We start from the raw sequence: 57671 nt of genomic DNA on the forward strand, positions 1-57671 counted from the left end.
GACGTTCTCGGCCGTCGTGCCCATGTGATAGTTGTTATAGACGTCCCACAGGCCGTCGACGATCATCGTGTCGATCAGTTTCGCATCGCCCATGCGAAAGCCGTCGCGCGAGCCCGGCAGCACGTGCGGCGCGGCGCTCATGTTTTCCTGACCGCCCGCGACGACGATCTCCGCATCGCCCGCGATGATCGCGTTCGCGGCCAGCATCACCGCCTTCAGGCCCGAGCCGCAGACTTTGTTGATCGTCATGCCCGGCACCATGTCGGGCAGGCCGGCCTTGATCAGCGACTGGCGCGCCGGGTTCTGGCCCGAGCCTGCCGCGAGCACCTGGCCCACGATGACTTCGCTCACCTGATCCGGCTTCACGCCCGCGCGCTCCAGCACGGCCCTGATCACCGTCGCGCCCAGTTCCGGCGCCGCGATCTTCGCGAGCGAACCGCCGAACTTGCCTACCGCCGTACGCGCGGCCGATACGATCACTACGTCAGTCATTTCAGTTTCCTTTGGTATCGAATGTTAATGCGCTTCCAACCAGCTCCATGCGCCCTGGCGCACGGTCACGCGCCGCTCAGAAGTCGCGTTCCAATACGTAACGGCCAGGCGCGGCCTCGATCACCGGGTAAGTCTTCGAACCTTGCGCGGCGCGCGGCTTGATCTGCTCGCCCGCGTTCTCCGCAAGCCAGTTCGACCACGCCGGCCACCAGCTTCCCGGATGCTCGGCCGCTGCGTCGAACCACGCGTCGGGGTTCTCGGGCAGACGCGCGTCGTCGCTGTCGATCATCCAGAAGCTGCGCTTGTTCTTCGACGGCGGATTGATCACGCCCGCGATGTGGCCGGACGCGCCGAGCACGAACTTCTGCGGGCCGCTCAAAACGGGCGCCGACGCATATGCCGATTTCCACGGCACGATATGGTCTTCGCGCGAGCCGTAGATGAAGGTGGGCAGCGTGAGACGCGACAGGTCGATCGACTCGCCGCACACGGTCAGCGCATTTGGGTTCTTCAGCTTGTTCTCGAGATACGTGTTGCGCAGATACCAGACGCACATCGGGCCGGGCAGGTTCGTCGAATCGCTGTTCCAGAACAGCAGATCGAAGGCTTGCGGCGTGCGGCCCTTGAGATAGTTGTCGACGACGTAGTTCCACACCAGATCGTTCGGGCGCAGATACGAGAACGTGTTCGCGAACTCGATGCCGCGCATGAGCCCCGCGGGCGTGCCGCCCTTGCCGCCGATCGCCTGCTCGCGCATCTGCACGTGCGCCTCGTCCACGAAGACGTCGAGCACGCCGGTGTCGGAGAAATCGAGCATCGAGGTGAGCAGCGTCATCGAGGCCGCCGGCTCCGCGCCGCGCGCCGACGCCACCGCGAGCGCGGTCGCGAGGATCGTCCCGCCGATGCAGAAGCCGAGCGTGTTGATCTTGTCCTCGCCGCTGATCTCCTGCACGACGCCGATGGTCTCGAGCACGCCCTGTTCGACGTAGTCGTCCCACGTCTTGTGCGCGATCGACTGATCCGCGTTGCGCCACGACAGGATGAACACCTGCTGGCCCTGCTCCAGCGCATAGCGCACGAGCGAGCTTTCCGGCGACAGGTCGAGGATGTAGTACTTGTTGATGCACGGCGGCACGATCAGCAGCGGTCGCGCATAGACCTTCGGCGCGAGCGGCTTGTACTGGATCACTTGCACGAGCTCGTTCTCGTACACGACCGAGCCTTCCGTCGACGCGATATTCTTGCCGACGAAAAAGCGCGACTCGTCCGACTGCGAGATCTTGCCGCGCTGCATGTCGTTCAGCAGATTCAGCATGCCCTGGCGCAGGCTCTCGCCCTTGCTTTCGATGAGCGCCTTCTGCGCATCGGGATTGAGCGCGAAGTAATTGCTCGGCGATGCCGCCGCCGCCCATTGCTGCACCGTGAAGCGGATGCGCTCGCGCGTCTTCGGATCGCTCTGGACCGCGTCCGCGAGCTCCTGCAGATAGCGCGCGTTCAGCAGATACCACGCCGCCGTGAACGCGTAGGCGGGTGTCGACTGCCACGCGGTATCGGTGAAGCGCCGGTCCTTCAGCGCCGACGGATCGATGCTCTGCGCGCTCGCCTGCTTGAGCAACTCGGACGCATCGCGCGAATAGTTGCTTTGCAGTTCATGGAGGCGCTCGGGCGGAATCGCGGCCGTCGGAATCTTTGGCAGCGTGGGCAAGCCCTGCATCGCCGCGCCGAAGCCCGGCATGCTGCTCGCGAGCTTCGCGAACTCCGCCATGCCGTTCAGCTTCGTGAAGTCGGGCATCTGCGGCATTGCGCCGAGCGTCGGAAACGCAGTCGGGAATGCGGACGGAAAGCCGTTGGGAAACCCATTGGCCAATGCACTGAATGCGGCAAAAGGCGACGCGGCGGCGCCGGACGCATCATTCGCGGTATTCGTCTGTTGAGTGAGATTCGACCATTGCGCGGGATCCGCAACGGTGCGCCACGCGTTCAGCCATTGATCGAACGCTTGTTGTACGCCAGTCGTATCGGCAGATGAAGCCTGAGCCGAGGTGCTGTCGGCGGTACTGGAGCGGGAAGATGAAGAAGTAGATTTGGAAGCCATACCCGCTATTGACCTGTGAGTCTCGCAAGACTTGTTTGCTAACGCAGGCATCGCCGGGCTTTCCTTCACCAGCGCGCAAGTGTTGGTGCGCCTTATGCGCGTGGCAAGTATGAGCCTTGCTACGCCGTGCCCGATTGAATGAATTCTAGGAACATTCTTGCTCTAGGACGTCAGGCATGTCAATGCTTCGTCCCGATTTTGCCGCAGTGCGATATTTTTTTAATTATCGTTTTCCCCCATGAAATATTGCCTTCACAATTGGGGTTTCGTCATAGGCAACACACGATAGTTGGGTACGATCCAACACTGCTGACTGCGGTCAGTCCGCGAGCCAGATCATCGCGGCCATGCGCCCCGTCACGCGGTCGCGTCGATAGGAGTAAAAGCGTGCGCGTTCCATCACGGTGCAATGCGTGCCGCCATGGATGCGCGCGGCATCGACGCCGAGATCGGCGAGACGCAGGCGCGCGAGCGCGTAAATATCGGCGAAGTATTTCGCGGGCGCGCCGCCCATATACCTGAACGCCGCTTTCGTCGCATCACGGCGATCGGCCGGCGCGGCCGCGACGAAGGCGTCGAGCACGTCCTCGCCCACTTCGAACGCGTCCGGCCCGATCGCCGGCCCGAGAAACGCATTGAGCTTCGATGCCGGCACGCCCGCGAGCGTCGCCACGCGCTCGCCCGTCTTCTCGACGATGCCGCCCGCGAGACCACGCCAGCCCGCGTGCGCGGCACCGACCGCGCGGCCGTCGTCATCGCAGAAGAGCACGGGCAGGCAGTCGGCCGTCATCACGACGCAGACGACGCCCGCGCGATCCGTCACACTCGCGTCGGCGCGCGTGCGTTCGCCGTGCGCGAGGCGTTCGATCACGGCGTGCGCGTGCTCGATTTGCGCGCCGTGAATCTGTTCGAGCCATGCGGCATTGCGCGAACCCGTCAACGCGAGCGCGCGGCGCCGGTTCTCTTTCACCGCTTCCGGCGCATCGCCCGAGGAAAAGCCGAGATTGAGCCCGCCCGCGCCGGGCGCACCGCCGTCGTACGGCGCGTCGCTCACGCCGCCCGCGCGCGTCGTGACGAATGCCCGCACGCGCGGCGACACCTTCCATTGCGGCCAGACACAGTCCTTCGATTGCAGTTCGGGAGCGTCGCTCGTCATGCTTCGTCGTCCTCGTAGTCTTCGTCGTCCCACTCGCCGTCTTCGCCCTCGCCCATTTCGTAGACTTCCGCGAAATCCTCGTCTTCGTCGAAGTCGACTTCCTCGTCCTGCCCGAACCCGAGCGCGGCGGCGAGCGTCGCGATGTCTTCGGGAACGTCCGCGCGCCAGTGCACGTCCTTGCCCGTCGCGGGATGAATCAGGCCGAGCCGCCACGCGTGCAGCGCCTGACGTGCGAAGCCGTCGGGCAGCGGCTTCACCGAACGCTTGCCGCGCGCGTGGCCGTACACCGGATCGCCTAGCAGCGGGTGCTGGATATGCGCGCAATGCACGCGAATCTGATGCGTGCGGCCCGTTTCCAGATCGCAGTGGATGGCGCTCACCGGCTGACCGTGCCACGTCGTGCGGTCGACGGTCCGGAAATGCGTGCGCGCCGCCTTTCCCGACGCGGTCTTGACCACCGCCATGCGCGTGCGCTCGCGCGGATCGCGGCCGATCGGGGCGTCGATGGTGCCTTCGTCGGGCATGTTGCCCCACACGAACGCGACGTAGCGGCGTTTCACCGTGCGCGCCTGCAACTGGCGCACGAGGTCGGTCTGCGCCTCGAGCGTGCGCGCGACGACCATCAGCCCGGACGTTTCCTTGTCCAGCCGATGCACGATGCCCGCGCGCGGCAGTCCGGCGGCGGCATCGCCATAACGATGCAGGAGGCCGTTGAGCAGCGTGCCGCTCCAGTTGCCCGCGGCCGGATGCACGACCATGCCCGCCGGCTTGTTGATGACGACGAGCGCATCGTCCTCATACACGATATGCAGCGGCACCGGCTCCGGCGTGAACGCGAGCTGCTCGGGCAGGAGATCCGGCACGAGCGTGATGGTCGCGCCGAGCGGAACGGGCTGGCGGATTTTCGCGAGCGCGCCGTCGACGAGCACGCGCCCTTCCTCGATCCAGCCCTGCATGCGATTGCGGGAGAACTCGGGGAAGATTCTGGCGAGGACCTTGTCGAGCCGGTCGCCCGCGAACTCGTCGGGCACGCGCGCCTCACGAGGCGCTTCGCGGCCCGCGGCGCCGGTCGAATCGGTGAACCCCGAGTCGTCGCGGGTGGCGCATGGGCTATAATCTTCAGGTTGGTCTTTGGTACGACGAGTACTTGAGCGGGTCATTTCAACGAGATTCGGCGGGCAAACGCCCTGTGAGCACCACGTAGCCGGCCAGCTTTACGGGCAGCGTTTCACTTGTCACGTTGCGCGAAAGGCGTCGCACGAAACTCAGGCGGCAACCTCAGGCGGCAACAATCGTGAGCCGCGCCGGAAACACAGCTAGAACAGCGAGAATCAGCCAGGAACAGCAAGCACTGATGCGAGCCTTCAACACCATTCATCACTCGATGCGTCAATCGATCAAGTATCTGGCGCTGGCCGCGAGCGTCGCCATCGTCACGGCCTGTCACGGCCTGCCCGAGAAGACCGACGAAACGGCAACGTGGAATAACAACAAATTATATACGGAGGCTCAGGACGCGCTATCCGGCAGCGACTGGGGCAAGTGCGCGAAATATTTCGAGGCGCTCGAAGGCCGCGACCCGTTCGGCCACTTCGCGCAGCAGGCGCAGATCAACGTCGCATACTGCAACTGGAAGGACGGCGAAACCGCCAACGCCGACCAGGCCATCGACCGCTTCATCAAGCTGCACCCGGATCACCCCGAGATTTCGTACGCCTACTATCTCAAGGGCATGATCCACTTCAACGACGACCTCGGCCTCTTCGGCCGCTTCTCCGGTCAGGACATGAGCGAGCGCGATCCGAAATCGCTGCGCGAGTCCTATGACGCGTTCAAGATCGTCGTCGACAAATATCCGCAGAGCAAGTACGCGCCCGACGCCGCGCAACGCATGCGCTATATCGTGAACGCGCTCGCTTCGCACGAAGTCCACGCGGCGGATTATTACTATCGGCGCGGCGCGTATGTGGCGGCGATCAACCGCGCGCAACTCGCAATTCGCGAGTACAAGAACGCACCGGCGACGGAAGACGCGCTGCACATCATGATGCTCTCGTACGAGAAGCTCGGTCAGCCGCAACTCGCCGACGACACCAAGCGCGTGCTCGCCGCGACGTTCCCGGACAGCCCGTATGTCACCGGCAAGCAGCGCGCGAGCGCCGAGAAGCCGTGGTATCAGATCTGGTAAGAAAAATGGCCGGTTGATGACCGGCCATTTTTTTATATCCGCGAAAACTTAGGAATCCGAGCGTTATTCGGCCAATTCCGTTTTCCACTTCGCCGCATCGCTGAAAAATTCACGCACCACGTCGAGCTCGCGCGTGCGCTTGAACGGCGGCAGGCTTTGCCAGATGCGCCGGCCGTAAGGCTTGTCGACGAGGCGCGTGTCGCAGATCATCAGCACGCCGCGATCCGTCTCCGCGCGGATCAGACGCCCCGCGCCCTGCTTGAGCGTGATCACCGCCTGCGGCAACTGATGCACGGCGAACGGGCTCAGGCCTTTTTTCGTCAGCGCGTCGAGGCGCGCGGCGAGCACGGGATCATCGGGCGGTGCGAACGGCAGCTTGTCGATGACGACGAGCGACAATGCATCGCCGCGCACATCGACGCCTTCCCAGAAGCTTTGGCTCCCCACGAGAATCGCGTTGCCATAGGCGCGGAAGCGGTCGAGCAGTTCGGTGCGGCTCGCATCGCCCTGCACGAGCAGCGGATTGTCCCAGCCGCGCCGCTCGATCACATCGCGCAGGCGATTGGCGATGCGATCCACCGCGCGCAGCGTCGTACACAGCACGAACGCGCCGCCGCCCGCCGCTTCGATCACCGGCAGCGCCGCTTCGAAGACGGCATCGGTGAATTGCGGCGACGAAGGCTGCGGCAGATTGCGCGGCACGTAGAGCAAGCCTTGCGACGGGTAATCGAACGGGCTCGGCAAGGTCATCGAACGGCGCGCGTTCAGACCCATCTGCGCGGCGTAGTGCGTGAAGTCGCCGCGCACCGAAAGCGTCGCCGACGTGAAGATCCACGCGCGCGGCACGCCCGCGCGCTGCTTCGCGAAGATCGGCGCGACGGAGAGCGGCGTCTCGTGCAGTTGAACCGTGTGCGAGAACACCTCGATCCAGCGCACCATCTCGTTCGGCTCTTCCTTCGCGGCCTCTTTCGCGGTGTTCTCGTCCGCGACCACGGCGCGCTCCAGCGAAGTGGGCGGCGTGGTCCAGCCGGCGAGCAGATCCTGCAGCTCGCGCGCGCGGCGAACCAGCGCCTGCAGCGATTCCGCGCGCTCGCCATGCGCCGACAGCGCCGAAGCGAGCGCCGAAAGATGCGTCTCGAGCGTGTCGAGCGCCTCGAAGAGCGGATGACCGTCGGGCAACTGCCCGAGCGACAGCCGCACCGAGTCTTCCTTGAACGCGAGCCGCACGTCGCGCGCCGCGCGCTCCAGCGCGGCGCCGAGCTTGGTCCAGTCGGCGGCGTCGCGCGCGTGCGAAAGACCTTCTGCAACCGTGTCGCGCGCAAGTTCGAGCAACTGAGTGGTCGAGAGCGTCTCGCCGAAAAAGAGCGTCGCTGTTTCGGGAAGCTGATGCGCTTCGTCGAAGATGATGGTGTTCGCCGTCGGCAGCAACTCGGCCATGCCGGTGTCGCGCAACATCACGTCGGCGAAGAACAGATGGTGATTCACCACGACGATGTCCGCCTGCTGCGCCTCCTTGCGCGCCTGCATCACGAAGCATTCCTTGTAGTGCGGGCATTCCTGGCCGAGGCAGTTGTCGCGCGTGGACGTGACCATCGGCCAGACGGGCGAGTTCTCCGGCACGCTCGCGAGCTCGGCCTTGTCGCCGGTGCGCGTGATCTTCGCGAAACGGATGATCTCCTGCAGATGCGACGTGTCCTGGCGCGTCGGCAGGCGGCCGTTGTCCGCGGTGCGCTCGAGGTAGTAATGGCACAGGTAGTTCGCGCGGCCCTTCAGCATCGCGACCGATACCGGCACGGCGAGCGCGTCGCGCACCGTGGGGATGTCGCGCTGGAAGAGCTGATCCTGAAGATGCTTCGTGCCCGTCGACACGATGACCTTGCCGCCCCACAGCATCGCCGGAACGAGATACGCATAGGTCTTGCCGGTGCCCGTGCCGGCCTCGACGATGAGCGTATTCTCGCCGCCGTCGATGGCCGCCTTCGCCGTCGCGATGCCGATATCGTCGGCCGGCTGCTCGTCGGGCGTGTACGGTTTGTCGGAGGGGCCGAGCTTGCGCGCCGGGCGGCGCTGCGCTTCGAACATCGCGGGCTCGGGCATCGCGCGGCCGGATGCTTCCATCGCGGCGGCGACCGAGCGCGCCATTTCGATCTGCGACGCGCGCGGCCGATAGCCGTCGATCGCGCGCGCGAGCAGCCCTTGCGCGGAGAAGATGGCGTCGAGCTCGACGCCGCGCTTGTCGGTCAGCGCGAGCGGTGCGTTGGCGTCGTCACTAGGTTGTGCGGATGAGTTCAAGGCGTGCTAAATCCTGCGAGTTTCGGCGCGGCCGCGCACGCAAGGCGCCTCCGCCAGCACGAGCCCGCGGCCGGCGCGCGGCATTCAGTGCGCGTCCGAGTCCAGCTGCAATCGCAGCAGGAGAATGGTGTCCTTCACCTTGAGCTTGCGCTTTTTCAGGCGCCTCAGCTCCAGGTCGTCGGTGCCGGACATCTTGTCGATCAGTGTGTCCAGACTGTGATGCTCTTCCTGCAACTGCGCGATGCGATCGCGAAGCACAGCGGCATCCATGGCGGGTTGTCGGGGTGCGTTCAAGCGCTGCTGCATGCTCGCCTCCTTTCATCCTCTTTGCTCGGGCCTGCCCGGGCTTGCGCGGCAAGCCCTACTTTCCTTGCTGCTGCTGTTGTTGCTGCAGTTTCAGTTGCTCCTGGCGCTCCTGCTCCTGCTGCTGCGCCTTTTCCTGCGCCTTTTTCGCGGCTTCCTTCTGACGCGCTTCGACTTCCGCGCGATGCTGGGCGGCTTCCTGCTGCTTCTGCTCGTAGCGCTGCGCCTTCTCGTCGCGTTCCTGCGCTTCCTGCACGCCGCGCGCGCGCGCCTCGTCGAGCTTCTTCTGGTAATCCGCCTGCTTGCGATCGTACGCCGCCTGGTTGGCCGCGCGTTGCGGCGCCTCGGCGTTGCGCTGCGCGGCGGCGGCCGCGTTCTGGCGCTGCTTGTCCTCGAAGGACTGCTGGTTCGACTTCTCGGTCGCCGCGCGCTGCGGCGCTTCCGCGTCATACTGAGCCTGCTTGAGCGCCTTCTGCTGGTCCCGCTCGTTCGCCCGATCGGCGCGCTGCTCGTCGTCGAGTGCGAGCTGCTGCTGGCGGATCTGCTGACGCGTCTCGCGCATTTCATTGCGCGCGTTGTCGAGGCAATGATTGACGAAGAACTTGCTATAGCAGTCGTGCTGCTTCACGCCATAGCGGTAATTGTTTTCCTCGGTGCGCCGGTCCAGCACTTTCTGGCGTTCCGCGAAGCCGGCTTTCAGCGCGTCATCGGCGCTTTGCGCGGCCTGCGAACCCGATGGCGCCGCGCCGTCGAGCGCTCGCGTGGTCCCGGACGTGCCGGGATCGCCGGGCCTGGCGGATTGCGCGAGCGCATGCTGCGGCGCCAATGCGCACAGCAGCGAGAGCGCCGCTGCAGCCGGCACGTTTGAAAAGCGGAAGTTGGACAAATGGATGAACGGCAACGTGATAAAGAATCAGATGCGAAGCGGCTTGTGCGATGCCCAAATTCTATCACCGCGCGCCAGAGCGCTCCGCCATTTATGGCAAAATGCCCCGCTTCAGCAACCCGGTCCGAACCCGGCTCGCCACGTGTTCACCCGCTCGCCGCGCCGCGCTCACACGAGCCTCGCGCACGCGATGCGGATCTCGCCCGCGAGCCGCTGACAGCGCAGAATCATGACGGAAACCGTAGCACTCAAGATCGTACAGCGCATCGCCACTGAACTCACCGTGCAGCCGCGCCAGGTCGCGGCCGCCGTGCAGCTTCTCGACGAAGGCTCGACAGTCCCGTTCATCGCCCGGTATCGCAAGGAAGTCACCGGCAATCTCGACGATACGCAACTGCGCACGCTCGAAGAGCGCCTGCTCTATCTGCGCGAGCTCGAAGACCGCCGCGCCTCGATCCTGCAAAGCATCGACGAGCAAGGCAAGCTCACCGACGAACTGCGCGGCGCCATCGAAGGCGCGGACAGCAAGCAGGTGCTCGAAGACCTCTATCTGCCGTACAAGCCCAAGCGCCGCACGCGCGCGCAAATCGCTCGCGAAGCCGGGCTCGAGCCGCTCGCGCAGGCGCTGCTCGCCGACCCTACGCTCGATCCGCAAGCCGAAGCCGCGAAGTTCGTCGATGCCGAGAAAGGCGTCGCCGACACGAAAGCCGCGCTCGACGGTGCGCGCGACATCCTCTCCGAGCAGTTCGGCGAAACGGCCGAAGTCCTCGGCAAGCTGCGCGAGCATCTGTTCAGCCAGGGTCTCGTGATGTCGAGCGTGGTGGACGGCAAGGAAGGCGAGGAAGGCGAGAAATTCCGCGATTACTACGACTACAGCGAGACGATTCGCACGGTGCCGTCGCATCGCGCGCTTGCGCTGTTCCGTGGGCGCAATGCGGGCGTTCTGAGCGTCAAGCTCGGTCTCGGTGAAGAACTCGACGCGCAGATTCCGCACCCCGGCGAAGCGATGATCGCGCAGCACTTCGGCATCGCGAATCGTGGCCGCGCGGCCGACAAATGGCTCTCCGACGTGTGCCGCTGGTGCTGGCGCGTGAAGGTGCAGCCGCATATCGAAACGGAATTGCTCACGCAGTTGCGCGAGGAAGCCGAGCACGAAGCGATTCGCGTGTTCGCGCGCAATCTGAAGGACTTGCTGCTCGCCGCGCCTGCCGGTCCGAAGGCCGTGATCGGTCTCGATCCGGGCCTGCGCACCGGCGTGAAGGTCGCGGTCGTCGACCGCACCGGCAAGCTGCTCGCCACCGACACCATCTACCCGCACGAGCCGCGCCGCGACTGGGACGGCTCGATCGCGAAGCTCGCACGCATTGCGCAAGCAACGCAGGCCGAGCTCGTGTCGATCGGCAACGGGACCGCATCGCGCGAAACCGACAAGCTCGCGAGCGAGCTCATGGCGAAGCATCCGGAATTGAAGCTGCAGAAGATCGTCGTGTCGGAAGCGGGCGCGTCGGTGTATTCCGCGTCCGAACTCGCCGCGAAGGAGTTTCCTGAACTGGATGTGTCGCTACGCGGCGCGGTGTCGATCGCGCGGCGTCTGCAGGACCCGCTCGCAGAGCTCGTCAAAATCGAACCGAAGGCGATCGGCGTCGGCCAGTATCAGCACGACGTGAATCAGCGCGAACTCGCGCGCTCGCTCGATGCGGTCGTCGAGGACTGCGTGAACGCCGTCGGCGTCGATGCGAACACGGCGTCCGTCGCCCTGCTCGCGCGCGTATCGGGTTTGAACGCGACGCTCGCGCGCAATATCGTCGAGTTCCGCGATGCGAATGGGCCGTTCCCGTCACGCGAGCATCTGAAGAAGGTGCCGCGTCTCGGCGACAAGACCTTCGAGCAGGCCGCGGGCTTCTTGCGCATCAACAACGGCGAGAATCCGCTGGATCGCTCGTCGGTGCACCCGGAGGCGTATCCGGTCGTCGAGCGCATTCTCGCGAAGATCAAAAAGCATATCGGCGATGTGCTCGGCAAACGCGAAGCGTTGACGGGCCTTTCGCCCACCGAGTTCGTCGATGATCGCTTCGGCCTGCCGACCGTGCGCGACATTCTCACCGAGCTGGAGAAGCCCGGCCGCGATCCGCGTCCCGAGTTCAAGACCGCGACGTTCAAGGAAGGCATCGAGAAGATTTCGGATCTCGTGCCGGGCATGATCCTCGAAGGCGTCGTGACGAACGTCGCGGCGTTCGGCGCGTTCGTCGATATCGGCGTGCATCAGGACGGCCTCGTGCACGTCTCGGCGCTTTCGACGAAATTCATCAAGGACCCGCACGAAGTCGTGAAGGCCGGTCAGGTCGTCAAGGTGAAGGTGCTGGAGACCGATGTGAAGCGCCAGCGCATTTCGCTGACGATGCGCCTCGACGATGACCTCGCGCCGGCGTCGGCGGGCGGCAACGCGGGCGCGCCGCAATCGCGCGGTTCGCAAGATCGTCGGTCGGGCCAGCGTCCGCAACAGCGCCGCGAGCCGGAACCCGCGGGCGCGATGGCCGCGGCGTTCGCAAAACTGAAACGCTGACGGCTCAAGCTCCCAACAAAAAACCCCACGTTTTGCGACGTGGGGTTTTCTTTTTTGCGCTTCCGGATGGTGAGGCGTCAGATCTCGATCTTCGTGCCGAGCTCGACCACGCGATTCGCGGGAATACTGAAGAAATCGGTTGGCTTCGCGGCGTTCTGATGCATCCATGCGAACACGCGCTCGCGCCATACCGACATGCCCGGCAGCTCCGTCGGCACCACGGTCTCGCGCGCCATGAAGAACGACGTGTCCATCAACTCGAAGGTCATCGCGTGCGTGCGCGTGATCTGCTCGAGCACGGCCTTCACGTCCGGCGTCTCGTTGAAGCCGTAAGTCGCCTTCACGAGGAAAAGCCCGCCGCCGATATCCTTCACGTCGAGACGATGCGCGTCGTCGACATAAGGAATGTCGCGCGTCTTGAAGTTCAGGAAGATGGTGCGCTCGTGCAGCACCTTGTTGTGCTTCAGGTTGTGCAAAAGGCTCACGGGCACGAGCGAATCGCTGCCGGTGAGATAGATCGCCGTGCCCGACACGCGATGCGGCGGATGCGCGAGCAAACCCTGCAGGAACGGCATCAGCGGGATACCGTCGGCGGCCGTGCGATCCTTCACGATCATGCGGCCCTTGTACCATGTCATCAGCAGGAAGAAGAGTGCCCCGCCGATGCACAACGGCAGCCAGCCGCCCTGCTCGATCTTGAGCAGGCTCGCGCCGAAGAAGCCGATGTCGATCACCAGAAACACCGCGATCATCCCGCCGACGAGAAAGCGGTTCCAGCCCCACAGATTCACCATCACCACCGACACGAGAATGGTGGTCGTGAGCATCGTCGCAGTGACGGCGAGACCGTACGCGGCCGCGAGGTTCTCCGAACTCTTGAAGCCGATGACGATGCACAGGATGATGAAGAGCAGCATCCAGTTGACGAGCGGAATATAGATCTGCCCGATCGCAAGCTCCGACGTATGCAGGATCTTCATGCGCGGCACGTAGCCGAGCTGGATCGCCTGGCTCGTCAGCGAATACGCGCCGGAAATGACCGCCTGCGATGCGATCACGGTCGCGACCGTCGACAGAATCACGAGCGGCAGCAAGGCCCAGTCGGGCGCGAGCAGGAAGAACGGGCTTTCGATGGCCTTGGGGTCGTGCATCAGCAGCGCGCCTTGCCCGAAGTAATTCAGAAGCAGCGACGGCATCACGAGACCGTACCAGCCGTAGCGAATCGGCTTCGCGCCGAAGTGGCCCATGTCCGCATACAGCGCCTCGGCGCCGGTCAGCACCAGCACGACGGAGCCGAGCACGATATACGCCTGCAATACGTGCTGCGCCATGAAGGAGATCGCGTAGTACGGATTGAGCGCGGCGATGATGCGCGGCTCCATGACGATATGGGCGCCGCCGAGCACCGCGAGCGTCACGAACCACACGAGCATGATCGGGCCGAAGAGCTTGCCGACCACCGCCGTGCCGTGACGTTGAATCCAGAAGAGCGCGATCAGGATGACGATCGTGATCGGAATCACATAGGGCGAGAGCGTCGGCGCGGCGAGCTCGAGACCTTCGACCGCGGAAATGACGGACATCGCGGGCGTGATGACCGCATCGCCATAGAACATGCACGCGCCGAAGATGCCGAGCATCATCAGCACGCCCGACACCTTGCCCCCTTCCTTCACGCTGCGCAGCGCGAGCGTGGTCATCGCGAACACGCCGCCTTCGCCGTTGTTGTCGGCGCGCATGACGAAGAGCACGTACTTGACGGCGACCACCATGACGATCGCCCAGAAGAGCAAGGAGATGACGCCGAGAATCGACGCCTCGGACAGGCCGATGCCGTGAGACGGGCTGAAGGCTTCCTTCAATGAGTAGAGAGGACTCGTGCCGATGTCGCCGAATACGACGCCGATGGCCGCAAGCGCTAGCGAGGACATGGGCTGTTTATGCTCGTGCGCGTGAGTCGTGTTGGTCATAAAAGCGGAATATCCGTCCAGGGCGGAAGAAAAACGAACGCCATTCTATCTAACGTCGCACGCTGTGACGCCTGCTCGCGTATTGATCGAGCGCCACGAGCGACGCGAGTGAGAGTTTAGCATCGCGCCCCGCGGGCGTCGGCGGGCGCGTCCGGCGCAATCGGTGACGCACTGGCGTCTGATCCCACAAAAGGAAAAACGCCGTTCGCCCCGGCTTCCTGCCAGGCGAACGGCGTTTGTCACGCGAAACGATCAGGCGCAGCGGATCATCATCCGCGTCCGTTTTGCGTGCCTCGCTTGATCCACGCGCCGAGGTTGTGCGGGCGCACCGTGTCCCACTCCTCGAACGGCTGATGAATCCACGGGTTCGTTTCAAGATGCTGAACGTGATAGTCGGGCTTGACCTTGGAGCACGCCTTGTACCAGAGCACGGCCGAGCGCACCGCCGTGATCGCCGGATAACGCTCCTTCAGATGCTCCTGCACGCGCGCGAGCGTGACGCCCGAATCGACCAGATCGTCGACCAGCAGCACGTTGCCGGAGAGATCGCCGCGCGTCATCGTGATGTACTGCGCGATATCGAGATCGCCCTGCTCCGTGCCCGCCGCTTCGCGGTACGAGCTCGTCGCGAGGATCGCGAGCGGCAGATCGTAGATGCGCGAGAGCTGGTCGCCCACGCGCAGGCCGCCGCGCGCGAGACACAGGATCTGGTCGAACTTCCAGCCCGACTCGTGCACCTTCAGCGCGAGCAGTTCGATCAACCGGTGATATTCATCCCAGCCGACCCAGAGGTTCTTGTCGTCGTTACGCGGGTCCGTCATCGCGATCATGGTGAGGCTCTTTCAAATGCTTAGGTTATATACGAAATGTGGCCGCAGAAGGCGGCCACATTCTTTACAGCGTCCGGTTCAGGTTCAGTGCTCGTGCGAGCTCAGACCTTGAACGGATGGCGAAGCAGGATGGTTTCGTCGCGGTCGGGACCGGTCGACACCATGTCGATCGGCACGCCCGCCACTTCCTGCACGCGCGTCAGGTACTTGCGCGCGTTCTCGGGCAGACCATCCCATTGCGTGATGCCGATGGTGCTTTCCTTCCAGCCGCCGAAGGTCTCGTACACCGGCTCGCAACGCGCCACTTCCGATGCGCCGCGCGGCAGGATATCGACCGTCTTGCCGTCGAGCGTGTAGCCCGTGCAGAGCTTCACTTCGTCGAGGCCGTCGAGCACGTCGAGCTTGGTCATGCACAGGCCCGAAATGCCGTTGATCTGGATCGAACGGCGCAGCGCCGCGGCATCGAGCCAGCCGGTGCGGCGCGGACGGCCCGTGACCGAACCGAATTCCTTGCCGACGGTCGCGAGATCCAGGCCGACCTTCTCCTGACGTTGCGGATTGTCGGCGTCATACAGCTCGCTCGGGAACGGACCCGAACCGACGCGCGTGCAATACGCCTTCGTGATGCCGAGGATGTAGTTCAGGCGCTGCGGGCCGATGCCCGCGCCCGCCGTCGCCGCGCCCGCGACGCAGTTGCTCGACGTGACGAACGGATACGTGCCGTGATCGATATCGAGCAGCGTGCCTTGCGCGCCTTCGAACAGCAGATTGCGGCCGGCGTGGTTTTCATCGTAGAGACGGCGGGAGACGTCCGTGACCATCGGCGCGAGACGGTCGGCGTAGCCGAGCATCGTGTCGAGCGTTTCCTGAAAGTCGACGGCCTTCGCGCCGAGATACTGCGTCAACACGAAGTTGTGGAAATCGAGCGCTTCGCGCAGGCGTTCCTCGAACACCGCACGGTCGAAGAGATCCTGCACGCGCAGGCCGCGACGCGCCACCTTGTCTTCGTACGCCGGGCCGATGCCGCGTCCGGTCGTGCCGATCTTGCCCGCGCCGCGCTTGGCTTCGCGCGCCTGGTCGATGGCAACGTGGTACGGAAGAACGAGCGTAGCGGCTTCGGAGATGAAGAGCCGCTTTTGAACGTCGATGCCCGCGGCTTCGAGTTCGTCGATTTCCTTGAAGAGCGCTTCCGGCGACAACACGACGCCATTGCCGATATAGCAGGCCGTGCCCGCGCGCATGATGCCCGAAGGAATGAGGCGCAGAATGGTTTTCTTGCCGCCGATGATGAGCGTATGGCCGGCATTGTGACCGCCCTGGAAGCGCACGACGCCCTGGGCGTGGTCCGTCAGCCAGTCGACGATCTTGCCCTTGCCCTCATCACCCCACTGGGTGCCCACCACGACGACGTTGCGCCCGGGGTTCACATTCACTGCACTGGCAGACATGTTGATTCGTTAGCTGGTTAAAAACGTATTTTACCTAGGTTCGCGGAAGGTTCCGAGTTTTTCGGGACGCGTTTCGCGATTTCGTCACGCTCTCGTGATTGGAATCGGCTAAGCAAAATCCCTTGCCGATCAAGCCACTGTATTCATCGAACGCTTCAGGTGCGCGGCTCGACCGCCCACTTGCCGTCGCGCTCGACGAGCACGCGGTCGAATGCGAACTCGTCCAGGTCGTGTTCATGGCCGGGCAGCGCCTGGATCACCACTTCGCCCGCGTCACGCAATGCGAGAATCGCCGCGCGCAGCGGTTCGTCGTGCTTCCACGGCGCGAGGATCGCGCTGCCGCGCGCATCGACGGGCGAAATGCGCGCCACTTCGCGCAGATCGAGCGAAAAGCCCGTCGCGGGGCGCGCACGGCCGTACGCGAGACCGACGTCGTCGTACCGGCCGCCGCGCGCGACCGCGTTCGGCACGCCATCGACATAAGCCGAGAACATCACGCCGCTGTGATACGCATAGCCGCGCAGGTCCGCGAGATCGATCATCAGCTCCGCGCCTTCGACCTGGCCCGCGAGAAACGCGAGATCGTCGAGCGCGCGCGCGATGACCGGGAGATTCGGCAGGCGGCCACGCGCGATCTGCAGCACCGATGCATCGCCATAGAGCGACGGCAGCGCGCGCAGCGCCTCGCGCGGCACTTGCCCGAGATGCGCGGTCAGCTCGTGCAGGCGCGGCACGTCCTTGCTCGCGAGCGCGTCGTAGAGCGCCTCGCCGAGCGACGCCGCCGCGGGCTCCAGTTCCAGCAGCGCCGCGAGCACGCCCGCGTGGCACAAATCGAGACGCACTTTCGTCAGACCTGCGAGATGCAGGGAATCGAGCATCAATTGCTGGATCTCGAGATCCGCTTCGAGCCCTGCGTGACCGTAGATTTCAGCGCCGATCTGGATCTGCTCGCGCGTCGCATGCAGCCCGCGCGGACGCGTGTGCAGCACGACGCCCGCATAGCACAGCCGCGTGACGCCCTGGCGGTTCAGCAAGTGCGCGTCGATGCGCGAGACCTGCGGCGTGATGTCCGCGCGCAGGCCGAGCGTGCGCCCCGACAACTGATCGACGAGCTTGAAGGTGCGCAGGTTGAGGTCGCTCCCGCCGCTCGTCAGGAGCGATTCGAGATACTCGAGCATCGGCGGCATTACGAGCTCGTAGCCGTACGAACGGAAACGGTCGAGCAGGCGGCGGCGCAGCTCTTCGATCTTGCGGGCTTCCGACGGCAAGACGTCGGCGATATTCTCGGGAAGTAACCAGGTGGACATCGATACGTTTCCTACGGGACGCGAGGCGTGGCGCTTGATACGCGGCGCTCGCGGACTGAACGGTCAGGGACGAAAGGATAAGGACAAGATAGGCGAAATGGCGGCGGCTTGCCGGATGAGGCTCATGTCGCGATCAGCAGCAGGATGAGGCCGAGCACCATCGCGACGAGCCCGCCGATGCGGATGTGGTGAATCGGCCGCTCCGCGATGCGGCGAAAGGTGTCGCGCCACGCGGTCGGAAAAACGAAGGGAAACATGCCTTCGATGATCAGCATCAACGCAAGAGCGAGCAGTAACGTCTCGGCCATGTCCAAGGGATTTTGAGCGCCGCGCGACCGGCAATGTCCGGCGCGCGGCGTGGGCGGGAATCAGCGCTTCGCCGTCGCGGGCGCCGACGTATCCGTCGCGCCGCCCGTCGGGCTTTTCATGAAGCGGAAGAAATCGCTGCTCGGGTCGACGACGATCACATCGCCCGGCTTGAACGTCTTCTTATACGCTTCGAGGCTTTGATAAAACTGGTAGAACTGCCGATCGCGCCCGTAGGCATCGGCCGCTATGGCCGCCGCCTTGCTGTCTCCTTCGCCCTTGATCGACTGCGCCTGGCTGTAGGCATCCGCGATGATCGCCTGCTGCGTGCGTTCTGCATCGGCCTTGATCTTGTCCGCGTCCGCCGTGCCCTTCGCGCGCTCGGTCGCCGCCGCCTGCTGGCGCGCCGCGATCATGCGCTTGTAGACCGAGTCCGCCACCGTCGACGGAAAGTCGATGCGCGTCATCTGCAAATCGACGAGCTGCACGCCGAACGCCGCGGCCGCGCCTTCCACGCTCTTCTGCGCCTCGGCTTCGAGCGCCTGCTGGCTCGCGAGCGCGTCGGTGAGCGGACGCTTCGCGAAGCCGCTTGCGAGCGCCGTGCGCGCGAGCGCGATGATGCGCTCTTCGGCCGTCTGCGTGTTCTTCTCGTTGCTCTCGAAGAGCTTCAGCGGATCGGCGACGCGATACTTGACCACCGTGTTCACGAGCACTTCGTTCTTGTCCACGGTCGAGAAGCGGTCGGCGCCGGATTCGTCGATGGTGAGCGTGCGCGTGTCGATCAGCGTGAGCGTCTGGAACGGCGGCGGCAGCTTGAAGTGCAGACCGGCGCCTTCGAGACGCGGGTTGCCTTCGCCATGTGCAGCGACGATGGCGGCATGTCTTTCGTCGACGGTGAAGATCATCGATGAACCGACGAACAGCACGATGACGACTGCGACGATGAGCGCAATGATTCGATTCATGTTCGCGCTCCTTATTGCAGATCGTCTTGACGGCTGCGGGAGCGGAACGCATCGCGCGAGCGCAGCGGATCGCCGCCGGCATTCGCGCTCGCGCCGCTGGCGGCGCTTGCCGTACTGGCGGCCTGCTGGCGATTGGCTTCGACGAGCTTGTCGAGCGGCAGATACACCACGTTGCTGCCGGCCTTGCTGTCCACGAACACCTTCGTGGTGCGCGAATAGATCTGCTGCATCGTATCCAGGTACATGCGTTGACGGATGACCGCGGGCGCCTTCGAGTACTCCGCGTACACCTCCTTGAAGCGCTCGGCGTCACCTTGCGCCTTCGTGACTTCGCGATTGCTGTACGCCCTCGCTTCGTCGATCAGCTTGGCCGCGTCCGCCTTCGCGCGCGGCAGCAGTTGATCCGCATAGGCTTGCGCGGTATCGCGTGCGCGTTCGTTGTCCTGACGCACGCGCGCCGCTTCCTCGAATGCCGACTGCACCTGCTGCGGCACCTGCACGCTCTGCACCGCGACGCCCGTTACCTGCAGACCCGTGCGATAGGTATCGAGCGAGCGCTGGATCGACTCCATCAGGCGCGAGCGCAGCGCTTCGCGATCCTTGTAGAGCAGATCGTCCGTCGAGAGACCGCCCGCGATCTCGCGGATCGCCGCTTGCGCGGCCTGCGTGACGCTGTCGTCGGCGTTCACGCTGTGGAACAGGAAATCGGTGGGCGACTTGATCTGATATTGCACGGCGAAGCGCACGTCGAGAATGTCGGCTTCGTTCGTCAGGAGCGACGCGTCGCGCACGTTGCCCTGCGAGAGCGCGGTGCCGCGCCCCACTTCGACGGAACGGATCTGCGACGTATCGACGATCTCGCTCGACTGGAACGGATACGGCAGGCGCCAGTGAATGCCTTGCGACACCGTCTGACGATACTTGCCGAACTGCGAGACGACGCCGACGTGCCCGTCCTGCACGACGAACACGCCACTGCCGAGATAGATGGCGATCAGCACGCCGATGACGATGCCGACGCCGATCTTCGTGCCGCGGCCGTTTTCGCGCGGCGCGCCGCCGCCGTTGCCGGGCTTGCGTCCGAATACGCCGGCGATGCGGCGGTTGAAGTCGCGCCACATCTCGTCGAGATCGGGCGGACCTTCGTCCTTGCCGTTCGGGCGCTTGCCGTCCTGCGGACGCTTCGTGTCGTTCTTCACGCCATTGCCGTCGCCCCGCCCCCAGCGCGGATCGTTCATCGAAAAGACGGCATGCTCAGCTTGCCGGTTAGTCCGCTCGTTGTAGTCGTTCACTCGGTGATTCACCATTAGACAGCCGGATCGATGCCGGGTCGACGCAATCCCAAGCGACTCAATGTCCGTGCTCGGGAACCTTGTGATCGTCACGCTCAGCGGCCTGCCGGCGGTCTTCCGGCTGCGCGTTCGCGTCGTGTGTGGCGTTTGACCCGGACTGCGTGGATTGCGTTGCTTCGGACGCCTCGTGCGACTCCGGAAATTCGGCGAGCACGCTGGGTAGGCCCGCATCGGTTTCGTCGGATTCCGCCGTGGCGATTTCGGCGATGGCAGCGCGCAGCGCATCGAGCCCCTGCCCCGTGCGTGCGCTCAAGAAAACGCGCGAAATATTACCATACTCGTCCCTTTCAACCGCCTCGTCGCGGGCCGCGAGCTCGGGCACCGAATCGATCTTGTTGAAGACGAGAATCTGGCGGATGTTGTCCGCGCCGATGCCGCGCAACACCTCGTTCACCTGATCGATCTGATCGAGACGCACCGCGCTCGACGCATCGACGACGTGCAGCAGCACGTCCGCGTGAATGGTTTCCTCGAGCGTCGCGCGGAATGCGGCGACGAGCTGGTGCGGCAGTTCGCGGATGAACCCGACCGTATCCGACACCACCACATGCCCCGCTTCCTCGCCGAGGAACACGCGGCGCGAAGTGGTATCGAGCGTCGCGAAAAGCTGATCCGCCGCGTAGGCCTGCGCCTTGGTGAGCGCATTGAAGAGCGTGGACTTGCCCGCGTTCGTATAGCCGACGAGCGACACCGACATCGTGCGATTGCGCGCACGCTGACGCCGCTGGGTGCCGTGCTGACGGCGCAGCCTCTCGAGCCGCGACTTGAGCGCCTTGATGCGCTCGCCGATCAGCCGGCGGTCGGTTTCGAGCTGCGTTTCACCCGGGCCGCGCAAGCCGATACCACCCTTCTGGCGTTCGAGGTGAGTCCAAGCGCGAATCAGGCGCGTGGACAGATATTGCAGTTGCGCGAGCTCCACCTGCAGCTTGCCTTCGTGGCTGCGGGCGCGCTGCGCAAAGATATCGAGAATGAGACTCGTGCGATCGACCACGCGGCGATTCAGCGCGAGCTCGAGATTGCGTTGCTGCGCGGGCGCGAGCGCGTGATTGAAGATGACGAGTTCGACGTCGTTCGCTTCACACTGAAGGCGCAGTTCCTCGACCTTACCGCTGCCGATAAACATCTTGGCATCGGGGCTCGATCGGCGGCCGGTGAGCGTGACGGCGGGATGGGCGCCCGCACTTTGTGCGAGCAGGCTGAGTTCTTCCAGACTGGCTTCGAAATCGATCTTGCCGAAGTCGATGCCGACGAGCGCTGCGTTGATCAAATTAATATGTTTAAGTTTTTGAAGCGACCGGCGAGTTTCTTAATGTTCGGTTTATCACTGCCGGTCGCAACACGGTTTAGGACGTTTCAGCGTCCGGGTGGAAATTCACCGGGCGGGCCGGCACGACCGTCGAAATGGCGTGCTTATAGACCATCTGGGTGACCGTATTTCGGAGCAACACGACGTACTGGTCGAACGATTCGATGTTCCCTTGAAGCTTGATGCCGTTGACCAAATAGATCGACACCGGCACGTGCTCTTTACGCAGTGCGTTCAAAAACGGGTCTTGTAACAATTGCCCTTTGTTGCTCATAGCAAACTCCGTGTTTTATTGCAGGTTGGAAGTATTGTGGACGAAGAAAAAGAGATCCGCCGACAATCGCTACACTATAGCCGATTTTCGCTGTTTCACGTTTTCGGCACCGGGTCGGCCAAATGGCCAGCGGCACCGATACGCAAGGCTTCACGCGGTTCTCATTCCTTGTCCGCGTAAGGGTTTCGGCTCGACCGAAACTCTATGCGAAGTGGAGTGCCGGCGAGGCCAAAAGTTTCGCGAAAGCGTCCTTCCAGATATCGCTTGTAGGTCTCCGTGACCGCGTCGAGCGCGTTGCCGTGCACGACGATGATCGGCGGATTCTGTCCGCCCTGGTGCGCGTAACGCAGTTTCGGCCGCACCGGGCCGCGGCGGCGCGGCTGCTGGAATTCCACCGCTTCGATCAGCGCGCGCGTCAGCTTCGGCGTCGGCAGCTTGGCCATCGCGGCGGCATAGGCATCGTCGACCGATTTCATCAGCGCGCCGATGCCCGTCTTCTCCAGCGCCGAAACGTAGTGGAATTTAGCGAAGTCCAAAAACTTGAGCTTGCGCGTCAGGTCCGCCTTCGTGCGCTCGCGCACATGCGAATCCAGCCCGTCCCACTTGTTCACGCCGACGACCAGCGCGCGGCCCTGCTCCACCACGAAGCCCGCGATGTGCGCGTCCTGCTCCGAGATGTCCTGCTGCGCGTCGAGCAGGAGGATCACGACGTTGGCATCGGCGATCGACTGCAGCGTCTTCACCACCGAAAACTTCTCGATCGCTTCGAACACCTTGCCGCGGCGACGCAGGCCCGCGGTGTCGATCAACGTGTATTTGCGGCCTTGGCGCTCGAAATCAACATAGATGGAATCGCGCGTGGTGCCGGGCATGTCGAACGCGATCACGCGCTCCTCGCCGATCAGCGTGTTCACGAGCGTCGACTTGCCGACGTTCGGCCGCCCGACGATCGCGATCTTGACGCCGTGCTGCGCCTTTTCCTCGTCCGTTTCTTCCGGCTGGTCCTTGTACGCGATGTCGAGCGCGTCGTTGATCATCTCCAGGACGCCGTCGCCGTGCGCGGCCGAGATCGCGCGCGGATCGCCGAGACCGAGCTCGTAGAAGTCCGACGCGACCGCCGAGTACTTCATGCCCTCGGCCTTGTTCACGACGAGAAAGAGCGGCCGGCCGGTCTTGCGCAGGTAGTCGGCGATCGACTTGTCCTGCGGCGCGAGCCCGTTGCGGCCATCGACGATGAACACGACGATGTCGGCCTCTTCCACCGCCTGACGCGTCTGGCGCGCCATCTCGTGCAGGATGCCGTCCTTCGCGACCGGCTCGAAGCCGCCGGTGTCCACGACGAGATACGGGCGCTCGCCGCCCACGCGGCCCTCGCCGTAATGACGATCGCGCGTGAGGCCGGGCAAGTCGGCGACGAGCGCGTCGCGCGAGCGGGTGAGCCGGTTGAAGAGAGTCGATTTCCCCACATTGGGGCGCCCGACGAGGGCAATCACGGGTTTCATCTGATGTTGTTCAAGGTTGAACGCAAGGCGGAGGCGGTACGCGCGGTAGAAACGTCTCGTTGCGTTCCGCTACGCCGCGCAATGGCTGCGCTTGTCGAAAATTAGCATGGATTCGGCCTGCCGCACGCGAGGCGCGTCGGAGAACCTGGACTTCGGCGGTCGCTCGCCGGTCTTGCCTCTTCGGAGGCTCGTCGTGCGCGGCGCCTTCGCGCGGCGCGCTTCATTCTTGCGACCCCGCTTTTGCATGCGGGTTCTGTCGCGATGCGCGCGCGGCGCACCGCTTCTTTCTCGTGCGGCCCGTCGTGGCGAGCCTGCCGCGTCATCGGCAATCGACGGCGCGCTTGCTGCTGATGGCCGCGAGCGCGTATCGAACGCGTTCGCGGCCGGTTCTCAGTTGCCCGGGCGGAAGCCGTACAGATCGCCGTCATGCGTCTGGACGACGAGCGTATTGCCCGCCAGGACAGGCGCTGCCGTGATCGCGCTGCCGTCGGTCGGCGCGCGGCCGATCAGCGCGCCGTTTTCCGTGTTGAGGAAGTGGACGAAGCCCTTATAGTCGCCCACCACGACCGCATGGCCGAGGATGTACGGCACGCTGACGCTGCGATTCTTCAGCGTCTCCGTCTTCCAGAGCGGCGAGCCGTCCGACGCGCGGAATGCGTTGACGACCGACCAGTCGTCGCCGGCCGCGACGACCTGCTCGTCCTGCGCGAGGCCGCTGTCGCTCGAGAAGCTCTTTTCCCACACCGGGCGGCCCGTGTTCGCGTCGAAGCAGCCGATACGGCCCTGGAACGTCACCGCGCAGGTCTGCGCGCCGACGAGACCCGGCGCGCCGGTTACGTCGTTGATGCGCTCGACTTCGGTCACGCCCTTCGGATACGACACCGGCGCCTGCCAGTAGGCGTCGCCCGTCTTCAGGTTGATCGCCGCGAAAGCGCCGCCGGGGAAGCCCGCGAGCACCGCCTGATTGCCGGCGAAGGTCATGCCCGCCGATACGCGCAGGTTCAGCGGCACGGCGCGCAACTGGAAGATCCACTTCTGCTCGCCGGTCTGCGCGTTGTACGCGATGACCTTGCCGTCGATCGTGCGCACGATCACGAGATCGTTGCCGACGAGCGGCGGCGAGATGATTTCGCCCGGCGCGGTGGCCGTCCACAGCAGTTTGCCGTCGGACCCCAGCACGTCGACCTGGCCTTTCAACCCGCCCACCGCCGTGAGATTGCCGTCGCTGCCGACACCCGCGGAGAGATCATCCTTCAGCTTGGTGCGCCAGACATCCTGACCGGTCTTCGCGTCGATCTTGGCGACGGTGCCGTTCGTGCCCGCGGCAAAGACGAAGTCGTCCACGGCGACCGGCGAGAACAGATAGCGCCCCGCCTTGCCGACGCTCGCCTTCCACGCCTGATTGACGTTCAACACCGGCTTGAAGTCCGCGAGCGGTGTCGGCTCGCGGCGTTCATCCTTGGTCGACGAGCAAGCGGCCAACAAGGCGGTCATCGCGCAGGTGAGCGGCACGGCGTAGCGTTTCAAAAAAGTCATCGGTGGACGCAACATGAATGGGTGAATGGGGTTGATCGGCGCTGCCCGCAACGTCGCTTCATCGCGACGCCGCGGCACGGCGGCCAGACTGAACAAGGCTTGACCAATACGGAACGATGCGGATCAGCCGCCAAGCGCATCGAGCTTGAACTGAACCAGTTGACGCGCGGACGTGTCGTTCGCGGGCAGCGTATCGAGCGCCACCTTGTACGCCGCGCGCGCGTCGTCGCGCTTGCCTTGGGCGGCGAGCAGGTCGCCGCGGCGATCCGCGATCACGCCCTTGAACGCATCGAGCGGCTGATCCGCGAGCAGCTTCAGGCCTGCGTCGTAGTTCTTTTCATCGAGCAGGATGAGCGCGAGGCGCAGCTTCGCGATCTGCTTGTACTCGTCGTCCTTGGCGTGATCGATGGCCCATTGCAGCTGCGACTTCGCGCCCGCCGCATTGCCCGCCGCGTAAAGCGACTTCGCCGCCGCCAGCGCGGTCATCTGCGCGTAGCCCGTGCTGCCGAACTTGTCTTCCATGTCCGATGCGACACGCGCGACCAGCGTCTGATCGTTGCCGTTCACCGCCTGCTGCAGATGGTCGTACAGCACCGATGCTTCGGCCGCCTGACGGCGCTGCCAGAAATTCCATCCGTTGTAGCCGGCCGCGATGATGAGCGCCACGAGCACGATCCAAGTCGTGGTGTTACCCCATCTGGCCCACCAGGCCTTTACGCTTTCCAGTGATTCTTGTTCGTCGTGATAGCTCATCGTCCAGCTATTCCTTCCTGCGTTTCAAATCCCTCAACGAGTGCCGCGCGCGATGCCGGATCGTCTCGATCCTGCCCGATGCGCGCGGCCGGACACCTGAATCTCAGGCACCCTCGTCATCGGCGGTTGCAACCATCGCATTGATTAGGTATTCGGTCAAGTCTTCGGCCGGAACGTTCACCTGCTCGTTCTTTTGCCCTTCGGACGTTTCGTCGCCCGAACGGCGCAGCGGCTTGACGCCGATCATGCCTTGCGCGAGCTCGTCTTCACCGAGCACGACCGCGAAAGCCGCGCCGCTCGCGTCGGCCTTCTTCATCTGCGACTTGAAGCTCGCGGACGCACCGTCCGGGCTGCAATGCAGGATGACATCGAGGCCCGTGTCGCGCAGACGCTCCGCGACGATGAACGCCTGCTCCGCCACCTTCTCGCCCTGATGCACGACATAGACGTCCGTGCCGTCGGCTTCCGGCACGAGCTGCTCTTCCTTCAGCAACTCGAGGATGCGCTCGACGCCCATCGCCCAGCCGCACGCGGCCGTCGGCTTGCCGCCCAGTTGCTCGATCAGCGGATCGTAGCGCCCGCCGCCCGCGACCGTGCCCTGCGCGCCGAGCTTGTCGGTGACCCACTCGAACACGGTGAGGTTGTAGTAGTCGAGGCCGCGCACGAGACGCGGGTTGATCGTGAACGGAATGTTGTTCGCCTTGAGCAGCCGCTGCACGCCCTCGAAGTGCTTGCGCGAGGTCTCGCCGAGGAAATCGACGAGCTTCGGCGCGTTCTGCGCGATCTCCTGCATCGCCGGATTCTTCGTGTCGAGCACGCGCAGCGGATTCGTATAGAGACGGCGCTTCGCTTCCTCGTCGAGCGAATCGACGTGCTTCTCCAGATACGCGATCAGTTCCTTGCGATGCGCCGCACGCTCCTCGGCCTGGCCGAGCGAGTTCAGTTCGAGGCGGATGCCGGTGAGCCCGAGATCGTCCCAGAGACGCTGGCACATCATGATGATTTCGGCGTCGGTGTCCGGACCCGCGAAGCCGAGCGCTTCCACGCCGACCTGATGGAACTGGCGATAACGCCCGCGCTGCGGACGCTCGTGACGGAACATCGGGCCGACGTACCACAGGCGCTTCGGGCCGTCGTACAGCAGATTGTGTTCGATGGTCGCGCGCACCACCGCCGCGGTGTTCTCCGGGCGCATCGTCAGATGCTCGCCGTTCAACGCGTCGGTGAAGCTGTACATTTCCTTCTCGACGATATCCGTCACTTCACCGATGCCGCGCGTGAACAACTGCGTATGCTCGACGATCGGCGTGCGGATGTTCTGATAGCCGTATGCGCGCAGCATCGACTTGACGGTGGTCTCGAAGAAATCCCACAACGCGGCATCCTGCGGGAGGATGTCGTTCATGCCCTTCACGCCGCTCAGCTTCTCGAGCCGTTTCTTCTGTTCAGTCATGTGTCTTCAAAGGGTTGCGGTGGACGTCTCTTCGCGCTTGCCCGCGGTTTGCCCGTAGGTGCGCTCGACGTAGTCGCTGACGATCTGCTGGAATTCCTCGCCGATGCGCTCGCCGCGCAGGGTCTTCACTTTCACGCCGTCGATGAACACGGGCGCCGCCGGATTCTCGCCCGAGCCCGGCAGGCTGATGCCGATGTTCGCGTGCTTCGACTCGCCCGGACCGTTGACGATGCAGCCCATCACCGCGACGTGCATCTTCTCGACGCCGGGGTACTGGTCGCGCCAGACCGGCATCGAGTTGCGCAGATAGCTCTGGATTTGCGACGCGAGCTCCTGGAACAGCGTGCTCGTCGTGCGGCCGCAGCCGGGGCACGCGATGACCATCGGCGTGAAGGAGCGCAGGCCCATGGTCTGCAAGATTTCCTGGCCGACGACGACTTCGCCCGTGCGCGCGCCGCCCGGCTCGGGCGTGAGCGAGATGCGAATGGTGTCGCCGATGCCTTCCTGCAGCAGCACCGAGAGCGCCGCCGTGGAGGCCACGATGCCCTTCGAGCCCATGCCCGCCTCGGTCAGACCGAGGTGCAGCGCGAAGCTGCAGCGTTTCGCCAGTTCGCGATACACCGCGATCAGATCCTGCACGCCGCTGACCTTGCACGACAGGATGATCTTGTCGCGGCCGAGGCCCAGTTCGACCGCGCGTTCCGCCGAACCGATCGCCGATTGAATCAGCGCCTCGTACATCACGCTCTGCACTTCCCACGGCGTCGAGCGCGCGGCGTTTTCGTCCATCATGCGTGCGAGCAGGTCCTGATCGAGACTGCCCCAGTTCACGCCGATGCGCACCGGCTTGTCGTACTTGATCGCCGCTTCGATCATCTGCGCGAATTGCGTGTCGCGCTTCGCGCCCTGGCCGACATTGCCCGGGTTGATACGGTACTTCGACAGCGCCTCCGCGCACGCGGGATAGTCGCGCAGCAGCAGATGGCCGTTGTAATGGAAGTCGCCGACGAGCGGCACCGTCACGCCCATGCGGTCCAGTTGCTCGCGGATATGCGGCACGGCGGCGGCCGCTTCCGGCGTGTTCACCGTGATGCGCACGAGCTCGGAGCCCGCCTGCGCGAGTTCCTTGATCTGGATCGCGGTGCCGATGGCGTCCGCGGTATCGGTGTTGGTCATCGACTGCACGCGCACCGGGGCGTCGCCGCCGATCGTGACGAGCTGGCCGCCCCAGCGCACGTCGACCGCATGCGATGCGCGACGCTGCAACGGACCGCCGAAGACCGGCTCGGTCGAACAAATCTTGCTGCTGATCAGGGATTGAGCTTGGGATTGCATCGAAAAACCCTTTGGCAACCTGCGCGCCGCTCGGGCGCCGGGCTGCGTGTGTGGAACCTCAAACGGGCGTCACGGCTTGCACCGTGACGCCCCTGACTTGTCCGCCGCGCGTCAATGAACCGACCTGGCGCTCACGCTCACGGCAGCGAGAGACGCGCGACGTTTCCGCGTGCGGAAGAATAGCGCTTGGCATCGACCGGCTCGTCGTCGACCGACAAGGATTCGACGCCCTTCACGTTTCCGACGGTCACCTTGAACGGCGCCTCGCCTTCCACACGCTGGGTAGCGCCCGCGTGGACGAGACCCGAAAACAGCTCCTTGCCGTCCTTCCCGCGCACGCTGAACCAGCTATCTTCCTTTACTTTCAGTTCGACCGCGCCCGAGCCGCTGCCCGCGACCGCCGGAGCGGACGCCGCCGCCGTCGCGACGGCCGGGGCAGCCTTCGCCGCGGATGCCATCTTCGGAGCGGATGCAGGCGCCGCCACGGACGGCGCGCTCGCGCCCTGAACCGCGGACAGCGTCGACGACGAAGCCGGCAGCGCGTTCGTGCCGAGCGGACGCGGCATCGGCTGTTCGCCGGGCGCCGCCGCTACTTCGGGCAACGACGCTTCGCCCGTGTTCGCCGCGGCGGCTTCGTCGGGCGTCGGCGCGGAGACTGCGGCTTTCGATTCGGTCGAATTCGACGTCGACGTCGGCGACAGACCGACGCCCGTGCTTGCCTTCAGGCGCGCGAGCCAGTTGCCCGAATCGCCGCCGGTATGCCACATCACGAGCGCCGCCAGCGCGACGATGATCGCGAGGACGCCCCACATCCACGAGCGACGGCGGCCCGATGAATTGCCGAGCGGCACGGACACGCGTCCGCGCGGCAGTCCCGCGCCCGCCGAAGCCGGCACCTTCAGATTGTGCTCGATCCCGTCGCCATTGCGCCGGAACGCCTGCGTGAACGGCGCCGGATCGGTGCCGAGGATTTTCGCGTAGCTGCGCACGATGCCCGCAGCGAACGTGCGGTCGGGCAGCTGGCTGATATCACCCGCTTCGAGGGCGAGCAGCTTGGGCGGCGACACCTTGAGCCGCGCGGAAACATCGTCGATCGACCATGCTTTTGCCTGACGGAGCTGCGCGAGACGCGCGCCGACCGCCTGTATCGAGTCCAGGTGCCCCGCCTGACCCGCATTCGATGCCGCCCCTTGCGCACCGGCCTGACCTTCGTGCTGACTGTCGGATCGGTTGCCGGTATGACTGCCGAAAGGCGTCGGGTGCTGCGGCTCACTCATGCCAAATTCCTCGCATCGATTCTTCTCTATAGCGCTATTGCTTCGTTCGGTTGAAAAAACCCCGTGAACGATACAACTCCGGCGCCATTGCAGACCGCTTTATAACAAAATGTTCGGTTTTCGTGCCGCATCCGTGCGCCCGTTGCGCCTTTGCCGCGGCTTTTGCTCGATTCGACGGCTGCGTTAAACCGCCCGCACCTCGATCGTCTTGCTGCCCGCGCGGTTCATGCGCTCCGCGAGACGCGTGCGATCCTGCACCGCGCCCGCGAGCTGGCCGCATGCGGCGTCGATGTCGTCGCCGCGCGTCTTGCGCACCGTCGTCACGACACCCGCGTCGATCAGCACCTGCGCGAAACGCTTGATCTGCTCGTTCTTCGAACGCGTCAGGCCCGATTCCGGAAACGGATTGAACGGGATGAGGTTGAACTTGCACGGCACATCGCGCGTGACGGCCAGCAATTCGCGCGCATGCGCTTCGCTGTCGTTGACGCCGTCGAGCATGCAATATTCGAACGTGATGAAGTCGCGCGGCGCGACCTTCAAATACCGCTGACACGCGGCCATCAGCTCGCGCAGCGGGTACTTCTTGTTGAGCGGCACCAGCATGTCGCGCAGCGGATCGTTCGGCGCGTGCAGCGACACCGCGAGCGCCACCGGCAGATCCGCCGCGAGGCGGTCCATCATCGGCACGACGCCGGAGGTGGACAGCGTCACGCGACGGCGCGACAGCCCGTACGCGTTGTCGTCGAGCATCAGGCGCATGGCCGGCACGACGGCGTCGTAGTTGAGCATGGGCTCGCCCATACCCATCATCACGACGTTCGTGACGACGCGCTCGCCCTTGCCCGGCCCGCCGACTTCGCGCCCGAGCGAGCGGCGCAGCGCGAACTCCGCCATGCGCAACTGGCCGATGATCTCGCCTGTGGACAGGTTGCGGGAAAAGCCCTGCTTGCCGGTGGAGCAGAACCGGCAGTTCACCGCGCAGCCCGCCTGCGACGACACGCACAGCGTGCCGCGCGTCTCTTCGGGGATGAACACGGTTTCGACCGCGTTGCCGTTGCCGACGTCGATCAGCCACTTGCGGGTGCCGTCGGTGGAAACGTGGTCCGTGATGATGTCGGGCATCGCCATATTGGCGCGGCCCTTGAGTTTTTCGCGCAGCGATTTCGCGAGATCCGTCATGCCGTCGAAGTCTTCGGCACCGTACTGGTGGATCCAGCGCTGCAATTGCTTGGCGCGAAACGGCTTTTCGCCGAGGCTCGCGCAATACGCGGTGAGCCCGGCGGCGTCGAGATCGAGAAGGTTGACGGTGGTGCTGCTCGTCATGTCGAGTTCTGCCATTTCAGATTGCGAAGCCCGGAACGGGTTCTTTGAAGCCCTGCCCGGGACCGTTCGCGCCAATTCCTGCTTGTTTTTGTACCGCTATTGTTGCGTCGAGGCGCGATGCGCGCGACGGCCTGCCGACCATCGCGGCGACCGACGCTTCGATTAACGCGAGTAGACGTTCACTTCCGGGAAGAAGAATGCCACTTCCTGGCGCGCCGTTTCCGCAGCGTCCGAACCGTGCACGGCGTTGGCGTCGATGCTGTCGGCGAAGTCGGCGCGGATCGTGCCCTTGTCCGCCTTCTTCGGGTCGGTCGCGCCCATCAGGTCGCGGTGCTTGGCGATGGCGTTCTCGCCTTCCAGAACCTGGATCACCACCGGGCCGGAGATCATGAACTCGACGAGGTCCTTGAAGAACGGACGCGCGGCGTGCACGGCGTAGAACTTTTCCGCGTCGGCGCGCGACAGATGAACCATGCGCGACGCAATGATCTTCAGACCTGCGTTCTCGAAACGGCTGTAGATCTGGCCGATAACGTTCTTTGCCACTGCGTCCGGCTTGATAATCGACAGGGTGCGCTCGATCGCCATGAAAAACTCCAAAAAATGAACGGTTTACGGATTAAAACGAATCGACAATTGTAGCACGAAGCAAGGTATGATTGCGATTGAAACCTTACGGCACCGTAAGAATCAAACCCAGCGAGGACTTAACCGTCCGGACGGCCGAGTCAGCCTTTCGAACTATTGAATTCGGCGCGCGCCGGGGCCATATTGGAGCAGAACGCTGCATTGCAACCGAAAGGCGCATCGTTGCGGCGGATGCACCGAAACGGTCCTAATTCTGGTTTAAGTCCGCGCACCTTATCATTCGTATATGACGGATGTCGCGGGAAGACCGACAGACAATTGGAGCAAGGAGAAACCATGAACGAATCACCCTACAGCTTTGGCCGTAATGGCAGCGTCACCTCGGTCGAGGTGCGCAACCGCGTGCTGCGCAACACCTACTGGCTGCTCGCGCTCTCGATGGTGCCGACGGTGCTCGGCGCGTGGGTCGGCGTCGCGACGGGCTTCTCGCTGTTCGCCGCCACCAGCCCGGCGATGAGCTTCATCGCGTTCCTCGCGATCGCGTTCGGCTTCATGTTCGCCATCGAGAAGACCAAGGACAGCGGCATGGGTGTCGTCGTGCTGCTCGGCTTCACGTTCTTCATGGGCCTGATGCTCTCGCGTCTCTTGAGCTTCATTCTCGGCTTTTCGAACGGGCCGCAACTCATCATGATGGCCTTCGGCGGCACCGGCGTGATCTTCGCGGCCATGGCGACCATCGCCACCGTCAGCAAGCGCGATTTCTCGGGTCTCGGCAAGTTCCTGTTCATGGGCGTGATCGTCATTCTGCTGGCGGCGTTCGCGAACATCTTCCTGCAACTGCCCGCGCTGATGATGACGATCTCCGTGCTCGCCATCGTGATCTTCTCGGCGTACATGCTGTTCGACGTGCAGCGCGTGGTGAATGGCGGCGAGACGAACTACATCAGCGCGACGCTCGCGATCTACCTCGACCTGTACAACGTGTTCACGAACCTGCTGGCGCTGCTCGGCATCTTCGGCGGCAACCGCAACTAAGCGGACCGAACGCGGCAGAAACGAAAAAACCGGCCTTCGGGCCGGTTTTTTTGCGCCTGCTCGCGCATCACCGCTGCGTCAGTCGCGCTCGAACAACGCGATCGACTCCACGTGCGACGTGTGCGGGAACATGTTCACCACGCCCGCGCCCTTCATCCGGTAGCCCGCCTCGTGCACGAGCAGGCCGGCGTCGCGGGCGAGCGTCGCCGGATTGCACGACACGTAGACGATGCGTTCGGGCAACGGCCCGTCGCCGCTCTGCGCGATGTCCGCGAGGGCCTTCGACACGGCGAGCGCGCCTTCGCGCGGCGGATCGATCAGGAACTTGTCGAAGGCGCCGAGGGCGCGCAGGTCGTCGGCGGTGACTTCGAACAGGTTGCGGCACGCGAACGACGTATGTTCGTCGACGCCGTTCGCCTTCGCATTCTCCAGCGCGCGGGCAGTCAGCGCCTCGCTGCCTTCGATGCCCACCACTTCGCGCGATACGCGCGCGAGCGGCAGCGTGAAGTTGCCGATGCCGCAGAACAGGTCGAGCACACGATCCGACTTCTCCGGCGCGAGCAGGCTCAGCGCGCGGCTCACCAGCACGCGATTGATCTGGTGATTCACCTGCGTGAAATCGGTCGGCTTGAACGGCATGCGGATATCGAACTCCGGCAGCGTGTAAGCCAGCTCGCGATCGAGCGGATAGAACAGGTAGACCGTGTCCGGGCCTTTCGGCTGGAGCCACCACTGGACGCCATGTTCATCGGCGAAAGTGCGCAGCAGCGCTTCGTCGGCTTCGGTCAGCGGCTCCAGGATGCGCAGCACGAGCGCGGTGACATCGGAACCGACCGCGAGCTCGATCTGCGGCATGCGATCGCGGATCGACAGCCCCGCCACCAGATGACGCAGCGGCACGAGCATCGCCGAAACGTGCGGCGGCAGCACCTCGCAGCTCGTCATGTCGGCGACGTAGCTGCTCTTCCTCTCGTGAAAGCCCACCAGCACGCCGCCCTTCTTCTCGACGTACCGCACGGTCAGGCGCGCCCGATAGCGATAGCCCCACGACGGTCCGTGAATCGGACGGAACATGGTTTCCGCGCGCAGCTTCGCCAGATGTTGCAGATTGTCCTCGAGCACGCGCTGCTTCACCGCGATCTGCGCGCGCACGTCGAGATGCTGCATCGAGCAGCCGCCGCAGATGCCGAAAAACTGGCACTTCGGCTTCGCGCGGATCACGCTCTCGCGGATCACCTTCACCACCTGCGCCTGCTCGAAGCTCGGCTTCTTGCGAAAACTCGAATAGCTCACTCGTTCGCCCGGCAGCGCGCCTTCGACGAAGATCACCTTGCCCGGCTCGCCGTCCTCGTTGACCGTGCGGCCGACGCCGCGCGCTTCCATGTCGAGCGACTCGATTTCGATTTCTGGCGCGACGAAGTTCGGATCGGGCGTGGCGGATTTCGCCGGCGCGGCGCGGCGGCGATGGGGAGTTTTTCGAGCGGCTTCAGACACCTGCGTACTTCCTGGCTAACGAATGGCAAAGGCGAGATTGTAGACGAACGTCACGGCGTCAACTGCCGAACGCGGCCAGATACTCGGCCCAGTGCGGCGACGTTTCCTGTGCGAGCGCGTTCTTCACGAAGTTGATTTCGTCGGCGTACTCATCGGGCGTGAAACCGCCGCGCATCATCTGGAAGCGGCAGTACATGAGATACGTGTTCACGACATCAGTCTCGCAATAATTGCGGATTTCGTCGAGATGGCCGTCGCAATACGCTTCCCAGACCTTGCCGCCGTCCATGCCGAGCTTGCCGGGAAAGCCGCACAGCTTCGCGAGCGCATCGAGCGGCGCATTGGCGCGCGCCTGATACATCGCGAGCACGTCCATGAGATCGATGTGCCGCATGTGATAGCGGCTGATGTAGTTGTTGAACTTGAACTCGCGGTCGTCCTGACCGAGATCCCAGTAGCGCGGCGCGGCGATGCCGTGCACGAGCGCGCGGTAATGGAGCACGGGCAGGTCGAAGCCGCCGCCGTTCCACGACACGAGCTGCGGCGTGTACTTCTCGATCACGCGATAGAACGACTGGATGAGCGCGGCTTCGCCATCGGCGGCCGTGCCGAGCGAGCGCACGCGAAAGCCGCTGTTGTCGCGGAACACGCAGGAAATCGCCGCGACGCGCTGCAGATGATGCGGCAGAAAGTCGTTGCCGACGCGTTCGCGGCGCGCTTCGAACGCATGTTCGGCGACTTCGCGGTCGGAGAGATCGTCGGGTAAATCTTCGAGACGGCGAATGCCGTCGACATCGGGGATGGTCTCGATGTCGAAAACGAGAATCGGTGTCATTGAATCCTGGAACGCGGCGCCCTAAACCAAAGGGCGCCGCCGATGCGTTAAAGCGTTAGAGCACGGCGTCCTTGCGAACGCCGTTGGATGCGAAAAAGCGCTTGAGCCGCACGAGCGCCTCTTGCTGGATCTGGCGCACACGCTCGCGCGTGAGGCCCATTTCGTCGGCAAGCTCCTCGAGCGTCGCCGGCTCGATATGGTTGAGCCCGAAACGCCGTTCGATCACGTGCCGGTGTTTATCCGACAGGCGCGAGAGCCACAGGCGCGTGAGCGACTCCAGCTCGCGATGCTGCACTTCCGCGTCCGGCGACTGGCTCTGGTCGTCCGAAAGCAGATCGAGCAGGCTGCTGCCGGGATCGAGGTCGAGCGGCGCATCGAGCGAAGCCGTGTGCTCGTTGAGCGCGAGGATATCGGTGACTTCCTCGGGCGTCTTGCCGGTGAGATACGCGATGTCGTCGATGCTGGCGTCGCGGCGCTCGGGCGCGACACTGTCGGCCGCATTGGCGGAATTTTTTTCCAGATGGCGCTTCGCCCGGAGCACCTGATTGAGTTCGCGAATCACATGCACCGGCAGGCGCACCGTGCGCGCCTGATTCATGATCGCGCGTTCGATGCTCTGGCGGATCCACCAGGTGGCATAGGTCGAAAAACGGAAGCCGCGCGTCGGGTCGAATTTCTCGATCGCGTGCATGAGGCCGAGATTGCCTTCCTCGATGAGATCGAGCAGCGGCACGCCGCGATTGAGATAACCCTTCGCGATGCTGACGACGAGCCGCAGATTGCGCTCGATCATCACCTGCCGCGCCTCGAATTCGCCCGCCTTCGCGAGCCGTGAATAGCGCTGCTCTTCCTCGACGGTCAGGAGCGGCTTCACGCTGATGCGGTTCAGGTAATGCTGGATGGTGTCGGCCGTGAGCTCGGCCTGCAGCAGAGAGCGGAAGTCGTCGGCGTCGGGCGCGGAATCGTTTGACCCTTCACCCGCTTCGCCATTGCCCTTGCTCCGACTGCCGCCTTCTTCGTCGGATTCGGACTCGGATTCGGAATCGATATCGACATCGACATTGTCGATGTCGTCGTCACGAGTCGAAGCACCGTCCTCCGCCGACACTTGCAAAGGTCGGCTGATCGTCTCAGTCTCGGCTTGCGGCAGGCGGCGCTTCGTTTTTGGCATGATGGTTTCGCTTTATTGCGGCGGCAAATACTTCAGTGGGTCAACAGGTTTTCCCTGCCGGCGAACTTCGAAATGCAACATCACGCGGTCCGAATCGCTGTTCCCCATCTCAGCGATCTTCTGCCCTTTAGTTACCGCGTCTCCTTCTTTTACCATCAAAGCGCGATTATGTGCATACGCCGTGAGAAAAGTTGCGTCGTGCTTGATGATAATGAGATTGCCATAGCCGCGCAGCCCATTTCCGGAGTAAACCACTCGGCCATCCGCCGACGCGTTGACCGCATCTCCCGCCGCACCGCCAATATTCAAACCCTTGTTCTTCGCATCGTCGAACGTGCCGATAATCGGTCCGCGCGCCGGCCAGATGAACGCCGGCTGAGCCGCGGGCGCCGTCGCTCCCGTGTCCGCGCCCGGCGCCGCTGCCATGCCGGCCGCCGCGCCCGCGGTCGTGCCAGGCGTTGCGCCCATGCCCGAATTCGGACCGTAGTACGGCGGCTGCGCAGCCGCGCCCGGCTGCGGCGTGGCGTACGCGTTCGCGCCATTGAGCGGCTGCGCCTGCACGCCGCCGCCCACGATCGGCGCGGTCGCCACGCCGGGCGTCGCCGCCGCGACGTTCGCGCCCGGAGGCGCCACGCGCATCAGCTGGCCGACTTCGATCTGGTTCGGGTTGCTCAGGTTATTCCACGCTGCGATGTCGTGATAATTCTGACCGTTTTCCAGTGCAATCCGATATAGGGTGTCGCCCGGTTTTACACGGTAATAGCCCGGCGGCGGCGGACCGTTGTCCGGCGTCTGCGCCGCCGTCGTGCCGATGGGCGCGCCCGTTCTGTCGACGACCGGCGCCATGTCCATGCGCGTCGAACACGCCGCCAGCGCGGACAACGCCAGCACGCACACGCCGCGCTGCGCCGCGCTCAGGCGTTGGTCCGCACTTCCTTCTAGCCAAGCACGCAGGATACTCATCGGTGTCAAATCACTCCGGATTTTAAGGGTACAAAGAAAACGCGATCGAGCTGCTCTTCCCGCCACTGCGTGACCGAGACGCGCGTGACGAGCGTCAGCACTTGCGACTGCGCGGCCTGCGATCCGACCGGCGCGACGAGCTTGCCGCCCACCGCCAGTTGATCCAGCAAGGCCTGCGGCACGTCGAGGCCGGCGCAGGCGATCACGATCGCGTCGAACGGCGCGGCCGCGGGCAAGCCCAGGCGGCCGTCGCCGTAATGCAGCCGGATGTTCGGCACGCGCAATGGCCGAAGATTGAGCTTCGCGCGCTCCGACAAAGGGCGCACGCGTTCGATCGAATAAACCTCAGTGGCGACTTGCGACAGCACCGCCGCCTGATAGCCGCAGCCGGTGCCGATCTCCAGCACCTTGCTCAATGGGCGCCCCGCCGCGACCAGCTCGATCATGCGCGCGACGACGGACGGTTTCGAAATGGTCTGGTGATGCCCGATAGGCAGCGCGGCATCTTCATAAGCCTGCGCGGCGAGCCCCGGATCGACGAACATGTGGCGCGGCACCACCGACATCGCATTCAGCACGCGCGGATCGGTCACGCCGTTCGATCGGAGCCGTTCGACCATGCGCTCGCGCACCCGTTCCGACGTGAGCGTCTGCGTGCTCGCCAGCGCGACGTTCGGCGCGCCCTTTTTCGTCGCGGTCGCCGCCGCGTTCAACTCGCGCTCGACGGGTCGCGCGGCGGTGCGCGGCGCATGCGACGCATGATGTGCCGGCGCCGCGCTCTTGCCCGCACCCGGAACCGGTTTCGTTGCGCCAATTGCGCTCTTTGCACCGGAACGCGCGGGAAAAACAGAGGTGGCCTGCTTGGCCGAGGCGGCCGCCGTAGCGGGATTCTTCATCGGGGCGTTCGCCGCGCGCGATGGATTCGGCTTGGCCGGCGACGCCGGCGCGGGTTTGAGCGCTGCAACGGCGGCCTGCTTGCCGCGCGAGTCCTGCGCCCGGGCCGCGGGCTTGCGCGGCTCGCGAACCAGATCCGCGAGCGCCAGCGGAAAGCGCTTGGCGCGCTCGTCGGTCATGTGCGGCGGCTCCCGGCGCGCGCCCATTCGCGCGTCTCGGCCATGAGTTTCGTGTGCGTCAGATCGAGTTGCAGCGGCGTGATGGACACGAAGCCGTTCGCGACCGCGTGGAAATCAGTGCCTTCGCTCGCGTCGAGCGCGTCGCCGGACGGGCCGATCCAGTAGATCGGATTGCCGCGCGGATCGCTCTGGCGGATGACCGGCTGCGAAGGATGACGCTTGCCGAGGCGCGTCACTTTCCATTCGCGGAGCTGATCGTAGGGCAGGCTCGGGATGTTCACGTTCAGCAACGGATGGCCCGGCATCGGATGGTCGAGGAAATGCGCGACGATCTCGGCCGCGACGCGCGCCGCGTCGTCGAGATGGAGCCAGTCGCGACCGACGAGCGAAAACGCGATCGCCGGAATGCCGAACATGAAGCCTTCGGTGGCGGCCGCGACCGTGCCCGAATACAAGGTGTCTTCGCCGACGTTCTGCCCGTTGTTGATGCCGGACACGACGAGATCCGGCTGATGCTCGAGCATGCCGGTCAGCGCGATGTGCACGGAATCAGTTGGCGTGCCGTTCACGAAATTGAAACCGTTGGGCGCCTGATGAACGCTCAAGGGCCGCGAAAGCGTAAGCGAGTTGGACGAGCCGCTGCAGTTCTGCTCCGGCGCCATCACGGTTACTTCGCCGAGCGGCTGCAGGGCGCCATGCAGCACATTGATGCCGCGCGCCAGATAACCGTCGTCGTTGCTGAGTAGGATTCGCATCCGACGATTGTAACCGAGGAACCCTGGCGCGACGACGCCTCGAAGGCTCGCTTCCGACGTCTTCCCTGCCCTACACTGAGGCCACTTTCATCAGGAGACGACATGCGCGCCGTACGATGCAACGAACACGGATTACCCGACACCCTTTCGATCGAAACGCTGCCCGACCTGCATCCCGAAGCCGGCGAAGTCGTCATCGACGTGAAAGCGGCGAGCGTCAATTTCCCCGACGTCCTCATCATCCAGAACAAATATCAGTTCAAGCCGCCGCTGCCGTTTACGCCCGGCGCGGAGTTGGCCGGCATCGTGCGCGAGGTGGGCGCGGGCGTCACGCGCCTGTCGCCCGGCATGCGCGTGGCGGCCTATACCGCGCAAGGCGCGTTCGCCGAGCAGGCGCGCGCGAAGGAAACGGATTGCGTCGCGCTGCCCGATGACGTCGATCTCGCCGACGCCGCCGCGTTCACGCTCGCGTACGGCACGTCGTATCACGCGCTCGTCGATCGCGGCGCGCTCAAGGCCGGCGACACGCTGCTCGTGCTCGGCGCGGCGGGCGGCGTAGGGATCGCGGCGATCCAGATCGGCAAGATCGTCGGCGCGCGCGTGATCGCGGCGGCGTCGAGCGCCGAGAAGCTCGTCTTCTGCCGCGAGCATGGCGCCGACGAGGTCATCGACTATGCGAAGGAAGATTTGCGCGAGCGCATCAAGGAACTGACCGGCGGCAGCGGCCCGGATGTCATTTTTGATCCCGTTGGCGGCGCGTATGCCGAGCCTGCGTTTCGCAGCATCGGCTGGCGCGGGCGCTATCTCGTCGTCGGCTTCGCGAACGGCGAGATTCCGAAGCTGCCGTTCAATCTCGCGCTATTGAAAGGCGCGAGCATCGTCGGCGTGTTCTGGGGCGGTCACATGCAGCGCGAGCACGCGCTCGCCGATCAGGAGTTCGCGACGATGGTCGGCTGGATCAAGGCGGGCAAGCTGCGCCCCGTCGTCACGAAACGCTATGCGCTCGACGAAACGCCGCAAGCCCTCGACGACATGATGAATCGTCGCGTGACCGGCAAGATCGTGATCGAGCCGTGATGCGCCTGGTGCCGGCATGGACCCTTTCGCCAGGATTCGCGGCTTAGCCGCGCCCGCTCACAAACGCCGCGATCGCGCGCCGGGCAGCATGCCGATGCACGTCGTCTGCGCTGCCGGGGCGTCGCCGAAATCGGCGGTCGAGTAGCGGCGCACCGCGCACGCATGCTTGCCATGCAGCGCTTGAAACGCCGCCATCACCCGGCGCACCGACAGCAGACGCTGCCACAACCGCTCCCTGAGTCCGCCGAAGGGCAGCACCGAAAGCGGCAGCACGACCGCGCCCGGTCCCCAGCCCGGACGCCAGGAGCGCGCAAGCCCCTGGCGCATGAACAGCGAGAGCGTGGGCACGCCGATGCACGACGCGAGATGCCCGAGGCCCGAATCGTTGCCGATGAACCAGGACGACTCCGCAATCCACTTTGCGACTTCGCTCAGTCGCGGCAGCGCGTTGACCTCATGCCCTTCTTCGGCGATATCGCTCCAGCCGCCGATTTCGGCGGGCGCCACGAGAAAACTCGGCTGCCATCGACGACGGATCAGCACGCGCGAAAGCGCGAGAAATTTAGCGCGGCCCCACATTTTTTCGGGATGACTGCCCGTCGGATGGATCACGACGCGATTGGCGAAGCGTCCTGGCATGACGTCAGCCGGAACGACGAGACCGTTCGCGCGCGTCACATCGCGCAGGCCGAGCACGTTCGTCGCAATGTCGACGACACGGTCCACCATGTGCTTCGCGCCGCCATACTCCGGCAGCGTGGCGAAACACAGCGTGCGTCCCGAGCGGCTCAATGTCGATGCGTAGTCGGTTGGCCGCAATTCGATCACGGTGTCGAACGCGCCCTGCCACGCGTCGGGCCGGCCGACCGTCATGTGCGGAAACCAGTCGGCGAGCTGCTCCGCGACCCAGCCGAACACGACGGGCCTGTAACCATTGCGGATGAGATTGTTGACGAGGACGAGCCCGATGAGGCTGTCACCGATCGGCGATGGAAGTACCACCGCAATCGAACTGTCAGTTCGCAGTTTCATTCTTGTTCTCGCGGGATCGCGCCGATGAACGCCGCGCCGATGCCGCGCAGTAGCACCCGAATACGAAGTATCGCCCGGTTGCGTTACGACTTGATGTGCTCCCGATGCTCGTTCACCCCGAAACGCGCCAGACCTGCAGGGACCCGCCCTGCAGCGTCCGGGCTGCGCAGCATGATAGCGATATCAGCCGCACATGACCATAACCGATCAGCGGGAACCGATTTGACACGTTTTGTCGCGCGGCCCGGCGGAGCGAAATCGCTGCTTCGAATCAGAGTTTCTCAGTCTCTCCGGTCTTCGGCTGCCACTTCATGAGGCGTCGCTCGACCAGCGCGACGAGGCCGTCGAGCACGAGCGCGAACGCGGTCAGCACGAGAATCCCGGCGAACACCGTGTTGATGTCGAACGTGCCTTCGGCCTGCAGAATCAGATAGCCGACGCCGCGCGCCGAGCCGAGATACTCGCCCACCACCGAGCCCACGAATGCCAGACCAACGGACGTGTGCAGACTCGAAAACACCCAGCTCGTCGCGCTCGGCAGATAGACGTGCCGCAGCAGTTGCTTGCGATTCGCGCCGAGCATGCGCGCGTTCGCGAGCACGACCGGACTCACTTCCTTCACGCCCTGATAGACGTTGAAGAACACGATGAAAAACACGAGCGTCACGCCGAGCGCGACCTTCGACCAGATGCCGAGCCCGAACCACACCGCGAAGATCGGCGCGAGAATCACGCGCGGCATCGAGTTGGCGGCCTTGATATAGGGATCGAGGAGCGCGCTCGTCGTCGGGGCGAGCGCGAGCCAGAGGCCGACGCCCAGTCCGGCCACGGTGCCGATCACGAAAGCCAGCACGGTTTCGATCAGCGTCACCCACAGGTGGATATAGATCTCGCCGGTCGTGAACCACTCCCAGATGCGCACGAGCACCTTCTGCGGCTCGCCGAAGAAGAACGCGGCCTTGTTGGCGTCGTCGAAATAGAAAGGCGGCAGCAGCGTCGGGCTCGTCAGCACGTACCACAGCACGAAGCAAACGAGCAGCAACAGCCATTGCCACACGATGAGATTGGCGCGTCTCGGGCGCAGCTTGTTCCACATGTTCGTTTTAGTCTCAGTCGGCGGCGGCGGGCTTCAACTGCTGCTGATAGCCTTTCAACACTTCCTCGCGCAGCACGCCCCAAATCTGCGCGTGCAGTTCGACGAAGCGCGGGTGCGAACGGATCTCGGCGACATCGCGCGGACGTGGCAGGTCGATCACGAATTCGCCGATCGGATGCGTGCCCGGCCCCGCCGACAGCACGATCACGCGGTCGGACATCGAGATGGCCTCGTCCAGATCGTGCGTGATGAAGAGCACGGCCTTGCGCTTCGCGGCCCACAGATCGAGCAGCTCGTTTTCCATCAGTTGACGCGTCTGGATGTCCAGCGCGGAGAACGGCTCGTCCATCAGGATGATGTCCGGATCGAGGATGAGCGTCTGCGCCATCGCAACGCGCTTCCTCATGCCGCCCGACAACTGATGCGGATAGCGATCGCCGAAGCCGCCCAGGCCCACACGCTTCAGCCACTCCTCGCCGCGCGCATCGGCTTCATGCTTCGGCAGGCCCTGGAACGCGAGGCCGGCCGTCACGTTGTCGAGCGCGGAGCGCCACGGCATGAGGGCATCGGCCTGGAACATGTAGCCCGCGCGACGGTTGATGCCCGTGAGCTTCTCGCCGAAGACGCTCACCGTGCCCGACGATGGCTCGAGCAGCCCCGCCGACACGTTGAGCAGCGTGGACTTGCCGCAGCCGGTCGGCCCGACGACGGACACGAACTCGCCCGGCGCGATCGTGAGATTGGTATTGCGAACCGCGGTGTAGCGGTCGCGGCGATTCTCGCGCGAGGCGAACGTGCAGGTGACGTCGTCCAGCGCGAGCGCAGATGTCAGCGCGTTCATCGATCAGACCTTGACGGTGGCGAGCGCCTTCTTCACGAAGTCGTTGGTCCAGGTCTTCGACAGATCGATCGGCTTGCCCTTCACGGTCTCGTCGAAAGCCTGCAGCGTCTTGAGCGAGGTCGCGGGACCGTCGGCGGGCATCAGGCCATCCGGCGAGAGCGCCTCCTTCACGTGCTGCCACGAATCGAGATAGAGCGCGCGATCGCCGAGCAGATAGCCTTCCGGCACCGTCGCGATCAGATCCTTGCCCGATGCCGTCTGCAGCCACTTCAGCGCGCGCACCATCGCGTTGGTGAGCGCCTGGGTCGTGTTCGGGTTCTTCGTGATGAAGCTCTGCGACGCGTACAGGCAGCCCGCCGGCATATTGCCGCCGAACACCTTCTTCGTATCGGCGAGCGTGCGCGTGTCCGACACGATGCGGATATCGCCCGCGCGGTCGAGCTTGGTCATCACCGGATCGAGGTTGGCGATGGCATCGATCTGCCCGGACTGCAGCGCGGCGATCGCACCCGCGCCCGCGCCCACGCCGATGAACGACACATCGGTCGCCTTCAGTCCGGCCTGCGCGAGCACGAAGCCCGCCATGATCGACGTCGACGAACCCGGCGCCGTCACGCCGATCTTCTTGCCCTTCAGATCCGCGACCGACTTGTAGTTCGGCATCGTCTTCTTCGACACGGCCAGCACGATCTGCGGGGCGCGGCCTTGCAGCACGAACTCGCGGAAGTACTGGTTCTTCGCCTGCAACAGCAGCGTATGCTCGAACGCGCCGGACACCACGTCCGCGCTGCCGCCGACCGCCGCCTGCAACGCCTTCGCGCCGCCCGCGAAGTCGGCGATTTCGACCTCGAGCCCTTCGTCCTTGAAGTAGTTGCGGCGCTCCGCGATCGTGAGCGGCAGATAGTAGAAGAGGTTCTTGCCGCCGACCGCGATCGATACCTTGCTCTGTTCCGGCTTGTTCTGCTGTGCGAAGGCGAGCGGCATGCCCGACATTGCCCCGCCCGCGAGCACGGCGCCGCTCGCGATGAACGTTCTGCGTTTCATCGTTGTCTGTCTCCTGGTTTTATCGTTGTCAGCGTGGCTCAGCCCGAGGCTCAGATCACCTTGGCCGCCCGCAGCCGCGCAATATCGTCGGCATCATACCCGAGCGTTTGAAGTACTTCATCCGTGTGTTCACCGAGTTGCGGCCCGAGCCAGCGCGTTTCGCCCGGTGTTTCCGACATCTTCGGCGTCATGTTCGGCAGCGTGATCTCCTTTCCGTCCTGCCACGGGAAACGCTGAAGCATCTGGCGCGCGATGTATTGCGGGTCGGTGAACATGTCCGCGACGCTGTAGATGCGGCCCGCCGGCACGTCGGCGGCGTTGAGCACGGCGAGCGCTTCGTCGATGTTGCGCGTCGCGAGCCACGCCGCGATGGCGTCGTCGATTTCCTGCGTGCGCGGCACGCGGCCGTCATTCGACGCGAGCGCGGGATCGTTCGCGAGATCCGCGCGGTCGATCGCGTTCATCAGGCGCTTGAAGATCGGATCGCTGTTGCCGCCGATCACGATGCTGCCGTCGCGGCACGGATACGTATTCGACGGCACGATGCCCGGCAGCGACGCGCCGGTGCGCTCGCGCACCATGCCGTACACGCCGTATTCGGGCACGACGCTTTCCATCATGTTGAAGACGGCTTCGTACAGCGCGACATCGACGACCTGCCCCTTGCCGCCATTCACCTGCCGATGATGCAGCGCCATCAGCGCGCCGATCACGCCATGCAGCGCCGCGATCGAATCGCCGATCGAAATGCCGATGCGCGGTGGCGGCAGGTCCGGATAGCCGGTGATGTGGCGCAGCCCGCCCATCGATTCGGCGATCGCGCCGAAGCCCGGCCGGTCGCGATACGGCCCGGTCTGGCCGTAGCCGGAAAGCCGCACCATCACGAGGCCGGGATTCTCGGCAGACAGCACTTCATAGCCGAGCCCGAGCTTTTCGAGCAGACCGGGCCGGAAGTTCTCGACGACGATATCGGCTTCCTTCGCGAGCCGCCGGACGATCTCCTTGCCCTCCTCGGCCTTGAGATTCACCGTGACGGATTTCTTGTTGCGCGCCTGCACCGCCCACCACAGCGACGTGCCGCCGACTTCCGGATAGAGCTTGCGCCACTTGCGCAGCGGATCGCCGCCGTTCGGATCTTCGATCTTGATGACATCGGCGCCGAACTCGCCCATGAAGCGCGCCGCGAACGGCCCCGCGATGAGCGTGCCGAGCTCCAGCACCTTGACGCCGGCGAGCGGCCCCGTCGTTGTGCTCATGACGTGTCTCCTTTGGATGTTCTTATGCGTGTTTTTTATGGGTGTTTCAAAGCGGCATGTCGAGCGGCCTGAAGCGCGGCGTGCCGTCGGCGAGCGTCTCGTTGAACATCTCGGCCGGGCGCACCCACAAGCCGCGTTCGTGCGGCCACAGATGCTCGTAGACGATCATCGCTTCCTCGGTTTCCGAGTGCCGCGCGACGCCGATCACGCGATACAGCCCGCCCTTGTAGTGACGATGCGTCGCGAGCGCGAGAGCTTCGGTTTCTGTCATCGGTGGTTTCCTGCTGATGTGCGCGTTCACACTGAGCGGCGATCGAGCATCGCGCGCGCGATCGTGCCGGCATCGACATATTCGAGCTCGCCGCCGACCGGCACGCCGCGCGCGAGACGCGTCACCTTCAGTCCATTCGACTTGAGCGTCTGCGCGAGATAGTGCGCGGTCGCCTCGCCTTCGTTCGTGAAGTTGGTGGCGAGCACCACTTCCTGCACCACGCCGTCGAGCGCGCGATTGATGAGGCGCTCGAAGTGGATCTCCTTCGGACCGATGCCGTCGAGCGGACTGAGCCGTCCCATCAGCACGAAGTAGAGCCCGCGATACGTGAGCGTCTGTTCGAGCATGATCTGGTCGGCGGGTGTCTCGACGACGCACAGCAGCGCCGGATCGCGTTCCTCGTCGAGGCAGACTTCGCAGATGTCCGCTTCCGTGAAGGTATTGCACTTCGCGCAATGCTTCAGATGCTCGGTCGCGAACAGGAGCGATGCCCCGAGCTTCTCGGCGCCTGCGCGGTCGTGCTGCATCAGGTGATACGCCATGCGCTGCGCCGACTTGGGTCCGACGCCGGGCAGCGCGCGCAGCGCCTCGACGAGCGCCGACAGGGCGGAAGGTTGTTTCATGTTTCCTCATGGCACGCCGGAGCCGCTCCGGCGCGCGGGTCAGAACGGCAGCTTGAAGCCCGGCGGCATCGGCATGCCGGCGGTCATGCCGCTCATTTTCTCTTGCGTGGTGGCCTCGGCCTTGCGCACGGCGTCGTTGAACGCGGCCGCGACGAGGTCTTCCAGCATGTCCTTGTCGTCGGCAAGCAGGCTCGGGTCGATCTGCACGCGGCGCACATCGTTCTTGCAGGTCATCGTCACCTTCACGAGACCGGCGCCGGACTGGCCCTCGACCTCGATCTGCGCGAGCTGATCCTGCATCTTCTTCATGTTTTCCTGCATCTGCTGAGCCTGTTTCATCAGCCCGGCGAGTTGGTTCTTCATCATGGTTCGGCTCCTTACTGGAAAACGTGTGGCGAAAGCGCGCTCGATGCGCGCCCGATGTTCGGTGCGATGCGCGGCGTCAGTGAACGCGCCGCGCCCCTCAATTCACGACGGATTTGCGCCCGACGCGGAAATCGGCTTGATCGAGCCCTGGACGATGCTCGCGCCGAAATCGCGGATCAGCGATTGCACGAACGGGTCCTGTCTGATCTCCTGCTCGGCCTCCTGCTGGCGTCGCGCGCGGTCTGCCGCATCGAGCGCGGCCGCGGTGCGGCGCGCGGGCGCGACGTTGACGATGACTTCGATCGCGCGGCCGAGCTTCTCGGCGAGCGCGGCCTTGAGCTTCGTGACGTGCGAGGTGTCGGTGTACATCTGCACGGCGACCGCGAGCGTGACGGAATTCGCGTCGCACGCGGTGAGCTCGCTGTTGAACGCGAGCTGATAAGCGACGCCCTTCAGCGGCAGATCGACGGCGAGCGCAGCCCATTCGACGGACACGCCGAGCGCATCGAGCGGCACGGCGGGCGGCAGCGGCGTCCTGTCGATCGCGGGCGCGGGCTTAGCCGCGGGTTCGCCGCGAAAGTGCATGTCGTCGGGGCCGCTGTCGAACGCGGGCACGAAGCCGTCGTCCGGCGGCATGAAGTATTCGGCTTCCGATCCCGCCGGCGGATAGTCGTCGGGCGGCATGTCTTCCCAGGGCGGCACGATCTTCGCGCTGCCAGCGCTGCCGGCCGCGGGCTTCGGCTCGGGCGCGGCGGATGCCGCGGGCGCTGCCGGTGCGCGGCGAGGCACCGGCACCTGGACTTGCACGGCAGGTTTCGCGGCGGGCTTGGGCGCAGCAGGCACCACCGCCGGCGCTGCCGATGCGCCGCGCGCCCCCCGGTCGGACGACAGACGCATGCCCGCGCTGCGCAGCACTTCGAGCGCGGCGCTCGCGCCGCCTGCCGCGCGCGGGGCAGCGGCTTCAGCTTCGGGCTCGGGCGCACGCGCAACCACCGGCGCAGCTTCATCGACGGCCTGCCGCGCGGCGTTCGGCACCGGCGCGGGTTTCGCGGGAACGTGCTCACTCGCCTCGACGGATGCGGCAGGCTGCGCGCTTTCGGCGGCGGGTTCTTTCGGCGGCGGCTCTTTCGCCTTGACGATGACGGTTTCCACCGCTTTCGCGACAGGCGCCGGAGCGACGGCGCGTTCGGCCATCGCGCCCGCGAGCGCCGCACTGCGCACCGGCTTCGCGCCCGACGGCGCGCTCACCGCGACGCCGCCTCCCGAACCGCCCGCCGGTTCGAATGCGAGCATGCGCAGAAGCGTCATCGTGAAGCCGGCGTACTCGTCCGGCGCGAGACCGAGCTCGCTGCGCCCCACCGTGGCGATCTGATAGAAAAGCTGGACCTGCTCGGCGGAAAGCGTCTCCCCGAAGCGGCGGATATCGGCGGCTTCCGGCCACTCATCCAGCACCGACGACGGCGCGAATTGCGCCCAAGCGACGCGATGCAGGAGACTCGCGAGATCCTGCAGCGCCGTCGAGAACGACAGGCTGCGCAACGCCATCTCGTCGGCGATCGCGAGCACACCCGCGCCGTCGCTCGCGGCAAGCGCGTCGATGAGGCGGATCAGATAGCTTTGATCGAGCGCGCCGAGCATGCCGCGCACGGCTTCCTCGGTGACTTCGTTCGCCGAATACGCGATGGCCTGATCGGTCAGCGAAAGCGCATCGCGCATGCTGCCGTCCGCCGCGCGCGACAAAAGACGCAGCGCCTGCGATTCGAACGTGATGCTCTCCTGCTGGAGAATGTTCTCCAGATGCGACACGATATGCCCCGCCGGCATCTGCTTCAGATTGAACTGGAGGCAGCGCGAGAGCACGGTGACGGGAATCTTCTGCGGATCGGTCGTCGCGAGAATGAACTTCACATGCGGCGGCGGCTCTTCCAGCGTCTTCAGCATTGCGTTGAAGGCGTGGTTCGTGAGCATGTGCACTTCGTCGATCATGTAGACCTTGAAGCGCGCATCGACCGGTGCGTACACGGCGCGTTCGAGCAGCGCCGCCATTTCGTCGACACCGCGATTGCTCGCCGCATCCATCTCGACATAATCGACGAAGCGGCCTTCGTCGATTTCGCGGCACGCACGGCACACGCCGCACGGCTTCGAGGTCACGCCGGTTTCACAGTTGAGCGCCTTCGCGAAGATGCGCGAGAGCGTCGTCTTGCCGACGCCGCGCGTGCCCGTGAACAGATAGGCGTGATGCAGGCGGCCACCGTCGAGCGCGTGAGTGAGCGCACGAACGACGTGCTCCTGGCCGACGAGCGACTCGAACGATTTCGGCCGCCACTTGCGTGCGAGAACTTGATAGGTCATGCGCGAAATTGTATCAGCATCGACCTTGCGCAAACGCCGTTCCAAAAGGGCGCCGGCGGGCGCGAGCGCAGTGCTTCGACACGATGCGAGCGCGCGGAAAGACCGCACCCGAATGGCGCAAGAACAAGCGAAAGAAGCAATGGAAAACGAGAGAGGAACAGCAGAAGAAAAGCGGAAGGTGACGAGCCCGACCCTCGGCACTGGTGGAAAACGGCTGTGGCTGCTTCGTTCCCGACCTGACCAGGTTGACCGCGCCACCATGCGAGGAGGCCCGTCACGTCGAATTGTACCACGAGGCCACGCGCAGCCGGAAGGCATCGGTGAGTTGCGCGGACTTTGCGACGCCCTCTTGTGTCCTGTGCTTTCGCCCTCAGATCGTCCCTATCAGCACCCGGCAACGGATAGCAAAGTAAGCTAAGATGACATGTGAATTGTGCGGAAGTGGTGCATTTCGCCTTTCCGCGGATCATTCGCCGCTATTCGCGAGTCATTCTGGCGCATGGCGTGCGGGCCTGAACCCCGCTCGTCGGCGACGAAATTTTTTTCAGTTTTGGTGTATCGTGGCGAGCATTCAAACGCGGGCCTCGATTCAATAGAGGTATTCAGACAATGAGCGAATCAATCAAGCACATCAGCGACGCTTCTTTCGAACAGGATGTCGTCAAGTCAGATAAACCTGTCCTGCTCGACTTCTGGGCCGAGTGGTGCGGTCCGTGCAAGATGATTGCCCCGATCCTCGACGAAGTCGCGAAGGATTACGGCGATCGCCTGCAGATCGCGAAGATCAACGTGGACGAGCACCAGTCGACGCCGGTGAAGTTCGGCGTGCGCGGCATTCCCACGCTGATTCTCTTCAAGAATGGCGCAGTTGCCGCACAGAAGGTCGGCGCATTGTCCAAGTCGCAGCTCACCGCGTTCCTCGACAGCAACCTGTAACGGCATCATCAGCCACGCGGGCATCGGCATCATCGGGGCCCGCGCGGCGCATTCACATCGCGATATCAGCACGACTGACGAACGCGACCGGGATGCAGCCGATGTTGTCGCATGACAACATCGGCGAAAAGCCCCGTCCAAAAGCCCACCCGGGGCTCGTGTGGCGTGTGCTATGCTAGAATCATAAGAGTTCAAGAAGTATTAAGTCTCGAGCGGTTCCGCTCACCTCTTCTCCCAAATCTTTCTGTCGCACCTCTCTCCCCGGCGGGAAATCCGTATGCATTTATCCGAGCTCAAGTCTCAGCACGTCTCCGCACTGATCGAGATGGCCAATGGCCTCGAGATCGAAAATGCGAACCGCCTGCGCAAGCAGGAACTCATGTTCGCGATTCTTAAAAAGCGCGCCAAGGGTGGCGACACGATTTTCGGCGACGGCACGCTCGAAGTGCTGCCCGATGGCTTCGGCTTCCTGCGCTCGCCCGAGACTTCGTATCTCGCGAGTACGGACGATATCTATATCAGCCCGTCGCAAATCCGCCGCTTCAATCTGCACACCGGCGACACGATCGAAGGTGAAGTGCGCACGCCGAAGGACGGCGAGCGTTATTTCGCGCTCGTGAAGGTCGACAAAGTCAACGGGCAGCCGCCCGAGGCCTCGAAACACAAGATCATGTTCGAGAACCTCACGCCGCTGCACCCGAACAAGCCGCTGCCGCTCGAGCGCGAAATGCGCGGCGAGGAAAACGTCACGGGCCGGATCATCGACATGATCTCGCCCATCGGCAAGGGCCAGCGCGGCCTGCTCGTCGCATCGCCGAAGTCGGGCAAGACCGTGATGCTGCAGCACATCGCGCATGCGGTGAAGGCGAATCATCCGGACGTCATCCTGTTCGTGCTGCTCATCGACGAGCGCCCGGAAGAAGTGACGGAAATGCAGCGCTCGGTGCGCGGCGAAGTCATCGCGTCGACGTTCGACGAACCCGCCGCGCGTCACGTGCAAGTGGCCGAAATGGTCATCGAGAAGGCGAAGCGTCTCGTCGAAATGAAGCACGACGTCGTGATTCTGCTCGACTCCATCACGCGTCTCGCGCGTGCGTACAACACGGTCGTGCCGGCATCGGGCAAGGTGCTGACGGGCGGTGTCGACGCCAACGCGCTGCAGCGTCCGAAGCGCTTCTTCGGCGCGGCTCGTAACATCGAAGAAGGCGGTTCGCTCACGATCATCGGCACGGCGCTCATCGAAACCGGCAGCCGCATGGACGACGTGATCTACGAAGAGTTCAAGGGCACCGGCAACATGGAAGTGCACCTCGAGCGCCGTCTCGCGGAAAAGCGCGTGTATCCGTCGATCAACCTGAACAAGTCGGGCACGCGCCGCGAAGAGCTGCTCATCAAGCCGGACCTGCTGCAGAAGGTCTGGGTGTTGCGCAAGTTCATCCACGACATGGACGAAGTCGAAGCCATGGAATTCCTGCTCGACAAGATCCGTCAGACGAAGAACAACGCCGAGTTCTTCGACATGATGCGTCGCGGCGGAAGCTGATCGCGCATCCACGCACATAAAAACCGCCTGCTTTGTCAGGCGGTTTTTTTTCGTGCAGATTCTTGACCAAGCCGGCCATCCTCGATCCTAAAAATCCTACCTATAATGATTTTTCGGGTGACGCCCTCACGCCACATGACAAGACGAGCGCGTCTTTTGATGCACCACATCATTGATGCGCATCTTGAATTCGAATAGCAACGACAGCGGCGACGCGTATCAGAAGGCCCTGGACGCGAATCAGCATGGCGATTGGGCGGCGGTGATCGAGCATGTGGACCGGTACTTCGTCGTGCTTGGGGCAAACCCGCCATTGAGCGATGCCCTGCTCCTGAAAGGCTTCGCCGCGTTGCACCTGAACCGGAATGCCGACGCAAGGTCGTGTTTCGAACAAGCCACGCGGGTTGCGCCGGGCCCGGCGTCTTTTCGCGGTCTGGCCGTCGCGCTGACGAGACAGGGCGAATTCGCCCTCGCCGCCGCCCAGGCACGGTCCGGACTCGCGCTGTCGGTCAAGGCGGGAGCGGCGCTGGAAACGTCGAGCCTGCTCAGTTGTCTGGGCGACGCGCTGCGAAACAGCCAGAAGTTCGACGAAGCGGCGCAAGCCTATCGGCACTTGCTCGACATCGCGCCCGACCATTGCGCTGCGCATCTCAACCTTGGCTTCATCCTTCAGTGTCAGGATCGGCTGGACGATGCAATCGGGCATTACCGGCAGGCGGTCACCATCGATCCGGGCTATCTCGAAGCCCATTCCAACCTGGCTAGCGCGCTGCTCGCGACAGGCCGTCTCGAGGAAGCGTGGCCTCACTTCGAGCATCGCTGGGTGAGTCTCGTCGGGCCGGACGGCCAGCGCGTGCCCGCGCGACCCGAACTGCCGATTCGCCGCTGGGAAGGCGACGGACATCGGCGCGATCATCACCTGCTCGTCGTGGCTGAACAAGGGCTGGGCGACACGCTGCAATTCTGCCGCTATCTGCCGATGGTGCTGGATCAGTTCGCCGAATTGACCTTCGTTTGCCCCAAGCCGTTGCAACGGCTGCTCGCTCATTCGTTTCTCGCGTGCCGGCCCAATCTGCGCCTGGCCGATACCGTGCCTACCGATCCCTGGCTGTTCGACTGGCACACGCCCCTGCTTTCCCTGCCGAAGATCTTCGGAACCAGTCTGGCGACGATACCGGCTTGCGTGCCCTATCTCCATGCCGATCAACGCGCCGCCCGCGCATTCGCCGACCGCCTGGACCGGCTCGGCTCCCCGTCTTCCCCGCGCATCGGGATCGTATGGGCGGGCGGGCATGCCGGTCTGGGCGTCGATCAATGGCGAAGCCTCACGCCTGAACAGATCGACCCGCTGCTCGCGTGGCCTCACGCCCGCTGGGTGAGTCTGCAGAAACCCGAGAGCGACGCAAAGCGTCTCAAAGCCGGGCAGCAGGCGCGCGTCATCGACTGGATGGATGAGATGAAGGACTTCGCGGATACGGCCGCGCTCGTTGCATCGCTCGATCTGGTCATTTCGGTGGATACCTCTGTCGCGCATCTCGCGGGAGCCATGGGCAAGCCGGTATGGCTGCTGAACCGCTTCGCCGGTTGCTGGCGCTGGATGCGCGGGCGCGACGACAGTCCGTGGTATCCGGGCATGCGCATCTTCACGCAGAAAGACCGCGGCCAATGGAACGAGGTGCTGGAACGCGTTCTGGCGGAGCTGGAGCGCGAGTGGCGCGGCGCCGACACGACCGCGCGAAGCCGTTGACGAGTTCGCGAAATTCGATTTGACGTCGGCGATGCGCGAAAATACACGCGCCCGCCCACCCTACTCCGACCGTCCGAATGGCCAACCTCTTCTCCCGCTTCTTCGGCGCGCAACGCCGCGAGCGCGCGCTGCGCAAATACGCGATCGACGACGCGCTCTGGCAGCGCACGCTCGACGCGTATCCATGCTTCGGCCATTTGAGCGCGGACGATCTCGCGCGGCTGCGCGAAACCGCGAGCCTCTTCATCGCGCAGAAAGAGTTCTCCACGGCGCACGATCTCGAACTGACCGACGCGATGATCGTTTCCATCGCCGCGCAAGCCTGCCTGCCGGTGCTCAATCTCGACCTCGACCTGTATCGCGGCTGGGTCGGCGTGATCGTGTATCCGGGCGAGTTCGTGATCCGCAAGACGGTCGAGGATGAAAACGGCGTCGTGCACGAGATCGAGCACGATGCGAGCGGCGAGGCGTGGGAAGGCGGTCCGGTCGTGCTCTCGTGGGAAGACACGCAGATGGCCGATGGCGCGGAAGCCTACAACGTCGTGATCCACGAGTTCGCGCACAAGATCGACATGGTGAACGGCGAAGCCGACGGGCATCCTCCGCTCTTTCGCCGCTGGCACGCGCCGCTCGATTCCACCGCCTGGGCCGATATCTTCGATAACGCCTACGACCAGTTCTGCGCGCGCGTGGACGCCGTGCCCGAGCGCCGCTGGAGCCGCTTCGAGCGCGAATCGCTGATCGATCCTTACGCGGCGGACCATCCATCGGAATTTTTCGCGGTGTGCAGCGAGGCGCTCTTCGTCACGCCGCAGGCATTCGAATCCGAATATCCCGAGCTCTACCGGCTGCTCGCGCGCTACTACCGGCAGGATCCGGCGGGTGCGGGCGCGCTCTCCTGATCCTCGCCGGAAACCTCCAAAAAAGATGTCAACCGACTGATTTTCTGGCATAATCGCCGTTTTTCGACCCTAGGCAAGTGACTCGCGCGGCACTTCAAACAAGTGCAACGGGTTGGCTACCGCCAGATCCCAGGAAAGACCATGAAAGAAGGCATTCACCCGAATTACCGCGAAGTCCTGTTCGTCGACATGTCGAACGACTTCAAGTTTGTGACCCGCTCGACCATCCAGACGCGCGAAACCGCCGAATTCAACGGCAAGACCTACCCGCTCGCGAAGATCGAAGTGTCGTCGGAATCGCACCCGTTCTACACCGGTCAGCAAAAGATCATGGACACGGCGGGCCGCGTCGAGAAGTTCAACAACAAGTTCGCGCGCTTCTCCACGAAGAAGTAAGCCGGACTTTCGGGCTTCAAGGAAAAAGGGCAGCTTTGGCTGCCCTTTTTTGTCGCTGATTGCTTTTTTTTGCGCTACACGGCGGCCATCGGCACCGCCTTTGCTCCATTCGGTAAGCGTTGTTGCCGCCCGTTACGGCAACGCCAATGATCCGCCCTTAACGCCGCCGCGCGACTACAATGCCGGTTGCTCCGGCCCCGCTCCCGCCTCTGGCGCGAGACCAGCGGACCGTTTTCCATCAAGCCTGCTCGCATGCGATCTGTCGTTCGTCTGACTGCCTCCGCCACCAGCGCCCTGCCGCGCTGGCTGTTGCTCGCCATCTGCATCACCTATGCGTCGTTCGGCCTGTTCGGCCGCGATCCGTGGAAGAACGAGGATGCGGCGGGCTTCGGCGTCATGTGGACGATGGCCAACGGCGATGCGCGCGACTGGCTCCTGCCGAACCTCGTCGGCAAGGCGCCCACCGCCGATGGCCCGCTGATGTACTGGCTCGGCGCATCGGCGATCCGGCTGCTGAGTCCGTGGGTCGATGCGAGCAACGCGTCGCGTGTGGTCACCGGCCTGCTCTTCTGTCTCGCCTGCGCATTCGTCTGGTATTCGACCTATCTGCTCGGCCGGCGCGACGAAGCCCAGCCGTTCAAATACGCCTTCGGCGGCGAGCCCGAGCCGCGCGACTACGGCCGCACGCTCGCCGACGGCGCGCTGCTCATCCTGCTCGCATGCTTCGGCCTCGCCGAGCGCGGTCACGAAACCACGCCGCAGCTCGCCCAGTTCGCCGGCACCGCGATGCTCATCTACGGACTCGTGCGCAGCCTCGACAAGCCGATTCACGGCGGCCTCGTGTGGGGCGCGGCGATCGGCGTGGTCGGGCTGTCGAGTTCGCCGGTGCTCGTCTTCGCGCTGCTGCTCTGCACGCTCGCGATGACGATCATCGTGAAGCAGGTGCGCGCCGCGCCGCTCCTGATCTTCGGCCTGCCGGTGGCGGTCTTGCTGATCGCCGCGTGGGTGTTGCCGACACTGCATTTCTATCCCGACGACGGCGAATGGTGGCTGCGCCAATGGTGGCGCAACAGCTTCTCGTTCTTCTCCGGCACGCCCGGCTCGATCTTCGGCTACGCGATCAAGAACCTGCCGCTCTTCACGTGGCCCGCGTGGCCGCTCGCGCTCTGGGCGTTCGTGAGCTGGGGCGGGCTGCGCCGCTCGCCGCACGTGGGCGTGCCGCTGTCGATCATCGGGCCGCTGCTCGTGCTGGTCGTCCTTCAGGCGCACGAGACCAACCGGCTCTTCATGCTGCTGCTGCCGCCGCTTTCCGTGCTCGCGACCTTCGCGCTGCCCACGTTGAAGCGCGGCGCGATCAACGCGATCGACTGGTTCGCGATGCTGAGCTTCACCATCATCGGCTCGCTGGTGTGGCTCGTGTGGAGCGCGGGCATGTTCGGCTTTCCCGCGCCGATGGCCCGCAATCTCGCGCGTCTCGCGCCGGGCTTCCATCCCGAGTTCAAGCTGATTTCGTTCGTGTGCGCGGTGGCCGTGACGGTCTGCTGGTTCCTGCTCGCACGCTGGCGTCTCGCGCGGCATCCGAAGGTGCTGTGGCGCAGCGTCGTGCTGTCGAGCGCGGGCACCACGCTCATGTGGGTGCTGCTGATGACGCTGTGGCTGCCGGTCGTGAATTACAGCCGCACATATCGCGACGTCGCCGAGCAGATCGCCCTGCATCTGCCGCCGGATTACACCTGCATCTCGCCCGTGCGTCTCGGCGACGCGCAGATCGCCACCTTCGCCTATTTCGGCGGCATGCACTTCGCGTTCGATGAAGACTGCGACGTGATCCTGCGTCAGGATCCGGCGGACTACGGCGAGCCCTCGTCGATGTCGGCGTACCAGTGGAAGCTCGTGTGGGAAGGCCGGCGCGTCGCCGACCGCGACGAGCGCTTCCGCCTCTACGTGCGCATCGAGCGCCCCGCGCCGCCGGCGAAGAAACCGCTGCGTCCGAAGAGCCTGCGCCGGGCGCAATGACGCGATGCGCGCGACGCCGACACCGACCAGCACGACCGGCATGCTGAGCGACGTGCGCAAGATCGCCGCGCTCGCGTGGCCGGTGCTGATCGGCCAGCTCGCGGTGATCGCGTTCGGCGTCATCGACACCGCGATGGTCGGCCGCTTCTCCGCCACCGATCTCGCGGCGCTCGGCCTGGGCGGCTCCGTCTATATCTCGGTGTATATCGGTCTGACGGGCATTCTCGTCGCGTTGCAGCCGATCGCCGGGCAGCTTTTCGGCGCGGGCCGCGAGAGCGAGATCGGCGAGGAGACGCGTCAGGCGCTGTGGCTCGCCGCCGCGCTCGCCATCATCGGCTTCGTGCTGCTCTACTTCCCCGAGCCGCTGCTGTCGCTCGCGAAGACGCCGCCCGCGCTGCACGACCGCACCGTCGATTACCTGCGGATTCTGTCGTTCGGCCTGCCCGCGAGCCTCGCGTTTCGCGTCTACAGCTCGCTCACCAATGCGATCGGCAAGCCGCGGCTCGTGATGTTCCTGCAGATCGGCGGCCTGCTGCTCAAGTTTCCGCTCAACACCTGGTTCATTTTCGGGGGCTTCGGCGTGCCCGCGCTGGGCGGTCCGGGGTGCGCGCTCGCGAGCACGCTCATCAACTGGGTGCTCGCGAGCGTCGGCATGACGGTGCTTTTCAGGGTCGAGTTCTTCCGCCCGTTCGGCATCTTTTCGCACTTCTGCTGGCCGGTCTGGCGGCGTCAGCTCGCGCTCCTGCGTCTCGGCATTCCGATGGGCCTCTCGTATCTCATCGAGGTCACGTCGTACACGTTCATGGCGCTCTTCATCTCGCGCTTCGGGACGACCACGCTCGCCGGCCATCAGATCGCGGGCAACCTCGGCGCGGTGCTGTACATGACGCCGCTTTCGATCGGCATCGCGTCGTCGACGCTCGTGTCGCAGGCGCTCGGCGCCGGGCGCCTCGACGACGCGCGCTCGATCTCGCGCCACGGCATCGCCATGGCATGCGTGCTCGCGCTCGTGTACGGCGTGATCCTCGTGGCCGCCCGGCCGCACGTGATCGCCGCCTATACGCCCGATGCGAACGTCATCGCGGCCGCGATGCCGCTCGTGCTCATCATCTCCTTCTATCACTTCTGCGACGCGCTGCAGATCACCACCGCGTTCATCCTGCGCGCGTACAAGGTCACGCTCGTGCCGACCGTGATCTACGCCATCGCGCTGTGGGGCATCGGACTCGGCGGCGGCTATCTGCTCGGCTTCGACGTCGGCGGCGGCGTGCCCGAACGGCTGCAAGGCGCGCGCGGATTCTGGATCGCCAATTCCGCGAGTCTGGGCGTCGCGGGCGTCGG

Annotated in this window: 50 protein-coding genes and 1 other RNA gene (1 of these 51 running past the window's edge); 11 read left to right on the top strand and 40 right to left on the bottom strand. The window is 64.5% G+C overall.

Annotated features, from left to right (window positions below):
* The 4 genes from AWB78_RS14955 to AWB78_RS14970 all read right to left on the bottom strand — a co-directional run.
* A partial coding sequence (locus AWB78_RS14955) for a thiolase family protein (protein ID WP_269768933.1) occupies positions 1–492 on the bottom strand: 492 nt, incomplete at its 3' end.
* A gap of 76 nt (positions 493–568) precedes the next feature.
* Positions 569–2587: a class I poly(R)-hydroxyalkanoic acid synthase gene (gene phaC / locus AWB78_RS14960; protein ID WP_062605484.1), complete on the bottom strand. Its 2019-nt coding sequence runs from the start codon at positions 2585–2587 to the stop codon at positions 569–571.
* Between the two features lie 319 nt (positions 2588–2906).
* Positions 2907–3743, bottom strand: a complete 837-nt coding sequence (gene pgeF, locus AWB78_RS14965) for a peptidoglycan editing factor PgeF (protein ID WP_062605485.1) — start codon at positions 3741–3743, stop codon at positions 2907–2909.
* The gene (locus tag AWB78_RS14970; protein WP_082883315.1) at positions 3740–4903 is read right to left on the bottom strand and encodes an RluA family pseudouridine synthase; all 1164 of its coding nucleotides are present in this window, start codon (positions 4901–4903) and stop codon (positions 3740–3742) included. Before AWB78_RS14970 ends, pgeF begins: the two co-directional genes overlap by 4 nt.
* A gap of 194 nt (positions 4904–5097) precedes the next feature.
* Between AWB78_RS14970 and AWB78_RS14975 the strand changes: the two genes are divergently transcribed.
* Positions 5098–5931, top strand: a complete 834-nt coding sequence (locus tag AWB78_RS14975; protein WP_062605487.1) for an outer membrane protein assembly factor BamD — start codon at positions 5098–5100, stop codon at positions 5929–5931.
* A gap of 63 nt (positions 5932–5994) precedes the next feature.
* On the opposite strand, the gene yoaA is transcribed toward AWB78_RS14975, so the two are convergent.
* From yoaA to AWB78_RS14990, 3 genes are all read right to left on the bottom strand, one after another.
* Positions 5995–8223, bottom strand: coding sequence for a DNA repair helicase YoaA (yoaA, locus tag AWB78_RS14980; RefSeq protein WP_062605488.1), 2229 nt, complete (start codon positions 8221–8223; stop codon positions 5995–5997).
* A gap of 84 nt (positions 8224–8307) precedes the next feature.
* Entirely contained in the window at positions 8308–8493 is a 186-nt protein-coding gene (locus AWB78_RS14985) for a DUF465 domain-containing protein (RefSeq protein ID WP_062605490.1), read from the bottom strand.
* A gap of 91 nt (positions 8494–8584) precedes the next feature.
* Positions 8585–9388 carry a hypothetical protein gene (locus AWB78_RS14990; protein ID WP_063958975.1) on the bottom strand — a complete coding sequence of 268 codons (804 nt, stop codon included), beginning with the start codon at positions 9386–9388 and terminating at the stop codon, positions 8585–8587.
* A 253-nt stretch (positions 9389–9641) separates the two neighbouring features.
* On the opposite strand from AWB78_RS14990, the gene AWB78_RS14995 reads away from it, so the two are divergent.
* Positions 9642–11975: a Tex family protein gene (locus tag AWB78_RS14995; protein ID WP_062605493.1), complete on the top strand. Its 2334-nt coding sequence runs from the start codon at positions 9642–9644 to the stop codon at positions 11973–11975.
* Positions 11976–12052: 77 nt separating this feature from the next.
* Here AWB78_RS14995 and AWB78_RS15000 read toward each other — a convergent pair whose 3' ends face one another.
* The 17 genes from AWB78_RS15000 to ndk all read right to left on the bottom strand — a co-directional run bounded on the left by AWB78_RS15000 (position 12053) and on the right by ndk (position 31503).
* Positions 12053–13945, bottom strand: a complete 1893-nt coding sequence (locus tag AWB78_RS15000; protein WP_062605495.1) for a potassium transporter Kup — start codon at positions 13943–13945, stop codon at positions 12053–12055.
* 269 nt (positions 13946–14214) lie between these two features.
* A complete protein-coding gene (locus AWB78_RS15005) occupies positions 14215–14775 on the bottom strand; it encodes a phosphoribosyltransferase (RefSeq protein ID WP_062605497.1) in 561 nt (186 codons plus the stop codon).
* A gap of 101 nt (positions 14776–14876) precedes the next feature.
* Positions 14877–16223, bottom strand: coding sequence for an adenylosuccinate synthase (locus AWB78_RS15010; protein ID WP_062605499.1), 1347 nt, complete (start codon positions 16221–16223; stop codon positions 14877–14879).
* Between the two features lie 155 nt (positions 16224–16378).
* Complete coding sequence (locus AWB78_RS15015) at positions 16379–17530, bottom strand: ATP phosphoribosyltransferase regulatory subunit (RefSeq protein ID WP_062605501.1); 1152 nt, start codon at positions 17528–17530, stop codon at positions 16379–16381.
* Between the two features lie 122 nt (positions 17531–17652).
* Positions 17653–17844, bottom strand: a complete 192-nt coding sequence (locus tag AWB78_RS15020; RefSeq protein WP_061163725.1) for a DUF2065 domain-containing protein — start codon at positions 17842–17844, stop codon at positions 17653–17655.
* 54 nt (positions 17845–17898) lie between these two features.
* Positions 17899–18801, bottom strand: coding sequence for a protease modulator HflC (gene hflC, locus AWB78_RS15025; RefSeq protein ID WP_062605503.1), 903 nt, complete (start codon positions 18799–18801; stop codon positions 17899–17901).
* A gap of 11 nt (positions 18802–18812) precedes the next feature.
* Positions 18813–20093, bottom strand: coding sequence for an FtsH protease activity modulator HflK (hflK, locus tag AWB78_RS15030; protein WP_062605726.1), 1281 nt, complete (start codon positions 20091–20093; stop codon positions 18813–18815).
* Between the two features lie 58 nt (positions 20094–20151).
* A complete protein-coding gene (gene hflX, locus AWB78_RS15035) occupies positions 20152–21420 on the bottom strand; it encodes a GTPase HflX (protein ID WP_062605505.1) in 1269 nt (422 codons plus the stop codon).
* A 76-nt stretch (positions 21421–21496) separates the two neighbouring features.
* Positions 21497–21733 carry an RNA chaperone Hfq gene (gene hfq / locus AWB78_RS15040; RefSeq protein WP_035930711.1) on the bottom strand — a complete coding sequence of 79 codons (237 nt, stop codon included), beginning with the start codon at positions 21731–21733 and terminating at the stop codon, positions 21497–21499.
* 161 nt (positions 21734–21894) lie between these two features.
* Positions 21895–23235, bottom strand: coding sequence for a ribosome biogenesis GTPase Der (der, locus tag AWB78_RS15045; protein WP_062605507.1), 1341 nt, complete (start codon positions 23233–23235; stop codon positions 21895–21897).
* A 390-nt stretch (positions 23236–23625) separates the two neighbouring features.
* Positions 23626–24771, bottom strand: coding sequence for an outer membrane protein assembly factor BamB (gene bamB, locus AWB78_RS15050; RefSeq protein ID WP_062605728.1), 1146 nt, complete (start codon positions 24769–24771; stop codon positions 23626–23628).
* A 123-nt stretch (positions 24772–24894) separates the two neighbouring features.
* On the bottom strand, positions 24895–25524 hold the full coding sequence (locus AWB78_RS15055) for a tetratricopeptide repeat protein (RefSeq protein ID WP_062605510.1): 630 nt from the start codon (positions 25522–25524) through the stop codon (positions 24895–24897).
* Between the two features lie 103 nt (positions 25525–25627).
* Positions 25628–26977: a histidine--tRNA ligase gene (hisS, locus tag AWB78_RS15060; RefSeq protein WP_062605511.1), complete on the bottom strand. Its 1350-nt coding sequence runs from the start codon at positions 26975–26977 to the stop codon at positions 25628–25630.
* Between the two features lie 6 nt (positions 26978–26983).
* Positions 26984–28312, bottom strand: a complete 1329-nt coding sequence (gene ispG, locus AWB78_RS15065) for a flavodoxin-dependent (E)-4-hydroxy-3-methylbut-2-enyl-diphosphate synthase (RefSeq protein WP_062605512.1) — start codon at positions 28310–28312, stop codon at positions 26984–26986.
* Positions 28313–28449: 137 nt separating this feature from the next.
* Entirely contained in the window at positions 28450–29589 is a 1140-nt protein-coding gene (locus AWB78_RS15070) for a RodZ domain-containing protein (protein WP_062605513.1), read from the bottom strand.
* A 183-nt stretch (positions 29590–29772) separates the two neighbouring features.
* Positions 29773–30915 (bottom strand): dual-specificity RNA methyltransferase RlmN, encoded by a 1143-nt coding sequence (gene rlmN / locus AWB78_RS15075; RefSeq protein WP_062605730.1) that lies wholly within the window; start codon positions 30913–30915, stop codon positions 29773–29775.
* 162 nt (positions 30916–31077) lie between these two features.
* Positions 31078–31503 (bottom strand): nucleoside-diphosphate kinase, encoded by a 426-nt coding sequence (gene ndk, locus AWB78_RS15080; protein WP_062605519.1) that lies wholly within the window; start codon positions 31501–31503, stop codon positions 31078–31080.
* A gap of 336 nt (positions 31504–31839) precedes the next feature.
* On the opposite strand from ndk, the gene AWB78_RS15085 reads away from it, so the two are divergent.
* Positions 31840–32538, top strand: a complete 699-nt coding sequence (locus AWB78_RS15085) for a Bax inhibitor-1/YccA family protein (RefSeq protein WP_061120354.1) — start codon at positions 31840–31842, stop codon at positions 32536–32538.
* 78 nt (positions 32539–32616) lie between these two features.
* Here AWB78_RS15085 and rlmD read toward each other — a convergent pair whose 3' ends face one another.
* From rlmD to surE, 6 genes are read right to left on the bottom strand one after another with little or no spacing between them, the layout of a single operon-like run.
* The gene (gene rlmD / locus AWB78_RS15090) at positions 32617–34032 is read right to left on the bottom strand and encodes a 23S rRNA (uracil(1939)-C(5))-methyltransferase RlmD (protein ID WP_062605521.1); all 1416 of its coding nucleotides are present in this window, start codon (positions 34030–34032) and stop codon (positions 32617–32619) included.
* A 58-nt stretch (positions 34033–34090) separates the two neighbouring features.
* Positions 34091–34867, bottom strand: a complete 777-nt coding sequence (locus AWB78_RS15095; RefSeq protein ID WP_062605525.1) for a 3'-5' exonuclease — start codon at positions 34865–34867, stop codon at positions 34091–34093.
* Positions 34868–34922: 55 nt separating this feature from the next.
* On the bottom strand, positions 34923–36038 hold the full coding sequence (rpoS, locus tag AWB78_RS15100; protein ID WP_062605531.1) for an RNA polymerase sigma factor RpoS: 1116 nt from the start codon (positions 36036–36038) through the stop codon (positions 34923–34925).
* A gap of 12 nt (positions 36039–36050) precedes the next feature.
* Entirely contained in the window at positions 36051–37001 is a 951-nt protein-coding gene (locus tag AWB78_RS15105; protein WP_062605532.1) for a peptidoglycan DD-metalloendopeptidase family protein, read from the bottom strand.
* A gap of 5 nt (positions 37002–37006) precedes the next feature.
* Positions 37007–38101 carry a protein-L-isoaspartate(D-aspartate) O-methyltransferase gene (locus tag AWB78_RS15110; RefSeq protein WP_232477709.1) on the bottom strand — a complete coding sequence of 365 codons (1095 nt, stop codon included), beginning with the start codon at positions 38099–38101 and terminating at the stop codon, positions 37007–37009.
* Positions 38071–38829, bottom strand: a complete 759-nt coding sequence (gene surE / locus AWB78_RS15115) for a 5'/3'-nucleotidase SurE (protein WP_062605533.1) — start codon at positions 38827–38829, stop codon at positions 38071–38073. The genes AWB78_RS15110 and surE overlap by 31 nt, the downstream gene beginning before the upstream one ends.
* A 102-nt stretch (positions 38830–38931) precedes the next feature.
* Here surE and AWB78_RS15120 point away from each other — a divergent pair, with 102 nt between their 5' ends.
* Positions 38932–39906, top strand: coding sequence for an NADPH:quinone oxidoreductase family protein (locus tag AWB78_RS15120; RefSeq protein WP_062605535.1), 975 nt, complete (start codon positions 38932–38934; stop codon positions 39904–39906).
* Positions 39907–39963: 57 nt separating this feature from the next.
* On the opposite strand, the gene AWB78_RS15125 is transcribed toward AWB78_RS15120, so the two are convergent.
* The 10 genes from AWB78_RS15125 to ffs all read right to left on the bottom strand — a co-directional run bounded on the left by AWB78_RS15125 (position 39964) and on the right by ffs (position 49066).
* Positions 39964–40938, bottom strand: a complete 975-nt coding sequence (locus AWB78_RS15125) for a glycosyltransferase family 9 protein (protein WP_062605536.1) — start codon at positions 40936–40938, stop codon at positions 39964–39966.
* A 271-nt stretch (positions 40939–41209) separates the two neighbouring features.
* A complete protein-coding gene (locus AWB78_RS15130) occupies positions 41210–42034 on the bottom strand; it encodes an ABC transporter permease (RefSeq protein WP_062605538.1) in 825 nt (274 codons plus the stop codon).
* Positions 42035–42047: 13 nt separating this feature from the next.
* On the bottom strand, positions 42048–42875 hold the full coding sequence (locus AWB78_RS15135; RefSeq protein ID WP_062605544.1) for an ABC transporter ATP-binding protein: 828 nt from the start codon (positions 42873–42875) through the stop codon (positions 42048–42050).
* Between the two features lie 3 nt (positions 42876–42878).
* Positions 42879–43919 (bottom strand): ABC transporter substrate-binding protein, encoded by a 1041-nt coding sequence (locus tag AWB78_RS15140; RefSeq protein WP_062605546.1) that lies wholly within the window; start codon positions 43917–43919, stop codon positions 42879–42881.
* Positions 43920–43969: 50 nt separating this feature from the next.
* Entirely contained in the window at positions 43970–45175 is a 1206-nt protein-coding gene (locus AWB78_RS15145) for a CaiB/BaiF CoA transferase family protein (protein ID WP_062605547.1), read from the bottom strand.
* 46 nt (positions 45176–45221) lie between these two features.
* Positions 45222–45446 (bottom strand): DUF1653 domain-containing protein, encoded by a 225-nt coding sequence (locus AWB78_RS15150; RefSeq protein WP_062605550.1) that lies wholly within the window; start codon positions 45444–45446, stop codon positions 45222–45224.
* A 26-nt stretch (positions 45447–45472) separates the two neighbouring features.
* Positions 45473–46069, bottom strand: coding sequence for a recombination mediator RecR (gene recR / locus AWB78_RS15155; protein WP_062605552.1), 597 nt, complete (start codon positions 46067–46069; stop codon positions 45473–45475).
* 39 nt (positions 46070–46108) lie between these two features.
* Positions 46109–46435 (bottom strand): YbaB/EbfC family nucleoid-associated protein, encoded by a 327-nt coding sequence (locus tag AWB78_RS15160; protein ID WP_008349334.1) that lies wholly within the window; start codon positions 46433–46435, stop codon positions 46109–46111.
* 102 nt (positions 46436–46537) lie between these two features.
* Positions 46538–48790 carry a DNA polymerase III subunit gamma/tau gene (locus AWB78_RS15165; protein ID WP_062605735.1) on the bottom strand — a complete coding sequence of 751 codons (2253 nt, stop codon included), beginning with the start codon at positions 48788–48790 and terminating at the stop codon, positions 46538–46540.
* 177 nt (positions 48791–48967) lie between these two features.
* Positions 48968–49066: signal recognition particle sRNA small type (gene ffs / locus AWB78_RS15170), an RNA gene on the bottom strand.
* A 333-nt stretch (positions 49067–49399) separates the two neighbouring features.
* On the opposite strand from ffs, the gene trxA reads away from it, so the two are divergent.
* The 7 genes from trxA to AWB78_RS15205 form a co-directional block, all read left to right on the top strand.
* Positions 49400–49726, top strand: coding sequence for a thioredoxin TrxA (gene trxA, locus AWB78_RS15175; RefSeq protein ID WP_008349330.1), 327 nt, complete (start codon positions 49400–49402; stop codon positions 49724–49726).
* 277 nt (positions 49727–50003) lie between these two features.
* The gene (rho, locus tag AWB78_RS15180) at positions 50004–51269 is read left to right on the top strand and encodes a transcription termination factor Rho (protein ID WP_062605555.1); all 1266 of its coding nucleotides are present in this window, start codon (positions 50004–50006) and stop codon (positions 51267–51269) included.
* A 184-nt stretch (positions 51270–51453) separates the two neighbouring features.
* Positions 51454–53016, top strand: a complete 1563-nt coding sequence (locus AWB78_RS15185; protein WP_198399275.1) for a tetratricopeptide repeat-containing glycosyltransferase family protein — start codon at positions 51454–51456, stop codon at positions 53014–53016.
* Between the two features lie 77 nt (positions 53017–53093).
* The gene (locus AWB78_RS15190) at positions 53094–53918 is read left to right on the top strand and encodes a M90 family metallopeptidase (RefSeq protein ID WP_062605559.1); all 825 of its coding nucleotides are present in this window, start codon (positions 53094–53096) and stop codon (positions 53916–53918) included.
* 141 nt (positions 53919–54059) lie between these two features.
* The gene (locus tag AWB78_RS15195; RefSeq protein ID WP_062605561.1) at positions 54060–54314 is read left to right on the top strand and encodes a type B 50S ribosomal protein L31; all 255 of its coding nucleotides are present in this window, start codon (positions 54060–54062) and stop codon (positions 54312–54314) included.
* Between the two features lie 252 nt (positions 54315–54566).
* Positions 54567–56330: an ArnT family glycosyltransferase gene (locus AWB78_RS15200; protein ID WP_062605563.1), complete on the top strand. Its 1764-nt coding sequence runs from the start codon at positions 54567–54569 to the stop codon at positions 56328–56330.
* A gap of 40 nt (positions 56331–56370) precedes the next feature.
* On the top strand, positions 56371–57671 hold the 5' portion of the coding sequence (locus tag AWB78_RS15205) for an MATE family efflux transporter (protein WP_062605737.1). 61 nt of this gene lie beyond the right edge of the window; 1301 of the gene's 1362 nt are visible here — the first part of the coding sequence; the start codon lies at positions 56371–56373; its stop codon lies off the right edge, out of view.

Source organism: Caballeronia calidae (assembly GCF_900044055.2).
In the GTDB taxonomy this organism is placed as follows: Bacteria; Pseudomonadota; Gammaproteobacteria; order Burkholderiales; family Burkholderiaceae; genus Caballeronia; species Caballeronia calidae.

What these genes read in the sequence shown, in the direction of transcription:
- phaC (WP_062605484.1), bottom strand. Translation starts at nt 2,587, where the DNA reads ATGGCTTCCAAATCTACTTCTTCATCTTCCCGCTCCAGTACCGCCGAC.
- pgeF (WP_062605485.1), bottom strand. Translation starts at nt 3,743, where the DNA reads ATGACGAGCGACGCTCCCGAACTGCAATCGAAGGACTGTGTCTGGCCG.
- AWB78_RS14970 (WP_082883315.1), bottom strand. Translation starts at nt 4,903, where the DNA reads ATGACCCGCTCAAGTACTCGTCGTACCAAAGACCAACCTGAAGATTAT.
- AWB78_RS14975 (WP_062605487.1), top strand. Translation starts at nt 5,098, where the DNA reads ATGCGAGCCTTCAACACCATTCATCACTCGATGCGTCAATCGATCAAG.
- AWB78_RS14985 (WP_062605490.1), bottom strand. Translation starts at nt 8,493, where the DNA reads ATGGATGCCGCTGTGCTTCGCGATCGCATCGCGCAGTTGCAGGAAGAG.
- AWB78_RS14995 (WP_062605493.1), top strand. Translation starts at nt 9,642, where the DNA reads ATGACGGAAACCGTAGCACTCAAGATCGTACAGCGCATCGCCACTGAA.
- AWB78_RS15000 (WP_062605495.1), bottom strand. Translation starts at nt 13,945, where the DNA reads ATGACCAACACGACTCACGCGCACGAGCATAAACAGCCCATGTCCTCG.
- AWB78_RS15005 (WP_062605497.1), bottom strand. Translation starts at nt 14,775, where the DNA reads ATGATCGCGATGACGGACCCGCGTAACGACGACAAGAACCTCTGGGTC.
- AWB78_RS15010 (WP_062605499.1), bottom strand. Translation starts at nt 16,223, where the DNA reads ATGTCTGCCAGTGCAGTGAATGTGAACCCCGGGCGCAACGTCGTCGTG.
- AWB78_RS15015 (WP_062605501.1), bottom strand. Translation starts at nt 17,530, where the DNA reads ATGTCCACCTGGTTACTTCCCGAGAATATCGCCGACGTCTTGCCGTCG.
- hflC (WP_062605503.1), bottom strand. Translation starts at nt 18,801, where the DNA reads ATGAATCGAATCATTGCGCTCATCGTCGCAGTCGTCATCGTGCTGTTC.
- hfq (WP_035930711.1), bottom strand. Translation starts at nt 21,733, where the DNA reads ATGAGCAACAAAGGGCAATTGTTACAAGACCCGTTTTTGAACGCACTG.
- der (WP_062605507.1), bottom strand. Translation starts at nt 23,235, where the DNA reads ATGAAACCCGTGATTGCCCTCGTCGGGCGCCCCAATGTGGGGAAATCG.
- bamB (WP_062605728.1), bottom strand. Translation starts at nt 24,771, where the DNA reads ATGACTTTTTTGAAACGCTACGCCGTGCCGCTCACCTGCGCGATGACC.
- AWB78_RS15055 (WP_062605510.1), bottom strand. Translation starts at nt 25,524, where the DNA reads ATGAGCTATCACGACGAACAAGAATCACTGGAAAGCGTAAAGGCCTGG.
- hisS (WP_062605511.1), bottom strand. Translation starts at nt 26,977, where the DNA reads ATGACTGAACAGAAGAAACGGCTCGAGAAGCTGAGCGGCGTGAAGGGC.
- ispG (WP_062605512.1), bottom strand. Translation starts at nt 28,312, where the DNA reads ATGCAATCCCAAGCTCAATCCCTGATCAGCAGCAAGATTTGTTCGACC.
- AWB78_RS15070 (WP_062605513.1), bottom strand. Translation starts at nt 29,589, where the DNA reads ATGAGTGAGCCGCAGCACCCGACGCCTTTCGGCAGTCATACCGGCAAC.
- rlmN (WP_062605730.1), bottom strand. Translation starts at nt 30,915, where the DNA reads ATGACGAGCAGCACCACCGTCAACCTTCTCGATCTCGACGCCGCCGGG.
- ndk (WP_062605519.1), bottom strand. Translation starts at nt 31,503, where the DNA reads ATGGCGATCGAGCGCACCCTGTCGATTATCAAGCCGGACGCAGTGGCA.
- AWB78_RS15085 (WP_061120354.1), top strand. Translation starts at nt 31,840, where the DNA reads ATGAACGAATCACCCTACAGCTTTGGCCGTAATGGCAGCGTCACCTCG.
- AWB78_RS15095 (WP_062605525.1), bottom strand. Translation starts at nt 34,867, where the DNA reads ATGACACCGATTCTCGTTTTCGACATCGAGACCATCCCCGATGTCGAC.
- rpoS (WP_062605531.1), bottom strand. Translation starts at nt 36,038, where the DNA reads ATGCCAAAAACGAAGCGCCGCCTGCCGCAAGCCGAGACTGAGACGATC.
- AWB78_RS15105 (WP_062605532.1), bottom strand. Translation starts at nt 37,001, where the DNA reads ATGAGTATCCTGCGTGCTTGGCTAGAAGGAAGTGCGGACCAACGCCTG.
- AWB78_RS15110 (WP_232477709.1), bottom strand. Translation starts at nt 38,101, where the DNA reads ATGGGCGCGCGCCGGGAGCCGCCGCACATGACCGACGAGCGCGCCAAG.
- surE (WP_062605533.1), bottom strand. Translation starts at nt 38,829, where the DNA reads ATGCGAATCCTACTCAGCAACGACGACGGTTATCTGGCGCGCGGCATC.
- AWB78_RS15120 (WP_062605535.1), top strand. Translation starts at nt 38,932, where the DNA reads ATGCGCGCCGTACGATGCAACGAACACGGATTACCCGACACCCTTTCG.
- AWB78_RS15125 (WP_062605536.1), bottom strand. Translation starts at nt 40,938, where the DNA reads ATGAAACTGCGAACTGACAGTTCGATTGCGGTGGTACTTCCATCGCCG.
- AWB78_RS15130 (WP_062605538.1), bottom strand. Translation starts at nt 42,034, where the DNA reads ATGTGGAACAAGCTGCGCCCGAGACGCGCCAATCTCATCGTGTGGCAA.
- AWB78_RS15135 (WP_062605544.1), bottom strand. Translation starts at nt 42,875, where the DNA reads ATGAACGCGCTGACATCTGCGCTCGCGCTGGACGACGTCACCTGCACG.
- AWB78_RS15140 (WP_062605546.1), bottom strand. Translation starts at nt 43,919, where the DNA reads ATGAAACGCAGAACGTTCATCGCGAGCGGCGCCGTGCTCGCGGGCGGG.
- AWB78_RS15145 (WP_062605547.1), bottom strand. Translation starts at nt 45,175, where the DNA reads ATGAGCACAACGACGGGGCCGCTCGCCGGCGTCAAGGTGCTGGAGCTC.
- AWB78_RS15150 (WP_062605550.1), bottom strand. Translation starts at nt 45,446, where the DNA reads ATGACAGAAACCGAAGCTCTCGCGCTCGCGACGCATCGTCACTACAAG.
- recR (WP_062605552.1), bottom strand. Translation starts at nt 46,069, where the DNA reads ATGAAACAACCTTCCGCCCTGTCGGCGCTCGTCGAGGCGCTGCGCGCG.
- AWB78_RS15160 (WP_008349334.1), bottom strand. Translation starts at nt 46,435, where the DNA reads ATGATGAAGAACCAACTCGCCGGGCTGATGAAACAGGCTCAGCAGATG.
- AWB78_RS15165 (WP_062605735.1), bottom strand. Translation starts at nt 48,790, where the DNA reads ATGACCTATCAAGTTCTCGCACGCAAGTGGCGGCCGAAATCGTTCGAG.
- trxA (WP_008349330.1), top strand. Translation starts at nt 49,400, where the DNA reads ATGAGCGAATCAATCAAGCACATCAGCGACGCTTCTTTCGAACAGGAT.
- rho (WP_062605555.1), top strand. Translation starts at nt 50,004, where the DNA reads ATGCATTTATCCGAGCTCAAGTCTCAGCACGTCTCCGCACTGATCGAG.
- AWB78_RS15190 (WP_062605559.1), top strand. Translation starts at nt 53,094, where the DNA reads ATGGCCAACCTCTTCTCCCGCTTCTTCGGCGCGCAACGCCGCGAGCGC.
- AWB78_RS15195 (WP_062605561.1), top strand. Translation starts at nt 54,060, where the DNA reads ATGAAAGAAGGCATTCACCCGAATTACCGCGAAGTCCTGTTCGTCGAC.
- AWB78_RS15200 (WP_062605563.1), top strand. Translation starts at nt 54,567, where the DNA reads ATGCGATCTGTCGTTCGTCTGACTGCCTCCGCCACCAGCGCCCTGCCG.